The organism is Microbacterium sp. UBA1612, assembly GCF_002321605.1.
In the GTDB taxonomy this organism is placed as follows: Bacteria; Actinomycetota; Actinomycetes; order Actinomycetales; family Microbacteriaceae; genus Microbacterium; species Microbacterium luteum.
On sequence record NZ_DCMW01000015.1, the window covers coordinates 56639 to 113824 of the forward strand.

General features: G+C 71.0%; 54 protein-coding genes (2 of these 54 only partly in view). 31 read left to right on the forward strand and 23 right to left on the reverse strand.

Going from position 1 to position 57186, the window contains the following annotated elements; all coding sequences use genetic code 11:
- Positions 1–185: the beginning of an alpha/beta fold hydrolase gene (locus B3S45_RS06530; RefSeq protein WP_286718205.1), read on the reverse strand. 658 nt of this gene lie to the left of the window's left edge; only the first 185 of its 843 coding nucleotides appear in the window; the start codon lies at positions 183–185; the stop codon falls past the left edge of the window.
- A gap of 42 nt (positions 186–227) precedes the next feature.
- On the opposite strand from B3S45_RS06530, the gene chrA reads away from it, so the two are divergent.
- The 4 genes from chrA to B3S45_RS06550 all read left to right on the forward strand — a co-directional run bounded on the left by chrA (position 228) and on the right by B3S45_RS06550 (position 2706).
- Positions 228–1466 carry a chromate efflux transporter gene (gene chrA, locus B3S45_RS06535; protein WP_286718208.1) on the forward strand — a complete coding sequence of 413 codons (1239 nt, stop codon included), beginning with the start codon at positions 228–230 and terminating at the stop codon, positions 1464–1466.
- Between the two features lie 84 nt (positions 1467–1550).
- Positions 1551–1898: an ATP-dependent DNA ligase gene (locus tag B3S45_RS06540; protein ID WP_286718210.1), complete on the forward strand. Its 348-nt coding sequence runs from the start codon at positions 1551–1553 to the stop codon at positions 1896–1898.
- On the forward strand, positions 1885–2151 hold the full coding sequence (locus B3S45_RS06545) for a hypothetical protein (protein WP_286718212.1): 267 nt from the start codon (positions 1885–1887) through the stop codon (positions 2149–2151). Before B3S45_RS06540 ends, B3S45_RS06545 begins: the two co-directional genes overlap by 14 nt.
- Positions 2152–2184: 33 nt before the next feature.
- On the forward strand, positions 2185–2706 hold the full coding sequence (locus B3S45_RS06550; RefSeq protein WP_286718215.1) for a DUF421 domain-containing protein: 522 nt from the start codon (positions 2185–2187) through the stop codon (positions 2704–2706).
- Here the strand turns inward: B3S45_RS06550 and B3S45_RS06555 are convergent.
- The 4 genes from B3S45_RS06555 to B3S45_RS06570 form a co-directional block, all read right to left on the reverse strand.
- On the reverse strand, positions 2703–3917 hold the full coding sequence (locus tag B3S45_RS06555) for a cation:proton antiporter (RefSeq protein WP_286718218.1): 1215 nt from the start codon (positions 3915–3917) through the stop codon (positions 2703–2705). The genes B3S45_RS06550 and B3S45_RS06555 overlap by 4 nt on opposite strands.
- A gap of 60 nt (positions 3918–3977) precedes the next feature.
- A complete protein-coding gene (locus B3S45_RS06560; protein WP_286718221.1) occupies positions 3978–4853 on the reverse strand; it encodes a manganese catalase family protein in 876 nt (291 codons plus the stop codon).
- Between the two features lie 90 nt (positions 4854–4943).
- Complete coding sequence (locus tag B3S45_RS06565) at positions 4944–6029, reverse strand: FUSC family protein (RefSeq protein WP_286718224.1); 1086 nt, start codon at positions 6027–6029, stop codon at positions 4944–4946.
- Positions 6030–6094: 65 nt separating this feature from the next.
- Positions 6095–6796, reverse strand: coding sequence for an aquaporin (locus B3S45_RS06570; RefSeq protein WP_286718227.1), 702 nt, complete (start codon positions 6794–6796; stop codon positions 6095–6097).
- 84 nt (positions 6797–6880) lie between these two features.
- On the opposite strand from B3S45_RS06570, the gene B3S45_RS06575 reads away from it, so the two are divergent.
- Genes B3S45_RS06575 through B3S45_RS06585 form a run of 3 tightly spaced genes read left to right on the forward strand, consistent with a single transcriptional unit; the run spans position 6881 to position 9032 of the window.
- The gene (locus B3S45_RS06575; protein ID WP_143003736.1) at positions 6881–7099 is read left to right on the forward strand and encodes a three-helix bundle dimerization domain-containing protein; all 219 of its coding nucleotides are present in this window, start codon (positions 6881–6883) and stop codon (positions 7097–7099) included.
- Positions 7100–7115: 16 nt separating this feature from the next.
- Entirely contained in the window at positions 7116–8678 is a 1563-nt protein-coding gene (locus B3S45_RS06580) for an SLC13 family permease (protein WP_194384476.1), read from the forward strand.
- A gap of 18 nt (positions 8679–8696) precedes the next feature.
- Complete coding sequence (locus B3S45_RS06585; protein WP_194384477.1) at positions 8697–9032, forward strand: ATP-dependent DNA ligase; 336 nt, start codon at positions 8697–8699, stop codon at positions 9030–9032.
- A gap of 15 nt (positions 9033–9047) precedes the next feature.
- Here the strand turns inward: B3S45_RS06585 and B3S45_RS06590 are convergent, their stop codons facing one another.
- The 5 genes from B3S45_RS06590 to B3S45_RS06610 all read right to left on the reverse strand — a co-directional run bounded on the left by B3S45_RS06590 (position 9048) and on the right by B3S45_RS06610 (position 13775).
- Positions 9048–9359 carry a hypothetical protein gene (locus B3S45_RS06590; RefSeq protein ID WP_194384478.1) on the reverse strand — a complete coding sequence of 104 codons (312 nt, stop codon included), beginning with the start codon at positions 9357–9359 and terminating at the stop codon, positions 9048–9050.
- Between the two features lie 58 nt (positions 9360–9417).
- Complete coding sequence (locus B3S45_RS06595; protein ID WP_286718235.1) at positions 9418–11100, reverse strand: MDR family MFS transporter; 1683 nt, start codon at positions 11098–11100, stop codon at positions 9418–9420.
- Between the two features lie 19 nt (positions 11101–11119).
- The gene (locus B3S45_RS06600; RefSeq protein WP_286718237.1) at positions 11120–11719 is read right to left on the reverse strand and encodes a TetR/AcrR family transcriptional regulator; all 600 of its coding nucleotides are present in this window, start codon (positions 11717–11719) and stop codon (positions 11120–11122) included.
- 163 nt (positions 11720–11882) lie between these two features.
- Positions 11883–12725 carry an NAD-dependent epimerase/dehydratase family protein gene (locus tag B3S45_RS06605; protein ID WP_286718240.1) on the reverse strand — a complete coding sequence of 281 codons (843 nt, stop codon included), beginning with the start codon at positions 12723–12725 and terminating at the stop codon, positions 11883–11885.
- Positions 12726–12779: 54 nt separating this feature from the next.
- The gene (locus tag B3S45_RS06610; RefSeq protein ID WP_194384482.1) at positions 12780–13775 is read right to left on the reverse strand and encodes a substrate-binding domain-containing protein; all 996 of its coding nucleotides are present in this window, start codon (positions 13773–13775) and stop codon (positions 12780–12782) included.
- Positions 13776–13869: 94 nt separating this feature from the next.
- Between B3S45_RS06610 and B3S45_RS06615 the strand changes: the two genes are divergently transcribed.
- Genes B3S45_RS06615 through B3S45_RS06625 form a run of 3 tightly spaced genes read left to right on the forward strand, consistent with a single transcriptional unit; the run spans position 13870 to position 16825 of the window.
- Positions 13870–15066 (forward strand): Gfo/Idh/MocA family protein, encoded by a 1197-nt coding sequence (locus B3S45_RS06615; protein ID WP_286718244.1) that lies wholly within the window; start codon positions 13870–13872, stop codon positions 15064–15066.
- Positions 15063–15761, forward strand: coding sequence for a ThuA domain-containing protein (locus tag B3S45_RS06620; RefSeq protein WP_286718246.1), 699 nt, complete (start codon positions 15063–15065; stop codon positions 15759–15761). The genes B3S45_RS06615 and B3S45_RS06620 overlap by 4 nt, the downstream gene beginning before the upstream one ends.
- Positions 15740–16825, forward strand: coding sequence for a Gfo/Idh/MocA family protein (locus B3S45_RS06625; RefSeq protein WP_286718249.1), 1086 nt, complete (start codon positions 15740–15742; stop codon positions 16823–16825). The genes B3S45_RS06620 and B3S45_RS06625 overlap by 22 nt, the downstream gene beginning before the upstream one ends.
- A gap of 23 nt (positions 16826–16848) precedes the next feature.
- On the opposite strand, the gene B3S45_RS06630 is transcribed toward B3S45_RS06625, so the two are convergent.
- The 4 genes from B3S45_RS06630 to B3S45_RS06645 form a co-directional block, all read right to left on the reverse strand.
- Positions 16849–19095: a beta-glucosidase family protein gene (locus B3S45_RS06630; RefSeq protein WP_286718333.1), complete on the reverse strand. Its 2247-nt coding sequence runs from the start codon at positions 19093–19095 to the stop codon at positions 16849–16851.
- Between the two features lie 100 nt (positions 19096–19195).
- The gene (locus B3S45_RS06635; RefSeq protein ID WP_071045158.1) at positions 19196–20065 is read right to left on the reverse strand and encodes a carbohydrate ABC transporter permease; all 870 of its coding nucleotides are present in this window, start codon (positions 20063–20065) and stop codon (positions 19196–19198) included.
- 5 nt (positions 20066–20070) lie between these two features.
- Complete coding sequence (locus B3S45_RS06640) at positions 20071–21084, reverse strand: carbohydrate ABC transporter permease (protein ID WP_194384486.1); 1014 nt, start codon at positions 21082–21084, stop codon at positions 20071–20073.
- Between the two features lie 2 nt (positions 21085–21086).
- The gene (locus B3S45_RS06645; RefSeq protein WP_286718254.1) at positions 21087–22373 is read right to left on the reverse strand and encodes an ABC transporter substrate-binding protein; all 1287 of its coding nucleotides are present in this window, start codon (positions 22371–22373) and stop codon (positions 21087–21089) included.
- 135 nt (positions 22374–22508) lie between these two features.
- Between B3S45_RS06645 and B3S45_RS06650 the strand changes: the two genes are divergently transcribed.
- Positions 22509–23510, forward strand: a complete 1002-nt coding sequence (locus tag B3S45_RS06650; RefSeq protein ID WP_194384488.1) for a LacI family DNA-binding transcriptional regulator — start codon at positions 22509–22511, stop codon at positions 23508–23510.
- Positions 23511–23531: 21 nt separating this feature from the next.
- Here the strand turns inward: B3S45_RS06650 and B3S45_RS06655 are convergent, their stop codons facing one another.
- On the reverse strand, positions 23532–24137 hold the full coding sequence (locus B3S45_RS06655; protein WP_286718259.1) for a DUF1992 domain-containing protein: 606 nt from the start codon (positions 24135–24137) through the stop codon (positions 23532–23534).
- Between the two features lie 4 nt (positions 24138–24141).
- Positions 24142–25320, reverse strand: a complete 1179-nt coding sequence (locus B3S45_RS06660) for an ROK family transcriptional regulator (protein WP_071045067.1) — start codon at positions 25318–25320, stop codon at positions 24142–24144.
- Positions 25321–25426: 106 nt separating this feature from the next.
- Here B3S45_RS06660 and xylA point away from each other — a divergent pair, with 106 nt between their 5' ends.
- The 5 genes from xylA to B3S45_RS06685 all read left to right on the forward strand — a co-directional run bounded on the left by xylA (position 25427) and on the right by B3S45_RS06685 (position 31483).
- Complete coding sequence (xylA, locus tag B3S45_RS06665; protein WP_286718263.1) at positions 25427–26617, forward strand: xylose isomerase; 1191 nt, start codon at positions 25427–25429, stop codon at positions 26615–26617.
- A gap of 306 nt (positions 26618–26923) precedes the next feature.
- A complete protein-coding gene (locus B3S45_RS06670) occupies positions 26924–28243 on the forward strand; it encodes a xylulokinase (protein ID WP_286718265.1) in 1320 nt (439 codons plus the stop codon).
- A 129-nt stretch (positions 28244–28372) separates the two neighbouring features.
- Positions 28373–28765 carry a hypothetical protein gene (locus B3S45_RS06675; protein WP_194384492.1) on the forward strand — a complete coding sequence of 131 codons (393 nt, stop codon included), beginning with the start codon at positions 28373–28375 and terminating at the stop codon, positions 28763–28765.
- Complete coding sequence (locus tag B3S45_RS06680; RefSeq protein WP_272872943.1) at positions 28665–30284, forward strand: LuxR family transcriptional regulator; 1620 nt, start codon at positions 28665–28667, stop codon at positions 30282–30284. Before B3S45_RS06675 ends, B3S45_RS06680 begins: the two co-directional genes overlap by 101 nt.
- A 116-nt stretch (positions 30285–30400) precedes the next feature.
- Entirely contained in the window at positions 30401–31483 is a 1083-nt protein-coding gene (locus B3S45_RS06685; protein ID WP_194384493.1) for a class I SAM-dependent methyltransferase, read from the forward strand.
- Between the two features lie 3 nt (positions 31484–31486).
- Here the strand turns inward: B3S45_RS06685 and B3S45_RS06690 are convergent, their stop codons facing one another.
- The gene (locus tag B3S45_RS06690) at positions 31487–32134 is read right to left on the reverse strand and encodes a ThuA domain-containing protein (protein WP_286718271.1); all 648 of its coding nucleotides are present in this window, start codon (positions 32132–32134) and stop codon (positions 31487–31489) included.
- A gap of 76 nt (positions 32135–32210) precedes the next feature.
- On the opposite strand from B3S45_RS06690, the gene B3S45_RS06695 reads away from it, so the two are divergent.
- From B3S45_RS06695 to B3S45_RS06735, 9 genes are all read left to right on the forward strand, one after another.
- Positions 32211–33092, forward strand: a complete 882-nt coding sequence (locus B3S45_RS06695) for a siderophore-interacting protein (protein WP_071045064.1) — start codon at positions 32211–32213, stop codon at positions 33090–33092.
- A gap of 142 nt (positions 33093–33234) precedes the next feature.
- Complete coding sequence (locus B3S45_RS06700; RefSeq protein ID WP_286718275.1) at positions 33235–34071, forward strand: transposase; 837 nt, start codon at positions 33235–33237, stop codon at positions 34069–34071.
- Between the two features lie 22 nt (positions 34072–34093).
- Positions 34094–34873, forward strand: a complete 780-nt coding sequence (locus B3S45_RS06705) for a GTP pyrophosphokinase (RefSeq protein ID WP_286718277.1) — start codon at positions 34094–34096, stop codon at positions 34871–34873.
- A 48-nt stretch (positions 34874–34921) separates the two neighbouring features.
- Positions 34922–36124, forward strand: a complete 1203-nt coding sequence (locus B3S45_RS06710; protein ID WP_286718279.1) for a cation:proton antiporter — start codon at positions 34922–34924, stop codon at positions 36122–36124.
- Entirely contained in the window at positions 36121–36609 is a 489-nt protein-coding gene (locus B3S45_RS06715) for a glutaminase (protein ID WP_194384496.1), read from the forward strand. The genes B3S45_RS06710 and B3S45_RS06715 overlap by 4 nt, the downstream gene beginning before the upstream one ends.
- An 83-nt stretch (positions 36610–36692) precedes the next feature.
- Entirely contained in the window at positions 36693–38930 is a 2238-nt protein-coding gene (gene glgX / locus B3S45_RS06720; RefSeq protein WP_194384497.1) for a glycogen debranching protein GlgX, read from the forward strand.
- Between the two features lie 30 nt (positions 38931–38960).
- On the forward strand, positions 38961–41342 hold the full coding sequence (treY, locus tag B3S45_RS06725; protein ID WP_194384498.1) for a malto-oligosyltrehalose synthase: 2382 nt from the start codon (positions 38961–38963) through the stop codon (positions 41340–41342).
- Between the two features lie 96 nt (positions 41343–41438).
- Positions 41439–43211 carry a malto-oligosyltrehalose trehalohydrolase gene (gene treZ / locus B3S45_RS06730; RefSeq protein ID WP_286718283.1) on the forward strand — a complete coding sequence of 591 codons (1773 nt, stop codon included), beginning with the start codon at positions 41439–41441 and terminating at the stop codon, positions 43209–43211.
- A gap of 62 nt (positions 43212–43273) precedes the next feature.
- Complete coding sequence (locus tag B3S45_RS06735; RefSeq protein ID WP_194384500.1) at positions 43274–44098, forward strand: tryptophan-rich sensory protein; 825 nt, start codon at positions 43274–43276, stop codon at positions 44096–44098.
- A 69-nt stretch (positions 44099–44167) separates the two neighbouring features.
- Here B3S45_RS06735 and B3S45_RS06740 read toward each other — a convergent pair whose 3' ends face one another.
- The gene (locus B3S45_RS06740) at positions 44168–44905 is read right to left on the reverse strand and encodes a glutamine amidotransferase-related protein (RefSeq protein ID WP_286718287.1); all 738 of its coding nucleotides are present in this window, start codon (positions 44903–44905) and stop codon (positions 44168–44170) included.
- Between the two features lie 173 nt (positions 44906–45078).
- Here B3S45_RS06740 and B3S45_RS06745 point away from each other — a divergent pair, with 173 nt between their 5' ends.
- The 4 genes from B3S45_RS06745 (at position 45079) to B3S45_RS06760 (ending at position 50370) form a co-directional block, all read left to right on the forward strand.
- On the forward strand, positions 45079–45591 hold the full coding sequence (locus B3S45_RS06745; protein WP_228480915.1) for an RNA polymerase sigma factor: 513 nt from the start codon (positions 45079–45081) through the stop codon (positions 45589–45591).
- Positions 45581–46054 (forward strand): hypothetical protein, encoded by a 474-nt coding sequence (locus B3S45_RS06750; RefSeq protein WP_194384503.1) that lies wholly within the window; start codon positions 45581–45583, stop codon positions 46052–46054. The genes B3S45_RS06745 and B3S45_RS06750 overlap by 11 nt, the downstream gene beginning before the upstream one ends.
- Before the next feature lie 68 nt (positions 46055–46122).
- Positions 46123–47799: a S8/S53 family peptidase gene (locus B3S45_RS06755; protein WP_194384504.1), complete on the forward strand. Its 1677-nt coding sequence runs from the start codon at positions 46123–46125 to the stop codon at positions 47797–47799.
- Between the two features lie 69 nt (positions 47800–47868).
- Entirely contained in the window at positions 47869–50370 is a 2502-nt protein-coding gene (locus tag B3S45_RS06760; protein WP_228480916.1) for a CHAT domain-containing protein, read from the forward strand.
- Between the two features lie 527 nt (positions 50371–50897).
- On the opposite strand, the gene B3S45_RS06765 is transcribed toward B3S45_RS06760, so the two are convergent.
- A complete protein-coding gene (locus tag B3S45_RS06765) occupies positions 50898–51617 on the reverse strand; it encodes a LysR family substrate-binding domain-containing protein (RefSeq protein WP_286718294.1) in 720 nt (239 codons plus the stop codon).
- 39 nt (positions 51618–51656) lie between these two features.
- On the opposite strand from B3S45_RS06765, the gene B3S45_RS06770 reads away from it, so the two are divergent.
- Positions 51657–52055, forward strand: coding sequence for a DUF1304 domain-containing protein (locus B3S45_RS06770; RefSeq protein ID WP_176759432.1), 399 nt, complete (start codon positions 51657–51659; stop codon positions 52053–52055).
- A 287-nt stretch (positions 52056–52342) separates the two neighbouring features.
- Here the strand turns inward: B3S45_RS06770 and B3S45_RS06775 are convergent, their stop codons facing one another.
- On the reverse strand, positions 52343–52918 hold the full coding sequence (locus B3S45_RS06775) for a thermonuclease family protein (protein WP_286718298.1): 576 nt from the start codon (positions 52916–52918) through the stop codon (positions 52343–52345).
- A 686-nt stretch (positions 52919–53604) separates the two neighbouring features.
- A complete protein-coding gene (locus tag B3S45_RS06780) occupies positions 53605–54012 on the reverse strand; it encodes a transferase (protein ID WP_071044088.1) in 408 nt (135 codons plus the stop codon).
- 283 nt (positions 54013–54295) lie between these two features.
- On the opposite strand from B3S45_RS06780, the gene B3S45_RS06785 reads away from it, so the two are divergent.
- Positions 54296–54886, forward strand: coding sequence for a YitT family protein (locus B3S45_RS06785; protein WP_228481200.1), 591 nt, complete (start codon positions 54296–54298; stop codon positions 54884–54886).
- Positions 54887–54916: 30 nt separating this feature from the next.
- Here the strand turns inward: B3S45_RS06785 and B3S45_RS06790 are convergent, their stop codons facing one another.
- Entirely contained in the window at positions 54917–55690 is a 774-nt protein-coding gene (locus B3S45_RS06790; RefSeq protein WP_194384507.1) for an Fpg/Nei family DNA glycosylase, read from the reverse strand.
- Positions 55683–57186, reverse strand: partial view of an Lhr family ATP-dependent helicase gene (locus B3S45_RS06795; RefSeq protein ID WP_286718303.1) — the 3' portion only. The gene runs 3317 nt beyond the window's last position; 1504 of the gene's 4821 nt are visible here — the last part of the coding sequence; the start codon falls outside the window, past its right edge; it ends in the stop codon at positions 55683–55685. The genes B3S45_RS06790 and B3S45_RS06795 overlap by 8 nt, the downstream gene beginning before the upstream one ends.

Below are 57186 nucleotides of genomic sequence, written 5' to 3' on the forward strand. Positions count from 1 at the left end.
TAGCCCGGGCGGTCGATCCCGACGATGCGCGCGCCCCAGTGGGTCGAGACGGTGGGATCGGGATCGAACCCGCCGCCGCCCGGAGCGGGATGGCACATCACCACCGCGCGCTGCGCCAGGGCGTCACCGAAACCGCTCACCCCGAGCGCGCGTCCGCCGGAAAGCTGCACGAGTCGTCCTGCCATCACAGACCACCTTCCTCTCCCGGGCCACGGTAGCGTGTGAGCGTGTCGTCCGACGGGCCCCTTGCGAACGCCGACGCGCCCGCCCCTTCGCGCCGCCCTCGTGGGTCGGTGGTGGAAGTGTTCCTGGCTTTCCTGAAGCTCGGCCTCACGTCTTTCGGCGGCCCGATCGCGCACCTCGGATACTTCCGCGACGAGCTCATCACGCGGCGTCGCTGGGTCGACGACCGCGCGTACGCGGACCTCGTGGCGCTGTGCCAGTTCCTGCCGGGGCCGGCGTCCAGTCAGGTCGGTTTCGGTCTCGGGATGCTGCGCGCCGGCGCAGGCGGTGCGCTCGCGGCGTTCGTCGCCTTCACCCTGCCGTCAGCGGTGCTCATGATCGCCTTCGCGTTCGTCGGCGCCGCGGTGGGCGGACCGATCGGCGCCGGCGTGCTCGACGGCTTGAAGGTGGTGGCGGTCGCCGTGGTCGCGCAGGCGGTGTGGGGGATGGCGCGAACGCTCGCGCCCGATCGGCAGCGCGCCGGAATCGCCGCCGGAGCCGCCGCGGTCGTGGTGCTGCTGCCGAGTTCGCTCGCGCAGATCGGCGTGATCGTCGTCGGGGCACTGGTCGGGCTGTGGCTCTGCCGTGCTTCGGTCGACGCGGCGGGGCCGGCGGGCGTGTTCCGCGTGACGCGCACGGTCGGCTGGCTGTGCCTTGCGACCTTCGTCGTGCTGCTCGCCGGTCTCCCGCTGCTCGCGGCGACGACCGGGTCGGGCGCGGTCGATCTGGTCGATGCCTTCTACCGTGCCGGTGCGCTCGTCTTCGGCGGCGGACACGTCGTGCTGCCGCTGCTGGAGGCCGAGGTCGTCGTGCCCGGCTGGGTGTCGCCCGACGCCTTCCTCGCCGGCTACGGGGTCGCCCAGGCGATGCCGGGCCCGCTCTTCACGTTCGCCGGCTACCTCGGCGCGGTCTCGTCGGTCGGGCCCGGTGGCGTCGCGGGCGGCGTGCTCGCCCTCGTGGCGATCTTCCTGCCCGGCTTCCTGCTGCTCACCGGCGTCCTGCCGTTCTGGAACGACCTTCGGCGGCGCGCGGGCGCACGCGCGGCGATGGCGGGTGCCAACGCCGCCGTGGTCGGCATCCTCGCCGCCGCCCTCTACGATCCGGTGTTCGTCACGGCCGTGACCGGACCCGCGACGTTCGCGCTCGCGCTGGTGTGCTTCGTTCTGCTCGTCGCGTTCCGGCTCCCGCCCTGGATGGTGGTGCTCGTCGGCGCGGCGGGCGGCATCGTCGTCGCCATCAGCTGACCGCCGCCCTCAGCTGACGGAAGCGGTGTCAAGACGATGGTCGGGCGCCCACGAACGTGCTTGAGTGATGGCGGAGGTGAGCCCATGGGAAAATTCATCTACGAGAACAGCGTGAAGGTCGACTTCGAGGACCGCGCGCTCGCGCACCTGCAGACGGTGATCACCGGAAAGCTGCGTCGCGGCGAGAGCTTCACGTTCACCTGGAAGGACGATTCCAGCATCGGCGACGGGCGCACCACGGTGTGGATGCACGCCAACTGCTCGCTGGTGTACAAGTACTACGGCAGTCGCCGCGCGCAGCTGAACGGCGCATGGTTGGAGGCGCTGTCCTACACGGCGAACTCCCCGGGCGGCTTGCACCTCGTTCCCGAGCCCTCGGCGGACGGCGGCAAGGTGCTGTCGAAGCACGGTCGTGACCATGAAGCGCATTGACGTCGTCTACGGCGGACAGACGTACTCCATCGGGGGAGTCGAGCCGGATGCACTGCGAGCGCGGATCGAGCGCGCCGTGGCTCGCGGCGGGGACTGGCTGACCTTCAACGACGGCGAGGGGGCGCTGCGGCAGGCGTTCCTCTTCGTTGCGCCCGGCATCCCGATCGCCGTGATACCCATCCCCGACCCGGTGAACGACGGCGAGACGACCGCCGAGCGCGAGCCCCTCGACGAGGTCGACGCAACCCCGTAGCCACCGACCGCCGTCGCGCCTATGGTCGGGCGCATGTGGTTCGACACCTGGTCAGACGTTTTCCGCGTGCTGCTCGTCGGCGTCGCGTCCTATGCGGCGCTCGTCGTGTTCATCCGCGTCTCGGGCAAGCGCGCACTCGCCCAGCTGAACGCCTTCGACTTCGTCGTGACGGTCGCCCTCGGGTCCACCCTCGCAACGATCCTGCTGTCCTCCGACGTCTCCTACGTCGAAGGCGCGATCGCGCTCGCTCTCCTTCTCGCGCTGCAGGTGATCGTGGCGTTCCTCGCCGCACGATGGCGTCGCGTGCGCCGACTGACGACGGCGTCGCCGACGGTGCTGCTCAAGAGCGGTCACTTCGACGACGATGCGCTCCGACGCACGAGGCTCTCGCGCGCCGACGTGCGGCAGGCCGTGCGGCAGGCAGGCGTCGGCGACCTGTCGCGTATCGCCGTCGTGGTGCTCGAGAGCAACGGTGGACTGAGCGTGATCACCTCCGACGGGTGGGGTGACGGCAGTGCGCTCGACGACGTGCGCATCGAGGGCGGCGCCAGTTAGCCCATCCGCTCCCGTCGTTGCAGCCACACGCCGGCCGGCCGCGTGCTGAGGCCGTGGATGACGACCGACAGCGCGATCGCCAGGAGCACGGCCGGAAGCACCAGATCGTCGCCGGTGCGGCGCTCCGCCAGGCACGCGTAGAGAAGCGCGGACACCCCCACCGGGCCGAACCAGCTCATGAACGCCGTCTCGGCCCGGGAGTGCAGGCGGGCGTAGATGGGGCGCGTCAGCCACATGCCGGCCACCCGGCGGGCGATCAGCGCGAGCACGAGCACGAGGGGCAGCGCCCACCCTTCCGCCGCCCATCGGTCGAACGGGAGGAGAGCGCCGATGACCGCAAACAGCGGCAGGATGAGCACGCGACCGAGCTCGTCGATCTCGCGTCCGAGTTCGGCGCGGAGGTCGTCGGTCAGGCGATTGCCGAACGCCGCGCCCGCCACGAAGACCCCCAGCACCGCATCCGTCTCGATGATCCGCAGACCGGCGAGGATCGCGAGCGCCAGCGCGAGGGCATATCCGAGGTAGCTCGTGGAGTTCGACCATCCCCGGGCGATGACCGCGTCGAGGAGCCAGCCTGCGGCCCAGCCCAGGCCGAAGCCCGCCACCACGGGCACCGCGACCTCCCACAGGAGCGTCGTCGTCAGCCACTCTCGCCATGCCTCGGTGCCGCCGGTGGTCACGAGCAGCAGCGGCAGCATGAGGATCAGATATGCGAGCCCGTCGTTCAGCCCGCTCTCCGACGAGAGGTTCAGACGCACCCGCTTCGGGATGCGCTCCTCTGCGACGGTGCCGGTGACGATCGGCGTGGTCACGACCGGATCGGTCGGCGTGATCGCTGCCGCGATCAGCATGGCCGACAGAAGGGGGATGCCCAGCAGCAGCACCGCCCCGGTCGCGACGGCGAACATCACGACCATGCCGACGGCGATGCTGGCGACGATCCAGCGCAGGTTCGCGCGCCAGTATCCCCGCGGGAACCTCAGCGCGACGCCGAGCAGCGACACCGCGAGCACGACCCGTGCCACCGACTCGAGCACCTCTGTCGATCCGAGGCCCCACGCGGTCGGCTGCACGACTCCCGCCGCGAACGGCCCGAGCAGGGCGCCGCAGGCGAGTGCGATCAGGAGCGGGGGCACCCCCGTGCGCTGCAGCTTCACCGACAGGGCGCTGAGCACGAACGTGAGAGCACCGATCACGGCGACAGCAGGCATCCGACCCCTTCCGCATGGTGCGAGACCGGGCGGATCACCCGGTCTCGCGCCGACTCGCGGCTACGATAGCGCGTCGCGCACGACGCCCTCGGCCTTGTCGATGAAGCCCGGCTTCGCATCGGTGCCGTAGTAGCGCGGATCGGGTGTGGTCGGCGGCGGCATCGGCACCGAGGTGCCGGGGCCGTCCTCATAGCGGAATTCGCCCTTGCCGTCGGGCGTCGGCCCGGAGGCCCAGGAGCCCTCCGCCGCCGCCTGACCGTCGGAGAAGTTGTAGTACGTGTAGGCGTGCTCGCGCGCCTCTTTGCTGAGCGGGAAGTTGCTCGGAACGGGCAGGTCCTCCACGCCCTCCTCGCGCAACTCGGCCGCGGCGGCGATCCACTGGTTCTGATGCATGGTGTCTCGCGCGAGCAGGAAGGACAGCATGTCCCGCACGCCGCTGTCGTCGGTCATGTGGTAGAGCCGGGCCACCTGGGTGCGGCCCTGCATCTCCGCGTTGGCGTTGGCGGTGAAGTCGGCGAGGAGGTTGCCGCTGGCGGTGATGTAGGACCCCTGCCACGGGTTGCCGTTGCTGTCGACGGGACGAACGCCGGCCCCGGCGACGATCGCCGATTGCACGTCCATCCCGCCCAACACGGCGGCGAGCGTCGGATCCGACGCCACGGCCTCCTCGCTCTGCGACACGGGTGCCTTCTCGAGCAGCTGCGCGATCATCACCGCCAGCATCTCGACATGTCCCATCTCCTCGGCGCCGATGCCATACAGCAGATCGCGGTACTTTCCCGGCAGATGGCAGTTGACGGCCTGGAAGCCATACTGCATGGCCACCGTGATCTCGCCGTACTGTCCGCCGAGCACCTCCTGAAGCCGCCGGGCGAAGATCGCATCGGGCTTGTCGGGCGTGGCGGCGAATTGCAACTCCTGCTTGTGGAAGAACATCGTCTTCCCCTTCCTGTGCGCGTGAGCGGTTGTGCTCGGACGCTAGGGTCGGAGACCCCGAATCACCGCGGGGGTTGACAGGCGCCGAGATCAGGCTCTGGTGTCATCCATGAACAGGGTGGAGGCGTCGACCAGGCGACGCAGGAAGATCGCCGGCTCGATGCGCTGAGCCATCGTCGAGGTCGAGACGGTCGTCGATGGCAGTGCACCGAGGTAGCGCTCGAGCGCGTCCTTCGCGGCGCGCACACGGTCGTCGAGGCCGTCATCGTCGATCGGCGTCTTCGTCAGCGTGGCGCAGGCGCGGATCGCGTCGGCGAACAGGCGCTGCGCCTCGTCGTCCATCTCGACCAGGGTCTCGGGATGACGCCCCGAGATGACCTCGGCGAGGTCGCGCGTGGCGGCGACGGTGAGGTCCATCGAACGCAGGCGACGCGCGTTCTGCTGCAGCTCGGCGAGGTGGCGCCGGCCCCGGGGGTTGGCGCGGGCGGAATCCTCAGCCTCGGCGACCTCGCGTCGGACCTCTTCGGTCATCGCGTCCAGGTGCGACAGGGCGGCGTCCACCTGTGCGGCATCCGGCTCGCGCACGTGATCGGCGAGGGTGTCGAGGAACGCCGCGGCGGCTTCGCGCAGGTCGGTGAGCTTGCCACTGGCCCACTCGAAATACAGCGGCGGAACGACGACGAGGTTCACGACGAGCCCGACGACGACGCCGACGCCCATCGTCACGAGGTACGACAGCGGATAGTCCCCGGACCCCGCCTGCCCGGCGAGCAGCAGCACGAAGACGGCGGCGACCGCGAGGATGTCGCGACCGGCTCCGAGGTGTCGGATGCCGCCGAGAAGCACACCGACACCGACGACCGCGGCCAGGGGGATGACGGGCGGGATGTCGAAGAACTCGGTCGCGCCGAGCGCCGCGACGCCCAAACCGATCCCGAGCGCGAGACCCAGGAGGGTCTGGCCCCCGGTGCGGGCCGTGGCCGCCACCGTCGGGTACATGACCACGAGCACGCCGAAGGGGGCGTAGTAGGAGTACTCGTTGCTCACGAACGGAAGGAGGGGGACGAGCAGCCACGCGATCGCGGCGGCGGCCGCGGTCTTGGCCGCCAGCAGCACGCGGTGGCGGTTCAGCGACGTCTGGCGCCAGTCGCGGAGGTTCTCTCTCACCCGGGTCACGGCATCAGTCTCACGTGTGGAGCGCTGTTCGGGTCAACCCCCTCCCCACGGCCGTCGTCGGTCGGCTATGCCGTCGGGATCGTGGCGATGTCGGTGCGGGGGAACACGGCGCGGATGAACCCCCACGCGAGCACCGCGCCAACCAGCTGCGCACCGATGAAGGGGAGGACGGAGGTCGGTGCGATGCCGGCGAAGGTGTCGGAGAAAGCCCGGCCGACCGTGATGGCGGGGTTCGCGAAGCTCGTCGACGAGGTGAAGAAGTACGCGGCGCCGATGTAGGCGCCCACGGCCGGGGCGGCGAGGTGCGAGCGCCCCGTGCGCACGAGACCGAAGATCACCGTGAGGAGGCCGGCCGTCGCAACGACCTCCGCGAACAGCGTCGGCCAACTCGCCCGGTCGGTCGTCGCCCACGACACGGCGGGAAGGCCGAACATGAGGTTCGCCACGACGGCGCCCGTGATGCATCCGAGAATCTGGACCGGAAGGTAGGTCGCAACGCTCTGCACCGGCCGCCCGTGGAGCAGCGCGTCGACGAGCGTCACCACCGGGTTGAAATGGGCGCCGGAGACGGGGGCGAAGACGGCGATGAGCACCCCGAGTCCGAGTGCCGTGGCGAAGGCGTTCTCGAACAGCTGCAGGCCCACGTCCCCCGGGGAGAGGGTCTGCGCGGCGATCCCCGACCCGATGGCGACGGCGGCGAGTCCGGCGCTGCCGGCGAACTCTCCCGTGAGGGAGCGGATGGTCTCGATCCGGCGCGAGGAGGTCATATATAGACCATAATCTATGGATCGATCCATGACGGACCCGTGAAGCACCTGGACGACGCACGCGGCGGGGCGGACAATGCGAGTATGAGCCGCCTCCAGCCGGAATCGGAGTACGAAGCGCTCGTCTACGCGCTCGAGCGGCTGTCCGAGACGTACCCGTTCGTCGGCGAGGATCGGCTGCGCGAGATCGCGGCCGACGAGCTCGCGCAGCTCGACGGCGCCCGCGTGCGCGCGTTCATCCCCGTGCTGGTCGAACGCCGCGTCAAGGAGCGGCTCGCGACAGAGCCCGTCGACGCGGCCTGATCGCTACGCTGGCCGCGTGGACCCCGTCGCCGCCACACTGATCATCCTCGCCCTCGCGGTCGTCGCGTTCGTGAGCAACCGGGTGCCGATCGCCGTCATCGCGGTGGGGGTCTCCCTGCTGCTGTTCTTCAGCGGCGTGCTCACCCTGCCGGAGGCGGTCGCCGGATTCGGCGACCCGACCGTGCTCTTCATCGCGGGGCTCTTCGTCGTGAGCGAAGCGCTCGATGCCACCGGGGTCACGGCCTGGGCGGGCAAGCAGGTGATCACGCGCGCGGGCACGGGCCGAGCTCGGCTCCTCCTCGCGATCGGCGCCGTCGTCGCGATCGCATCGGCGCTCATCAGCATCAACGGCGCCGTCGCGGCCCTCGTGCCTCTCGTGGTCGTCGTCGCCGCCCGCGCGGGGCTGCCGCCCTCGCAGCTGCTCATGCCGCTGGCCTTCATGGCGAGTGCGGGGTCGCTCCTCGCCCTCACCGGAACGCCGGTGAACATCATCGTCTCCGACATCGCCGCCGAGAACGGCGGACGCGCCTTCGGATTCTTCGAGTTCGCGCTGGTCGGTGTGCCCCTCGTGATCGCGTCGGCGGCGGTGATCGTCCTGCTCGGCAAGCCGCTGCTGCCGATGCGCGAGGGCGTGCGGCTGCCGACCGACCTCGCCCGTCACGCCCGTGTGCTTCGACACGAGTACGACGTGTCGCTCGACACCGGCACGCTCCTCGGCCCCGCCTCGGGAGTGACCGAGGTGGTCATCGCGCCGCGTTCGCCCCTGATCGGCACCGTCGTCGCTCCCGGCATGACCACACCCGACGGCGATCTCGTCGTGCTGGCCGCCCGACGCGGCGAACAGGTGCTGAAGACCGGCGACATCGTGGTGCAGGCCGGCGACGCCCTGCTGCTGCAAGGCACATGGGATGCCCTGACGGTTCGCACGGCCTCGGGAGGGATGCTGCCGGTGGACGCGCCCGCGCAGTTGCGCCGCTCGGTGCCGCTCGGGCGCGGAGCCAAGCGCGCGGTCGTCGTTCTCGCCGTGATGGTCGTGCTGCTGGCGACCGGTGTCGTGCCGCCCGCCGCCGCGGCCCTGCTCGCGGCCGTAGCGCTCGTGCTGACCCGCGCGATCAGCGTGCCGCAGGCCTTCCAGTCGATTTCGTGGACGACGATCGTGCTGATCGCCGGCATGATCCCGCTGTCGACGGCGTTCATCCAGACGGGCACCGCCGACCTCGTCGCCGGCTGGGTGCTGGCGGCGATGAGCGGCGCGAGCGCGCACGTGGTGCTCCTCGCGCTGTGCCTGCTCACCCTCGTGCTCGGTCAGCTCATCAGCAACGCCGCGACCGTGCTCATCGTCGCCCCGATCGCCGTGTCGATCGCGGCGACCCTCGACCTGTCGGTGATGCCGTTCATGATGGCGCTCACCGTCGCGGGCGCGGCCGCGTTCCTCACGCCGATCGCTACGCCGGCCAACCTCATGATCATGGAGCCAGGCGGGTACCGCTTCGGGGACTACTGGCGGCTCGGCCTGCCTCTCGCGGCCCTCTTCGTCGCGTTCGCCGTACTCTACGTGCCGTTCGTGTGGCCGTTCTGACCGGGTAGGCTCGCGTCCATGGGTCGCTTCATCTACGACAATTCCTCGAACTCTGTGGAGATCGAAGACCGTGTGCTCGCCCACCTGCGCATCGTGGTGATGAACAAGCTGCGCCGTGCGGAGTCGTTCATGTTCGACGTCGAGGTCGGCGACGGCAGTGGTCGCCGCAGCTTCTGGATGCATCCGTCGGTGCCGATGCAGTTCCACTTCTTCGGCAGTCGTCAGCCCCGCATCAACCGCGTCTGGATCGAGGAGCTGATGCAGACCGCGAGCGGCCCGAACGGGCTCTGGATCGTGCCTGAGCCCCCCGAGGACGAGGCGCCCGTCACCGACGCGAACCCGCCGCGCGGCTGAGGGGCGTCGACCACATCAGTCGGTGATGCTCACCTGTTCGGTGATCAGCTGGATGCCGCCGGATGAATTGGCGGAGCTGGCGAGGTCCTCGATCCACTGACGGCTCAATTCCGGCGGCTCGGGAGCGTCGAAGACGAACCGCAGCGGGATCGACGGGTGCAGCCACAGCGTGCTGCGGCCCTCCGGTTCGCCGGTCGGATGCTGCCATGACACCGTGAAGCTCTCGTTCCGACGGAGCTTCGTGGCGATCACGACCTTGAGGTGCGCCAGGGCACGGTCCTCGATGTGGATGGGGGTGGCGGATCCGCCGTAGTAGATGGTGCCCATGTGCACCACGATACGCCGCTGGCGGGTCCGGTGAACACTCCGCCGCGGCGCCAGTGCGTCAGCGCTCGCGTCGATCGCGCTCCGGGGCGTTGCTCGCGTCGCCGGGATCGGCGGCACGGGCGGCGCGGGGTGTGCGGGCGTCGGCTGATGCGCGCTGCTCGGCCTCCAGGCGCTCGGCCTCTTCGCCCCCGACGGCCTCGCCGCGGGCGACGAGGCCCGCCACATCCGACAGCGGCACCTGCTTGAGGAACAGGCTCAGCACGAACGCGACGCCGATGAAGGGCAGTACGTACCAGAACACCGGAGCGAGGGCGTCGGCATAGGCGGTGACGATGCCGTCGCGCACCGTCGCGGGCAGCTGATCGAGCACCTGCGGGTCGATCGTCGCCGTCGCCTCTGCCGCCTGCTCGGGGGTCGCTCCGGCGTCGGCGAAGACGCTGGTGAGGTTCTCGCTCAGGCGGGTGGTGAACAGGGTGCCGAACACCGCGGTGCCGAGGGCCGCGCCCACTTCGCGGAAGTAGTTGTTCGTGCTCGTGGCCGATCCGATGTCGGCCGCGGGCACCGCGTTCTGAACCACCAGCACGACCACCTGCATGATGAGGCCGAGTCCGGCCCCAAAGATGAACAGGAACACGCAGATGATCCAGATGGGCGTCTCGGCGGTCATGCCGGCCATGAGCACGATCGCGAGGCCCGTCGTGAGCGTTCCGGCGATCGGGAAGACCTTGTAGCGCCCGGTCCGCGTGATGATCAGACCCGAGGCGATCGAGGTTCCCATGAGGCCCACCATCATCGGCAGCATGAGCAGGCCCGACACGGCTGCCGAGGTGCCCGACGCCATCTGCAGGAAGGTGGGGATGAATCCGATTGCGGCGAACATCGCCAGCCCGATCATGAGGCCGATCGCGGTGGCGTTGACGAAGACCGGGTTACGGAAGAAGCTGAGCGGGATGATGGGGTCGGCCGCGCGCGACTCGACGAACACGAACAGAAGCGCGGCGATGAGGAGACCGGCACCCCACATCCAGGTCTCCGGCGCCTTCCAGCCGTGTGCGGCGTCGCCGCCGAAGTCGGTGAAGAAGATGAGGCACGTGGTGGCGGTCGACAGCAGCAGCACGCCGAGGATGTCGATCGGCTTGGTGGCGCGCTTCACCGGCAGCTTGAGTGCCACCAGTGCGATGACGAACGCCGCGATGCCGATCGGGATGTTGATGTAGAACGCCCACTGCCACGTGAGGTGGTCGACGAAGTAGCCGCCGAGCAGTGGGCCCGCGACCGCCGAAAGGCCGAAGATGCCGCCGAGCGGGCCGAGGTACTTGCCGCGCTCGGAGGCGGGGACGATGTCGGCGATGATGGCCTGCGACAGGATCATGAGGCCGCCGGCGCCGAGGCCCTGCATGGCGCGGAAGGCGACGAACGCCCAGAAGTCGCCCGCGAAGGCCGCGCCGGCGGAGGCTACGGTGAACAGTCCGATGGCGATGAGGAAGAGGTGCCGGCGGCCGAGCACGTCGCCGAACTTGCCGTAGATCGGCATGACGATCGTCGTGGCCAGCAGGTAGGCGGTCACGATCCACACCTGGTGCTCGACGCCGCCGAGCTGGCCGACGATCGTCGGCATGGCCGTCGAGACGATCGTCTGGTCGAGGCTCGCCAGCAGCATGCCCGCGATGAGGGCGCTGAAGATGATCCAGATGCGCCGCTTGGTGAGGAGGAACGGCTGCTCCAGGGCGGAGGAGGTCATGAGGGGTCCTTGTCGGAGGTCAGCAGGCGGGGTCGAGGAGGGAGCGCGCGACGGCGAGGCGGTCTCGGAAGATATCGGCGAAGGGCACCGTGCCGTCGTGGGCGAAGAACCGGTCGACGCACGGGCGCATGAGCGAGCCGACGAGGTCGACCGCGACGGCGGCCCGCTCGTCGTCGTCGGGCCATCCCTGTCGGCCGGCGATGAGTGCGCGGTCGGCGCGCTGCGCCTCGGCGATGTGGGCGAAGAAGGTGCGGTGCAGCTCGGGCGATCTCTCCACCGCCGCACCGACGAGGCGCGCCTCGGAGATGTCCATGTCGACCGATTCCCACCGCGCGATCATGAGCGCCGCGAGAGCGTCGAGCAGGTCGCCGTCACCGGTGACGAACGCCGCCTCCGCCTCGCTGACGTCGGTGCGCATCGACACACCCAGGACGGCGTTCTCCTTGCCCGCGAAGTAGTTGAAGAAGGTGCGTCGCGAGACGCCCACCTCAGCGCACAGCTCTTCGACGGTGAAGCCGGTCAGCCCGCGCTCGGCGGTGAGCTCGCGCGCGCGACGGCGCAGCGCGCGCTCGGTGTCGCGCGTCCGCTGCTCACGCGAAGAAACTGCACTCTCGGCCATCCAGTGCATTTTTGCACTTGACGCTCCGGAGTGCAAAACCGCCGATGGGTGGCGAGCCGGCCCCTTCGTGCCGAGCGAGCCCTCCTCCGCCGAAAATAGCGGGGCGGCTCGGCGAGAAAAGGGGTGGTTCGGCGAACGAGTGACGAGCGAAGAGCGGCGAGGGTCAGACGTGGTCGTGCCAGGAGTGCTTCGGGTCGAACCCGAGCACGCGGCGGGCCTTGTCGATCGAGAGCAGCGTCTCGTGCGCGCCCGGCTCGCCGCGCACCTCGACGCCGGGGAACACCTCGGCGATGAGGTCGGCGTTCGGCCGGTCCATGACGGTGTCGGCGGCCGCGATGATGTAGGCCTCGAAGCCCGCGGGGGCGTGCTGCAGCGCCCTGTCGATCGCCTGAGCACCGTCGCGCGCGTCGATGTAGCCCCACAGGTTCCACTTGCGCACCATCGGGTCGTCCTGGAAGTCGGGGAAGCCGGCGTAGTCGTCGGGAACGAGCACGTTGGAGAACCGCAGCGCGCTCACCGAGAGGTCGGGGTGCCACCGCACGAGCTCGCGTGCCAGCTGCTCCTCGAGGGTCTTCACGATCGAGTAGACCGACTCCGGGCGCGGCGGGTACTCCTCGTCGACCGGGATGTACGGCGGTGGTACGTCGAACGGCAGGCCCAGCACCGTCTCGCTCGAGGCGTAGACGATGCGCCGGATGCCCAGCCTCGCCGCGGCCCAGAACACGTTGAAGGTCGCGGGCATGTTGTTGTGGAACGTCGCCACGTCGGTGCGCAGCCCTGGCGCCGGGATGGCCGCCAGGTGCACGACCGCGTCGAACGGCGCAGTGCGGTCGACACCGCCGAGCGCGTCGATCACCTGCCCGTAGTCGGTGAGGTCGACCTGCACGAATCCCGACGCGCGGGCGCCGACCACGTCGAACCCGGTGACATCGTGTCCGGCGGCGCGGAGTTCGCGGATGGCGACCGAGCCGAGCTTTCCGGTCGCGCCGGTGAGAGCGATACGCATGTCGCCACCCTGCCATACCCTCACCACCTCGAGGCCGTCGCCCTTCGATGCCGGTCACGTGGATGCACGAGGGACGAGCGTCGTCGGCAGCGTGATCGGAGCGTTCGGGGGTGGGGCGCCCTCGGCGGCGTCGGCGAGCAGTCCGACCGCGGTGGCGGCCATCTCGCGGATCGGCTGCCGTACCGTGCTGAGTGCTGGCGTCATCCAGCGCGCACCGCGCACATCGTCGAACCCCACCACCAGCACATCGTCGGGAATGCGCGCACCGGATGCCGCCGCCGCGGCGTAGACACCGGCCGCATGTTCGTCCGACACCGCGAAGACGCCGATGCGATCGCGCGGGTCTCGCCGCCGGAGCACCGGGACCATCGCATCGCGCGCGGCGGGAGCGTGCCACGCGCTCGTCGTCGCGTCGACGTCGGCGTGCGGCAGGTGGCGGGCGAGCTCTTCGACGAATCCGTCGCGGCGGGCCCGTCCGTACCGGAACGGCGGGTCGCCGCCGAGGACGGCGAAGCGGGTCGCGCCGCGGGCGGCGAGGTGCCGGGCTGCCGCCGCGGCGCCGGCGGTATCGGTCGTGCGCACACTCGGCATGCCGTGCGTCGCCTCCGACGGGGGATCGAGGAGGACGACCGGAATGTGCGATTTCTGCACCGCGCCCAGCTGCGACGCGGTGGGCGAGATCAGACCGAGCACGACACCCGCCGAGCCGCGCCGACGCACGCGCACGGGCCAATCGTCGCCCGGGAAGTCGCTCTCCTCGGTGAGCACCAGGTCGTAGCCGCGGGCGGTCGCCGCCCCGTGCGCCCCCGCGGTCACCTCGTCGGCCCACGGGTTGTGGAAGCGGCCGAGCACGAGGTCGATCAGGTGAGCGCTCGCGGCCGGGCGTCCGCCGCGTGCGGCATGCCGTCCGTACCCGAGCGCCGTCGCCGCCTCCCGTACGCGACGCCGCGTCTGCGCCGACAGGTCGCCGCGCCCCGACATCGCCCGCGATGCGGTGGCCACGCTGACGCCCGCGGCGGCCGCGACGTCTGCCAGGGTCGCCCGGGTCATGGCTCCACCATCGAGCAGGGCGCCGGTTTTGCGCAAGTTTCGGCTGCGGCCCTGCTGCCGATGGCACGCTCGTCGCAGACAGAGAGGAGCATCGATGACGATGCCGGATGCGCCGCTGCGGATCGCCGTGATCGGGAACGGCTTCATGGGCCGCATGCACACGCACGCGTGGCGCACGGCGCCGCGCTTCTTCCCGCTCGGCCGTGAGATCGTCCCCGTTGTGCTCGTGGGTCGCCGCGCCGACGGAGCCGCTGCCGCTCGTGACCTGGACTGGCCCGAATACGCCACCGACTGGCGAGAGGTCGTCGGTCGTGCCGACATCGACGTGGTCGACATCTGCACACCGGGGGACACGCACGCCGAGATCGCGCTCGCGGCCCTCGCCGCCGGCAAGCACGTGCTGTGCGAGAAGCCGCTGGCGAACTCCGTCGCGGAGGCCGATCGCATGGTCGACGCCGCCGCGACCGCGCCGGGCGTCGCCTTGTGCGGATTCAGCTACCGCCGCACCCCGGCCCTTGCCGCCGCTCGTGCGCTCATCGCCGACGGTGCGCTCGGTGAGATCCGGCACGTGCGGGCGCAGTACCTGCAGGACTGGCTGAGCGATCCCGACGCTCCCCACACCTGGCGACTGGACCGCGATCGTGCGGGATCGGGGACGCTGGGCGACATCGGGGCGCACTCCATCGACACCGCGCAGTGGCTGATCGGAGACGACATCGCGGCCGTCTCGGCGGTGCTCCGCACCTTCGTCCCCACCCGTCCGCCGATGGTGACGCAGGCCGGAATCGGCGGTGTGGCCGGCGCGGGGGAGCGGCTGCCGGTCACCGTCGACGACGCGGTCGCCGTCACGGCCCGCTTCGCGGGGGGCGCCCTCGGCGTTATCGAAGCCACGCGCCTGGCCACCGGCCGCCGCAACGCCAACCGGATCGAGGTCAACGGCTCCCTCGGATCCGTCGCGTTCGACTTCGAGCGCATGAACGAACTGGAGTATTACCGCGCCGATGACCCGGCCGGCGCGCAGGGCTTCCGCCGCATCCAGATGACCGAACCCGAGCACCCGTATGCGGGGGCGTGGTGGCCGCCCGGACACGGACTCGGGTACGAGCACCTGTTCACGCACCAGGTGGTCGACTTCGTGCGGGCGATCGGTGGCGACGTCGATGCTGCTGCACCGTCGTTCGCCGAGGCGGCGCGTGTGCAGCGGGTGCTCGCGGCGGTGACCGAGAGTGCGGCGAACGGTGCCGTGATGACGCCCGTGCACCGGCGCGACGACGAGGGGAGGGCATCATGACGCGCTCCGCGCTCGTGGTCCGCGGCGGGTGGGAGGGCCATCATCCGGTCGAGGCGACCGAGCTCTTCCTGCCGTTCCTGCGGGCCGAGGGTTTCGAGATCGTCGTCGAGGAGAGTCCGGAGGTCTACGCCGACGCGGACCGCATGGCCGCGACCGATCTCATCGTGCAATCCGTGACGATGTCGGAGATCTCCGCCCAGGCCGTGGCGGGACTTCGCCGCGCCGTCGCGGCCGGCACCGGAATGGCGGGGTGGCACGGTGGCATCGCCGACTCGTACCGGAACAGCTCCGACTACCTGCAGCTGATCGGCGGGCAGTTCGCGACGCATCCCTCGAAGCACCCCGCCGAGGTGCACGGCGACGAGACCGACAACTACCTCACCTACCGCGTCGCGATGACCGACCTCGGGCGCGACCACGAGATCACCCGCGGCATCGACGATTTCTCGCTGCACACCGAGCAGTACTGGGTGCTCCACGACGACCTCATCGACGTGCTCGCCACCACGACGCACCCGGTGCAGCCGTACCATCCGTGGCACCGCGAGATCACCTCACCCGCAGTCTGGACACGGCTGTGGGGAGACGGGCGCGTGTTCGTCGCGACGCCCGGGCACAGCGTCGAGGTGCTGCGCGAGCACAGCGTGCGCACGATCGTCGAGAGGGGGATGCTGTGGGCGGCACGCACACGATAGGGATCGTCGGGCTCGGGGTCATCTCGCGCGCCTACCTCGACACCCTCGCCGGGGTCGACGGGGTGCGCATCGCCGCGGTCGCCGACCTCGACACCGCCCGCGCCGATGCGACGGCCGCGGCGCTCGACGGGAGCCGCGCGATGTCCACCGCCGACCTCGTCGCCGACCCGCAGGTCGACACGGTGCTGAACCTCACGATCCCCGCCGCGCACGCCGAGGTCGCGCTCGCCGCCATCCGGCATGGCAAGAACGTGTTCGGCGAGAAGCCGCTCGCCGCGACCCTCGCCGATGCGAGCGAGGTGATGCTCGCTGCCGCCCGCGAGGGGGTGAGCGTCGGATGCGCCCCCGACACCGTGCTGGGCACGGGCGGGCAGACCGCGCGCCGAGCCGTCGACGACGGTCTCATCGGGGCGCCCGTGGGCGCGACCGCCACGTGGGTCTCGCCCGGCCACGAGCACTGGCATCCGCAGCCGGACTTCTATTACCGGGCCGGCGGCGGCCCGCTGCTGGACATGGGGCCCTACTACCTGACCTCGCTCGTGCACCTGCTCGGCCCGGTGGTCGCCGTCTCCGGCGCCGCCTCGCGGGCGCGCACGACCCGCGAGATCGCCTCGGGGCCGCGGAGGGGCGAGATCGTGCCGGTCGAGGTCGACACCCACATCGCGGGCGTGCTCGAGCACGCGGGAGGCGGGATCTCGACGGTCACGATGAGCTTCGACGGTGTCGCCACCGCGGCCCGCCCGCTCGAGGTCTACGGCACCGAGGGGGCCCTGGTCCTTCCCGACCCGAACCACCACGCCGGCCCGGTGTCGCGGTTCCCGCGCCGCGGCGCGGAATGGGACACGCTGCCGGTGTCGGCCGGTTACGAAGACGCCGCGCGCGGCATCGGGCTGCTCGATTTCCTCGCCGGACACCGTCGGGCCGGGGGCGATGTGGCGCTGCACGTGCTGGAGGTCATGGAGTCGCTCCACGCCGCCGCCGCGGCGCACACCCGCATCGAGCTCACGACCTCGGTCGAGCGCCCGTCACCGGTGCCGTTGACCCCCGCATCCGCCTGGCGCTGACCCGCAGCCCGCCGGGGCGAAGGTCACGGCGTGGGGGCCGCGGGAACGCGGGCGATGCGCCGCACGCGGGAGGGGACCGGCTGCGGCGGTGCATCCGACACGCGGTGCACGTCGCCGGTCAGTCGGATGCGGGCCTCGGTGTCGCGCGTCGCGCACGACGGGCCGACCCACACATCCACCTCGCCCGGCTCGACGATCCGGAATCCCGCGCGTCCGGTGAAGCCCAGGCGCGACGCCGGCACGTCGAAGGTCACCTCGGCACGCTCCCCCGGGTCGAGGGCGACGCGGCGATACGCCAGCAGCTGTGCCACCGGTCGCGTCACCTGCGCGTACAGGTCGCGCGCGTACACCTGCACGAGGTCGGTTCCGGCGCGCTCGCCGATGTTCTCGATCGAGACGGTGACGGTCAGCGCGCCGTCGGTCGGTGCATCCGCGGCCACGAGACCGCTCCGGCGGAAGGCCGTGTAGGACAGGCCGTGACCGAAGGGGAAGGCGGGGGTGTTGTCGGCGCTCGTGATCTCGGTGGGCCCGCCCAGGACCGGATGCAGATAGCTGTACGGCTGCGAGCCGGCCGAACGGGGGAGCGACACCGGCAGGTGCCCCGACGGGTTCACCCGGCCCGACAGCACGCCGGCGATGGCGGTGCCGCCCTCCTCGCCGGGGAAGAACGCCTGTACGACGGCGGCGGTGCGCTCGCGCATCCATCCGATCGCGTACGGGCGCCCCGAGAGCACCACGACGACGGTCGGCGTGCCGGTGGCGGCGACCTCCTCCACGAGGCGGCGCTGCACGCCCGGCAGCTCGAGATCGTCCACGTCGTTGCCCTCGCCGACCGTGCCGCGACCGAAGAGGCCCGCGCGGTCGCCGACGACGACCACGGCGACCCGGGCCGCGGATGCCGCCGCGACCGCGTCGGCGATTCCCGACGCGTCGTCGCCCTCGACGTCGCAGCCGGCTGCGCGCATGATCGTCGCCTGCGGCAGCTCCCGAATCAGCGACGCGAGCACCGACGGGATGTCGAACCCCAGCGGGGTGTCAGGGTGGTGCGCCAGCACGTGGTTGGCGAACGAATAGCAGCCCATCAGCGCGTCTGGCGCGTCGGCGTTCGGGCCGATCACGGCGATGCTGCCACCGTCCGGCGACAGCGGCAGCGTGCCGTCATTGCTCAGCAGCACGATCGACTCCTCCGCGGTGCGACGGGCGAGCTCCCGGTGCGCGGGGCTGTCGAGATCGACGGTGGTGGGCGGGTCGTCGAAGGCGGCGTCGAGCAGCCCGAGCTCCTCCTTCTGCGCCAGCACGCGCCGGACCGCGCGATCGACCAGCGCGAGCTCGTCGGGATGCGTCGCGAGGCGCTCCCGCAGGGGACCGAGGAATGCGTCGCCCGTGGGCAGCTCCACGTCGATCCCTGCTTGCAGCGCGAGCGCCGCGGCCTCGCCGAGGTCTGCGGCGACGCCGTGCATCGTGTGGAGGAAGGCGACGGCGAAGTAGTCGGCGACGACGGTGCCGTCGAAGCCCCACTGCTCGCGAAGTACGCCGGTGAGCAGGTCCGGGTCGGCCGCGACCGGCATCCCGTCGATCTCGGCATAGGAGTTCATCACCGAGCGCACGCCGCCGGTGCGCACCGCCATCTCGAACGGCGGAAGCACGGTGTCGGCGAGAAAGCGCGGCCCGGCGTGCACGGGGGCGTGGTTGCGACCGGCGCGCGAGGCGGAGTAGCCCGCGAAGTGCTTCAGCGTGGCGTGCACGCCGGCTCGCTGCAGTCCCTGCACGTAGGCCGTGCCGATCGTGCCGACCACATACGGATCCTCCGCGATGCACTCGTCAACGCGCCCCCACCGTGGATCGACGACGACGTCGAGCACGGGAGCGAGGCCCTGGTGGATGCCGAGCTGCCGCAGCGACGATCCGATCACCTCCGCCATCTCGGCGGTGAGGTCGGGGTCGAACGCGGCCCCCCATGCCAACGGCGTCGGGAACGTCGCCGCCTTCCACGCCGCGAGCCCGGTCAAGCACTCCTCGTGCACGATGGCGGGGATTCCCAGCCGTGTCTCGCGCACCAGCCGGCGCTGCTCGTCCCAGAGCCACGCCGCGCGGTCGACGGGGTCGACCGGTCGCGTGCCGTACACGCGGGTGAGATGGCCGATGCCGTGCACCGTCGCCTCGTCGTAGGGGCCGCTGTTGCCCATCTCGCCGGCCATGGGGGCGACGACCTCGCCGCCCTTGTCGACCCAGTAGCCGACGAGCTGCGCGAGCTTCTCGTCGAGACTCATGCGGGCCAGCAGCCCTTCCACACGGGCCGAGGTCGTGGGCAGGGCGGTGTCGGGTGAGAACACGATGACTTCTCTCTCGCGTCGGGCGCGGGGTCGGGGATCAGCCCTTGACGGCGCCGGTGAGGCCGCCGACGATGCGTCGTTCGAACAGGCTGAAGAACAGCAGCGCCGGCAGCATCGACAGCGAGGTGAACGCCAGCACGCGGGCCGTGTCGACGGAGTACTGCGACGAGAACGCCTGCACGCCGAGGGGGAGGGTGAACGCCGCCTCATTGTTCAGGATGAACAGCGGCAGCAGGTAGGCGTTCCAGCTGTTGATGAAGGCCAGGATCCCGACGGTGATCACACCGGGAACCGACAGCGGCAGCACCATGCGCCAGAAGAACGACAGCCGGCCGCATCCGTCGATGTAGGCCGCCTCCTGGATCTCATCCGGAATCGCCCGGAGGAACGGCACGAGGATGATGATCGTCACCGGCAGGGCGAACGCGATCTGGGGGAGGATGACGCCCGGCAGGGTGTTCATCAGACCCAGGTTTCGCACCACGATGTACAGCGGCGTGATGGCCACGGTGATGGGGAACATCAGGCCCGCGGCGAACAGGGCGTAGAGGAATCCGCGGCCCCGGAAGCTGTAGCGCGCGATGACGTAGCTGGCCATGAGGCCGAGCCCGACGGCTCCGACCGTGGTGACCACGGCGACGATCGTGGAGTTGAGGACCTGGTTCCAGAACAGGCCGCTCGAGATCACGCTGAGGTAGTTCTCCAGCTGCCACGGCGAGGGGAAGCCGGCCGGGTCGACCGTGATCTGCGAGTTGGACCGGAAGCCGCCGATGATGATGTACGCGACGGGACCGAGCATGAGCGCGATCACGAGGAGCGCGATGAAGTACACGGAGGGCGGGCCCCACGGCAGCGAGGCGCGCGCGCTGCGGCCCCGGCGGCCGGGTACGCGCGTTGTGATGGCCATGGTGCTCACGCGGCACCCCTTTCCGTGATCGCGCCCGCGGTGTCCCGGCGCAGCACCCAGCGCTGATAGACCAGGGCGACGATCAGCGAGATGGCGAAGATGACGACGGCGACGGCGTTGCCGTATCCGAAGTTGCCGGCGTTCCGGCCGGTGGCGACCATGTAGATCGCCATCGTGTTGGTGCCCGCGACCGACGAGACGTACTGGCCCCAGATGATGTACACGAGATCGAACAGCTGCAGGGCTCCGATGATCGACAGGAAAGCCCAGATGCGCACGGTCGGCCCGAGTAGCGGGAGGGTGATGCGGCGCTGGATCTGCCAGTACGAGGCGCCGTCGATCGCCGCCGCCTCGTAGAGCTCCTCGGGGATGCTCTGCAGACCCGCGAGGAAGAGGATCACGGCGAAGCCGATGTACTTCCAGGTGAGGATGGCCATCAGCGTCCAGATCGCGATCTGCGGGTCGGCCAGCCAGTCCTGCGCGAGGAATCCGAGCCCGAGGTTCTCCAGAGCGGCGTTGGCGGCGCCGTTCGTGGCGAGCATGAGGCTGAACCCGGTGCCGACGACGACCTCCGCGATCACGTAGGGCACGAAGATGAGCACCCGGATGACGGACTGACCGCGCATCCGGCGATTGAGCAGCAGGGCCAGGAGGAAGGCGACCGGTCCCTGCAGGACGAGCGACATCACGACGATGAACGCGTTGTGCCCGAGCGCGGCCTGGAAATTCGGGTCGCTGAAGATCGTGACGTAGTTCTGCAGGCCCACGAAGTCGGTCGCGGGGCCGAAGCCCGACCAGCGGAAGAAGCCGTAGTACGCGGCCATCGCGACCGGCAGCAGCACGAACCCGGCGAAGAAGACCACCGCCGGGCCCGCCAGCAGCAGCACCTCGATGCGCCCGGCCCAGCTGAGGCCGCGGCGTCGCCCGCCCGCGCGTGGGGCCGACGGGGGCGGCGTGCTGCCGTCCCCGTCGGCCTGCGCGAGATCGGCCTCGACGGCGGACATCTCGCGAAGCGACATGATCAGCCCTGAGCGCCGGCGGTGTTGACGGTGTCGATGAACTGCTCGGGCGAGCTGTTGCCCGCCAGCATGTCGACGACCGCGACGTTCAGCGCGTTGCCGACGTTCTGACCGAGCACGGTGTCCAGCCACTGCGACACGAACGGCGCGCTGTTGTAGGCCTCCAGGATCTGCTGCAGGTACTCCTCCGTCACCGCTTCCTGCGCGACGGTGTTCACCGGCGGGGACTGATACGCCTCGTAGTACAGCTCCTGCTGCTCGGCACCGGCGATGAAATTGAGGAAGTCGGCGCACTCGTCCGGGGCCTGAGCCGAGCACGAGTAGCCGTCGACCCCGCCCATCATCGAGCCGGGCTCACCGTCGCCGCCCTCGATCTCGGGGAAGGGGAACCATGCCAGGTCGGGCAGGGGCTGCTCGTCCGGCGTGAGCGAGGCGATCACCCCGGGGTTCCAGGCGCCCATGAGCTCCATCGCCGCCTGTCGGTTGGCGATCAGACCTGCGGAGCTGCCGGCGCCCTGCTGCGCGGCGGTGGTGAGGAATCCCTCGTTGAAGGGGTCGATCGCGGCGAAGGACTCGAGGTCCTCGGCCGCGCGCAGCCAGCACTCGTCACTGAAGTCCTTGCTGTCTCCGGTCGCCTCGATGACCTCGGGGCTGCACTCGCGGAGGGCGAAGAAGTAGTACCAGTGCGCGGCGGGCCAGGCGTCCTTGCCGCCGAGCGCGATCGGCGCGATGTCGGTCTGCTGCAGCTGCTCGACCGCGTCCTCGAGGTCGTCGATGGTCTCGGGCGTCGATTCGATGCCGGCCGCGGCGAAGGCATCCTCGCTGTACCAGAATCCTCCCGGCAGCACCGACAGCGGCATCGCCCAGACCGAGTCCTGGTAGGTCTCGGCGGCGAAGGATCCCTCCGGGATCTCCGCGCGGACCTCATCCGAGATGCGGTCGGTGAGATCCATCAGCTGGCCGGCGTTGACCATGGCGGTCATCTTGCCGCCGCCGCGCTGGAGGAAGAGGTCGGGCGGGTCGCCGGCGTTGAGGGCGGTCTGCAGCTTGCCGTCGAGGTCTTCGTTCTGCACCGCCTGGATCTCGATGGTGACGCCCGGGTTGGCCTCTTCGAAGGCCGCGGCCGCGTTCTCCCAGTACTCCTGACCGGGACCGGTCGTGGAGTTGTGCCACAGGGTGAGGGTGGTGGTGCCGTCGGCGGATCCGCCGTCGTCGCCGCTGCACGCCGCGAGCGTGACCGCTCCCAGGGCGAGTGCCGCGGTACCCGCGAGGACTCTCTTCGCGTTCATGTGATTCCTGTCTCTCTTCGTTGAGGGCGCCTCCGCCAGTGGGGGCGCGGGATGGGTGCGGGACCATGTTGTGACCGACGACAAAAAGTGTCAAACGTTTTCGAAATCATTTTCCATCTGGGTAAGCTCGCCCGTGTGAGCCGCCGTCCGACCATCCACGACGTCGCCCGCGAGGCGGGGGTGTCGGTGGCCACGGTGTCGAAGGCGATCAACGGTCGCTACGGCGTGAAGGCCGCCACCGCCGATCGGGTGCTCGAGGTCGTCCGCCGACTGGGATACGAGACGAGCCTCGTCGCCAGCAGCATGCGCGCGCGCACGACGGGCGTGATCGGCGTGCTCGTCGCCGACTTCGAGCCCTTCAGCGCCGAGGTGCTCAAGGGTGTCGGGGCGGCGCTCCGGGACGGTCCCTTCGACGTGCTCGCGTACAGCGGGGCGCGGCACGCCGGCGGCGAGGGATGGGAGCGGCGCTCACTCAGCCGGCTGAGCGGAACCCTCATCGACGGGGCGATCATCGTCACTCCCACGGTGACCAACATCTCCGCCGAGGTGCCGGTGGTGGCCATCGACCCGCACACCGGACCCGCCGATCTGCCGACGGTGGAATCCGACAGCTTCCGCGGCGCCCAGGAGGCGGTGCGGCACCTGGTGGAGCTCGGCCACCGGCGCATCGCGTTCGTCGCGGGGCGCCCCGACCTCCGCTCGTCGATCGCACGCGATGCCGGCTACCGTCGCGCGCTCGCCGATGCGCAGCTGCCGTTCGATCCGTCGCTCGTCGGTGAGGGTAGCTACGAGGAGGACACGGTCCGGGGCGTCGCGGCGGCGCTGCTGCAGCGTCGCGACCGGCCGACGGCGATCTTCGCGGCCAACGACGTCTCGGCGATCGCCGTCACCGAGGTCGCCGCGGAACTCGGGCTCAGCATCCCGGGCGACCTCTCCGTGGTGGGGTTCGACGACATCCCCGACGCGTCGCAGCGCTCGCCCGCCCTCACGACCGTGCGGCAGCCCATGCAGCGGCTCGGCGGGGAGGCGGCGCGCCTCGTGCTGGCGCTCATGTCCGGGAGCGCGCCCGAGGCCACGCACCTGCGGCTTCCGACCCGCCTCGTGGCCCGCGCCACCACCGCTCCGCCGGCGCGCTGACCCCCGCCCGTCGAGCCGGCGTCAGCGGCGGCGCCACCAGCGGCGACGACGGGGCGGAGCGGATGCGGCGCGTGCGGATGCCTCCGCCCGAGCGGCGCGGCGTTCCCGCCAACGGCCCACCTCCGCGTCGACGTCGCGGAGCGCCGTGACCACCGGCGGCCCGCCGAGCAGCTGCATCCGGGCATGCCGCACGCGGCGGTTGAAGTCCTCGAGGTGCTCGCGCACATCCTGCTCCGACCCCATCGCGTCGAGGCGGTCCTCGAGCTCGAGGTCTTCGACGCGCAGCATGATCGCCGGCGGCCCGAGGCCGGTCAGCCGCTCCGACTCGATCTTGCGGCGGATCCACCAGTCCGGATCGTTCGGGCGTCCGAGGTCGAGCGGCTTGCCGGCGCCGGGGAGGTCGTCGAAGTCGCCGCGACGGATCGCCTGCTGGATGGCGACCTCGACGAAGGCCGCCCGATCCGAAGCCGTCGGCGTGGCAGCGCAAGTCTCCGGCGCGGACTCGGCTGTCTCCGGCGTGGACTCGGTGCTCTCGCTCTCGCGCTCGCGCTCGCCCGAGATCCCCTGCTCGCGCGCCCACTTCTGCGTGCGGTAGCGCGCGGCATTCTCACGGGGGTCTTCGCTCACGATGTCACCTCGTCGACGCGACCCCCGCGGGGTCGGCCAGGAGCGGGGCGAAGGCTGCCTCGGCGGCGCCGATCAACAGGCGATCCTCGGCAAGGGCCGCGGTGCGGATCTCGACGTCGTCGGCCGCGGCCGGCATGCACTGCGCGCGCATCGCCTCATCGAGCGCGGCCGGGTCGCTGTCGGCCAGCGTCGCGAGGAATCCGCCGAGGATCACCACCGAGGGGTTCAAGACGTTGACGGCGTTTCCGAGGGCGGTCGCGAGGATGCCGCGCTGGCGCGCGATCTCGTCGCGCACATCCACCTCGGACGAGGCGGCGAGGGCTGCGGCGAGGGTCGGGTCGTCGGCGGAGGGGAGGCGTGCCGCGGCGAGCAGTCGCGCCCGGCTCACCTCGTCTTCGAGCACGCCGTCGTCGGCGCGGCGATGGGTCGCCGAGGCGATGCCCGGGCGATTCTGGCCGAACTCGCCGGCGTAGCCCGAGGCGCCGCCGAGGGGCATCCCGGCCACGATCACTCCGCCGCCGATGCCCGAGGCGCCGCCGTTGAGGTAGACGAGGTGATCCACACCCACACCCGCGCCGAAGCGGTGCTCGGCGATCGCGCCGAGCGTGGCGTCGTTGTCCACGGCCGTGGGAAGACCCGTTGCCTCTTCGACCAGCGCGCGCAGCGGCACATCCCGCCAGCGCAGGTGCGGGGCGTGGCGCACCACCCCGTCGGAGGCGCGCACGAGACCCGGCGTCGCGACGCCCACCCCGACGAAGCGCGCGCCGGACAGGTCGCCGTCGCCCCAGCGGTCGAGAGCCTCGGCGAGCTGGTCGACCGTCGCATCGGGCGTGGGGAGGTCGAGTGCGTCGATGCGCTCGCGTGCGACGACGGTGCCGTCGAGGGCGACGGCGGCGAGGGTCAGGGCATCGACCTCGGGGTTGGCGGCGAGCACCATGACGTCGGGGCTCGCGGCGACGACGGGCGACGGGCGCCCGACCCGCTTCGTGGGGTCGGGAGCGCGTTCGACGACGAGTCCGAGGTCGACGAGCTCCGCGGCCAGGGCGGCCACGGTGGAGCGGTTCAGGCCCGTCGCGGTCGTCAGCTGGGAGCGGGACAGGGCGCGTTCACGGTGCACGAGCTCGAGGAACCGGGCGAGGTTGCCGCGGCGCATGTCCTCGACGGTCGACACGGCGCTCAGCATGTCGATGAGCCTAGCCGCCTCGACAGGCGCGCCAGACGTTGACCCGCGGGCACGGGTGATATACGTTGTGACACGCAACATTTACCTCACTCGACGTGGAGACGACATGCCCACCCCCACTCCTGCCGACAAGTTCACCTTCGGCCTCTGGACCATCGGCTACAACGGCACCGACCCCTTCGGCGGCCCGACTCGTGGCCCGCTCGACGTCGTGCACGCCGTGGAGAAGCTCGCTGAGCTCGGCGCCTACGGCATGACCTTCCACGACGACGACCTGTTCGCCTTCGGCTCCACCGATGCCGAGCGGCAGGCGCAGATCGACCGGCTGAAGGGCGCGCTGGAAGCGACCGGGCTGACCATCCCGATGGTCACCACCAACCTCTTCTCCGCTCCGGTGTTCAAGGACGGCGGCTTCACCTCCAACGACCGTCGGGTGCGTCGCTTCGCCCTGCGCAAGGTGCTGCGCAACCTGGACCTGGCCGCCGAGCTCGGCGCGAAGACCTTCGTCATGTGGGGCGGCCGCGAGGGCGCCGAGTACGACACCGCGAAGGATGTGCGCGCCGCGCTGGAGCGCTACCGCGAGGCCGTCAACCTCCTCGGCGACTACGTCACCGACAAGGGCTACGACATCCGCTTCGCGATCGAGCCCAAGCCCAATGAGCCGCGCGGCGACATCCTGCTGCCCACGGTCGGTCACGCGCTGGCCTTCATCGAGTCGCTCGAGCGGCCCGAGCTCGTCGGCCTGAACCCCGAGGTCGGCCACGAGCAGATGGCGGGTCTGAACTTCACCGCCGGCATCGCGCAGGCGCTGTACCACGGCAAGCTCTACCACATCGATCTCAACGGGCAGCGGGGCATCAAGTACGACCAGGACCTCGTCTTCGGTCACGGCGACCTGCACAACGCCTTCTCGCTCGTCGACCTGCTCGAGAACGGCGGCGTGAACGGGGGCCCGGCCTACGACGGGCCGCGCCACTTCGACTACAAGCCCAGCCGCACCGAGGACGAGACCGGCGTCTGGGACTCCGCGGCCGCGAACATGCGCACCTATCTGCTGCTGAAGGAGCGCGCCGCCGCCTTCCGCGCCGACCCCGAGGTGCAGGCCGCGCTCCAGGACGCGAAGGTCGCCGAGCTGTCGCAGCCCACGCTGAACGCGGGCGAGACCTACGACGACCTCCTCGCAGACCGCTCGGCCTACGAGGACTTCGACGCCTCGGCTTATCTCGACGGCAAGGGCTTCGGGTTCGTCCGGTTGCAGCAGCTGGCGACCGAGCACCTGATGGGCGCCCGCGGCTGACACCCCCAAGGGGTGTCCCTTCCCCAAGGGGCCCCCTTTCCCAGGGGGTGTCCCTTTCCCAGGGGGTGTCCCTTCCCCAAGGGGGCCCTTCTCCCAGGGGGGTGTCCCTTTCCCCAGGGGGTGTCCCTTCCCCAGGGGGCCCTTCTCCCAAGGGGGTGCCCCTTCACCTCTACACCCCGGGGTGTGTCCCACTTTCTGTCGCCAAGGCCTGCGAGAACAACGGAAATTGGGACATTGGATGGCGTTGGGACACAGGATGGCGTTGGGCGTTGGTAGTGGGGCGATGAAGACGGAGATGGAGCAGCGATGGCGCTTGTGATGGGAGTCGACTCGTCGACCCAGTCGTGCAAGGTGGTGGTGACGGATGCCGCCAGCGGGGCCGTCGTGCGCGAGGGGCGAGCGGCGCATCCTGACGGCACCGAGGTGGATCCCGCCGCGTGGTGGGACGCCCTGCGAGAGGCGATCGTCGCCGCCGGCGGCATGGGCGACGTGGATGCATGGAGCATCGGCGGGCAGCAGCACGGCATGGTCGCCCTCGACGCCGAGGGCCGGGTCATCCGTGATGCGCTGCTGTGGAACGACACGCGTTCGGCGGATGCCGCCGAGGCGCTCATCGACGAGCTCGGCGCCGATTCGCTCGCCGAGCGCACGGGGCTCGTGCCGGTCGCATCGTTCACGATCACGAAGCTGCGGTGGCTGCGCGACGCCGAGCCCGAGAACGCCGCGCGTGTCGCCGCGGTCGCGCTGCCGCACGACTGGCTGACGTGGCGCCTGCGCGGGTTCGGGCCCGCCGGCGAATCGGCGCAAGGCCCGGTGCTCGAGGAACTCGTGACCGATCGCTCGGATGCGTCCGGCACCGGGTACTGGAGCCCCGAGGCGTGGGCGCCGGCCGTCGACGGTTACGACCGCGACCTGTTCGTCTCGGCCCTCGGCCACGACGCCGTGCTCCCTCGGGTGCTCGGACCGGCCGAATGGGTCACCGACGCGGACGGGCGCCGCGTCGCTCCGGGGGCCGGTGACAACGCCGGTGCCGCCCTCGGGGTGGGCGCGGCCACCGGGGATGTCGTCGTCTCGATCGGCACCTCCGGCACGGTCTTCGCCGTCAGCGCCTCGCGCACCGTCGACTCCTCGGGGACCGTCGCGGGCTTCGCCGACGCAGACGGCGGCTTCCTGCCGATCGTGGTGACCCTCAACGCCGCACGGGTTCTGGATGCGATCGCCCGGCTGCTCGGCGTCGATCACGCGGAGTTGAGCGACCTCGCTCTGGCCGCGGAGTCCGGCGCCGGCGGACTGACGCTGCTGCCGTACTTCGAGGGCGAGCGAACCCCGAACCTGCCGGACGCGACCGCATCCCTCACCGGCATGACCCTCGCCTCGACGACGCGGGAGAACCTCGCCCGGGCGGCGGTGGAGGGCATGCTCGCCGGCCTCGGCGCGGGACTCGACGCGTTGCGCGCCCTGGATGTTCCGCTCGAGCGGGCCCTCCTCATCGGTGGCGCGGCGCAGTCCCCCGCGGTGCAGGCGATCGCGCCCGGGATCCTGGGTCTGCCGGTGGAGGTGCCGCCGCCGGGGGAGTACGTAGCGCTCGGCGCTGCGCGCCAGGCTGCTCGCGTCGCGGAAGTCTGACCGGGCGGGCGTTCGGGCGCCACCCCTCCCGCGGCTGTCACCCCGCGGAGTGGATCGTGTAGGCGCCGTCGACGGGATACACGCATCACCCGATGCCGGGACGCATCCGGCGCTCCTACCGTCGGGACCATGGACCTCGCGATGATCTCGGGCACGGTGTCGACCGTGCTGTTCGCGTGTGCCCATCTGCCGATGGTGTTCAAGGCGATCCGCTCGCGCGATATGCGCTCCTACAGCGCCGCGTCCCTCGCGGTGGGCAACGTCGCGAACCTCGTCCATACGGTCTACGTGCTGAGTCTGCCCGTGGGACCGGTGTGGTTCCTGCACGGCTTCTATCTCGTGACGATGGGTCTGATGCTCGTGATGTGGATGCGGTTCGGCCGTTCGAGCGCGGACCGGCCGACGGCGGTACCATTCGGCCATGACGGACACGAGCGCCGTTCTCACCGACGCCCGTCAGGCGTTCGCGCGTCGCGAGTGGCGGCGCGCGCGCGACGCGTTCGCCGCCGCCCGCGCCGATGACGCCCTCGGCGCGGCGGATCTGCGTGCGCTCGCGTCGAGCCAGTGGTGGCTCGGTCAGTGCGAGGACTGCATCGATCTTCTCGACGAGACGTTTCGGAATCAGCGCGCCGCACAGGATGCCATCGGCGCGGCGCACACCGCGCTGACTCTCGCGCTGCTGCGCATCACCCGCGGCGAGGTGACAGTGGGAACGGCGTGGTCGCGGCGCGCGGCTCGGCTGCTGGAGGACGTGCCGCCGCGCATGGAGCACGCCTACCTGGCGTACCTCGATGCGAGTCTGGGCATGTACGACGACGGCGAGCCGTGGTCGACCGGCAGCGTGGCGAGGCTGGCCGCGCTCATCGATCTCGTCGGCGATGACGACGTCGCAGGCGTCTCGGCTCTCGCCGCTGTCGTGGCCGGGATGCATGACCTGCGTCGCGGTGATCCGGAGTCCGGGTTCGCTCACCTCGACGAGGCGATGCTGTCGGTCACGTCGGGGGAGATCGAGCCGGAGTGGGCCGGGGACATGCTGTGCACCACCATCCACACCTGTCACGAGCTCGCCGACTTCGGGCGCATGGCGGACTGGACGCGCGCGACGGAACGGTGGAGCGCCGACTACGGCGCCGATGCGGTGTACGCCGGGGTCTGCCGCGTGCACCGGCTCGAGCTCCAGTCGGCCGAAGGGGACTGGGCGGGCGCCGAGGACGCGCTCGAGCGCGCATGTGCGGTGCTCGAGCGCACGGATCCGTGGGTGGCGGGCGAGGGGTGGTACGCACTCGGTGAACTGCGTCGCCTGCGCGGCGACGGCGAGGGAGCCAGGCGCGCGTTCGCGCTGTCCCGCGCGGCGGGTATCGACCCCTCCCCCGGGGAGGCGCTGCTGGAGCTCAGCGAGGGCCGCGTCGAACCGGCATGGGCATCGCTGTCCGCGTCCCTCGCCGGCCGGGACCGGCTCGCGCGCACACGGCTCTTGCGCGCGGGTGTTCAGATCGCGCTGGCGCGTCGAGACGCATCCACTGCCGATGACCTGGCCGACGAGCTCGAGCGCACGGCGCGCGAATACGGCACGGAGGGATTCCGCGCATGGTCGGCGCATGCGCGCGGGATGGTTCTTCTCGCCCGGGGGCGCCCGACGGAGGCCCTGGCGTCACTCCACGAGGCGCTCCACCTGTTCCGGCGCCTGCGACTGCGGTGGGAACAGGCGCACGTGCTGACATGGATCGCCGATGTCCACGCAGCGACGGGCGATGTCGCGGGAGCGCAGGCCAGGGCGGATGCGGAAGCGATCGTCGCGGAGATCGGGGCCCGGCCGATCGCCTCCCTGCTCGCACCGGAGACGTCGGGGCCTCCCGCTCCGCTCACGGTGCGGGAGGCCGAGATCCTCGCACTCGCCGCGCGGGGAGCGGCCAATCGCGACATCGCCGGGGAGCTCTTCATCAGCGAGAAGACCGTGGGCCGGCACCTCGCGAACATCTACCTGAAACTCGGCGTGAGCTCGCGCACGGCCGCGGCCGCTTGGTGGCACGAGCATCGCTGACGCCGTGCCCGGGGATCATGCAGACGGGCGCGGAACTGCATGATTCTGCCGATGAGGGGTGGGTACCGACGCTTCTAGATTCGACGCATCAATGGTCTCGATGACAGGAGGACACCATGTCCACAGCGGTGAAGGATGAGCGCAGCGTCTCATCGGAGGTCGATGCGTTCGCGGAGAAGGTGATGGCGGCGGCCCTGGGGTGGGTCGACCTGATGGCGATCCACCTCGGTTCGCAAGCCGGGTGGTACGACGCTCTCGCGAAGGCGGGGCCGATGGATGCCGAGGAGCTCGCCGTGGGGACCGGGACGAGTCGCCGATATGCCCAGGAGTGGCTCGAGCAGCAGAGCGCGGCGGGCATCCTCGAGGTGGACGACCCGGCAGGACCTCGTGTGCGGCTCGCGCCGGGGGCCGCGGAAGTGCTCACCAATCGCGGGAGCTTGTCGTATCTCGAGCCGCTGGCTCGCATGCTCGCCGCCTCCGGTGCTCAGATGCCGCGGCTCGTCGAGGCCTACCGCTCGGGCTCCGGGGTGAGCTGGGAGGAGTTCGGCGACCATGCGCGTCAGTCGCAGGCCGATATGAACCGGCCCTGGTTCGACGCTCTGCCTGAGGTGATCCGCTCCGTCGATGGGCTGCACGCGCTGCTCTCGCGCCCCGGTGCCCGGGTCGCTGACATCGGATCAGGGGCGGGCTGGTCTTCGCTGGCGCTTGCGCGTTCCTACCCGGAGGCGACCTTCGACGGCTTCGACGTGGACGACGCGTCGGTCGAGATGGCACGAGAGAACGCTGCCGAGGCGGGGCTGGGCGATCGGGTTCGCTTTCAGAGGGCCGATGCCGCCGATCTGGCCGCTCACGGCCCGTTCGATGTCATCTTCGCCTTCGAATGCCTGCACGATATGCCGCACCCGGTCGACGTGCTGTCCGCCGCTCGTGAGGCCGTCGCCCCGGGCGGTGCGGTCGTCATCATGGACGAGGCGGCCGCGGAGACCTTCTCCCCCGAGGCCGGCGACCTCGAGCGCCTCCTCTACGGGTTCAGCCTGTTCGTGTGCCTTCCGGATGGACTGAGTCATCCCGGAAGCGCCGGCACGGGCACCGTGATGCGCCCCGACACCCTTCGCGGGTATGCACGCGCGGCTGGTTGGGACGATGTCGAGATCATCGTCCCCGAGTTCGGCCTCTGGCGCTTCTATGCCCTCGGGTGAGAGCTAGGCGGTGGACCAGCGGGCCAGCCGCGCGACGAGGTCCCGGTGGCCGGTGGAGGAGTAGGAGCGGGCGTCGTGGCCGAGCACGTCGACGGCGACCCGGCTCGCGGCATGCGTGCGCACCCACGCCGCCGGCATCCGTTCCCCGTCCACGTCGAACTCCGCCACGACGTGGCGCTCGCCTATCGCCTGCAGGCGGGAGTAGCGCTCGTCGTACACGTCGAAGTCCTGCACCTCGCCGCCGTCGGGGAGCGACAGCATCCGCACCCGAACGTCGCCGATCGGCGGGTGCCACGACAGCTCCGGCACCCACATGCCGCCGACCGCCGCTGCCCAGTGCGGATAGTCCCGCATCGACGCAACCGCGCAGTGCAGCGCCAGCACCCCGATTCCGCGGTCGAGCGCCTGCGTGAAACCGTCGACGGATGCCGCTGACGCGGGCTGCCCGCCCTCGCCGCGCCACGGGTCGCCGGCGTTCACGACCAGCAGGTCCACACCCTCGAGGTGGGTCATCGCCCGATCGACATCGTCGTCGACGGAGACGTCGAAGCCGGCGTCCGTGAGGATCGCCGACAGCTCCGGAGTGGTCTCCGGGAAGGGGTGCCACGGATCGGCGTAGTCACCGCTGCCGCTGGCGATGAGCGCTTTCACGGATGCCTCCTGGTCGACGACGATGGGAGAGGGTTTTCCATCGTACGGCGGTGTTCCTGGGCATAGTGTGGTGCCGATGACTCCCGCTGAATCCGATTCCGCCCGCCCGTCCGTCCCGCGCCGCCGCGGAAAGCAGATCGTGCTGGAGGTGGTGCGGAGCGAACCGCTCACGCCTCACCTCGTACGCGTGCATCTCGGCGGCGAGGGCTTCGACGAGTTCATCGCCGAGGCCGATCCGGACAAGCTGGCGTGCACCGACACCTACGCGAAGCTGCTGCTGGCCAAGCCCTCGCTCGGGCTCACCCCTCCCTACGACCTCGAGGCGCTGCGGGCGGAGCTGCCCCGCGAGGACGTGCCGTCTCGCCGCACCTACACGATCCGTGACGTCGACGAGGCGGCGCGAACCATCGCCATCGACTTCGTGGTGCACGGCGATGAGGGTCTCGCCGGGCCCTGGGCGTCCGCGGCGCGCCCCGGCGACCGCCTGTCGCTGTCGCTTCCGGGCGGCGGATACGCGCCGGCCGACGGCGACGTCACCCACGTGATCGTCGGTGACGACTCGGCCCTCCCCGCGATCTCGCGCGCGGTCGAGGCCCTTCGCTCCGACGCGCGCGGCGTGGTGATCGTCGAGGTCGACGACGAGCAGTCGCAGCTGCCGCTGACCGCCCCCGCCGGCGTCGACGTGCGCTGGCTGCACCGCGCTGGTCCGAGCGGTTCGGCGCACCCCGGCACGCTCCTCGTCGCCGCGGTCGAGGCCATGGCCCGACCCGACGGGGCCGTCGACGTCTTCGCGCACGGCGAGCGCACGGCGATCAAGCGTCTCGGCGCGATCTTCCACGGCGAGTGGGGGATCGGCCGGCAGGAGATGTCGGTGTCGGCCTACTGGGCGCACGGACGCGCCGAAGACGCCTTCCAGGCCGAGAAGCGCGAGGCCGTCGGGAAGATCTTCGCCGACTGACGCGTCGACAACACAGGAGATCGGCCGCCGCCGCGCCTCTCTCGGCCGGGAACACAGCAGTGTGGCCGGAATCTCCTGTGTTGTTCACCGGGGGAAGGCGAGCGTTCCGCCGGGGCGTGTGCCAACCGGGCACAATGGGGCCGTGCCGCACGACGAGATCGACGAGGTCGCGGCGGAGCTGTACGCCCTGCCGCCCGACGCCTTCACTGCGGCCCGAAACGCGCGGGCGGCTGCCGCGGGCGGGGAGGCCGGCCGCCGCATCAAGGCGCTGCGCAAGCCCACCGTCGCCGCGTGGGCGGTCGATCTGCTCTCCCGCGAGGGAGATCTCGGCGAGGCGCTCGAACTGGCCGCCGCCCTCCGCGAGGCGCAGGACGACCTCGACGCCGCGGAGCTGTCCCGCCTCGGCAAGCAGCGCAGGCAGCTCGTCGCCGCCCTCACCGCGCAGGCGGTCGCGCTCGCCGAAGACGCCGGCGTTTCCGTGAGCGCCGCCGCACGCGACGACGTCCAGAAGACCCTCAATGCCGCCGTGATGGATGCCGCCGCCGCCGCGGCGGTCAGCACCGCGCGGCTCGTGCGGCCGTTGGAGGCGACCGGGTTCGGCTCCGTCGAGCTCGCCGATGCCGTCGGAGGCTCGATTCCCGGTGCGGCTGCGAAGCCTCCCCGCGACGATCTCGCCGACCGCCGTGCGCGCAAGGCCGCGGAGAAGGCGGCCCGCGAGGCCGAGCGGGCGGCTGCCGACGCCGACCGCGAAGAGGCGAAGCTCACCGAACGGCGCGATCGCGCTCAGCAGAAGCTCGATCACGTGCGCGAGCGCCTCGATGATCTGCGTCGCGACATCGCGCGTCTCGAGCAGGACGAGACGGACGCCGACCGCACCCTCGCCGACCTCGAGGCGGAGCTTCGCGCGGCGACTGCCGCGGCGCGAAAGGCGACCGCCGCGGCAGAGAAGGCTCGTCGGTCCTTCCCAGAACTCTCGTAGTCGGCGCCCCTACGGTGAGGGCATGGCGACGCCCCGATCCGCAGCGGCCGACTCCGACGACCTCCCCGTGCTGCTGAGTCCGTCCGAACTCCGCACGGCGAGGGACGAGTTCCAGCAGTTCCTCATGGAGTACCGCTTCGGCATGCAGGAGATCGAGACGAAGATCGCCATTCTGCGCGACGAATTCCTGCAGCTGCACGACTACAACCCCATCGAGCACGTCTCGAGTCGCGTGAAGTCGCCCGACAGCCTGGTCGACAAGATCCGGCGCCGCGAGATCTCGCAGGACTTCGCCTCGGTCCGCGAGCACATCACCGACATCGCCGGCGTGCGCATCACCTGCAGCTTCGTGACTGACGCCTATCGGCTGTTCGACCTGCTCGCCGCGCAGGACGACATCACCGTGCTGCACGTGAAGGACTACATCGCCGAACCCAAGGCGAACGGATACAAGAGCCTCCACGCCATCCTCCAGGTGCCGGTCTTCCTCTCCACCGGGCGCATCGACGTTCCCGTCGAGGTGCAGTTCCGCACCATCGCCATGGACTTCTGGGCGAGCCTGGAGCACAAGATCTACTACAAGTACGACCGCCGCGTTCCCGCGGAGCTGCTCGATGATCTGAAGGATGCCGCGGACACGGCCGCCGAGCTCGACACGCGCATGGAACGCCTGCACCGTGAAATCAGAGGGTCCGGGGAGATCCGAGGGTCCGGGGAGGTCCGTGGTGCCGTGGAAGAGTCGGACGCACCGCGCCCCGCCCGCCCTCCGATCCTCCGCCACGCTCCGGTGCTCGACGCCTGAAGCGCGCGGGCACGCGGCGAAGGGCGGGCGACTCGCTAGGGTGAGGCCGTGGACGACCTTCAGCCGCAGACCCTGGTGATCATCCCGCTGCTGGCGGTGCTGGCGCCGCTGTTCGCGCGGGGTCTCGGTCGCTGGGTGCGGGTGCCGGTGGTCGTGTTCGAGTTGCTGCTCGGCATCCTCATCGGGCCGGCCGTGCTCGGCTGGGTCGGGGAGTCCGCGTTCATCGAGCTCATGAGCGATTTCGGACTCGCGATGCTGTTCTTCGTGGCCGGCACCGAGATCGAGTTCGGTGCCTTCCGCGGGCGTCTGGGTCGCCGGGCAAGCCTCGGGTGGATCCTCAGCCTCGGCGCCGGCGTCTTCGCCGCACTCATCCTCAGCCCCTGGGAAGCGGCTGTCGTGATCGGCATCGCGCTGTCGTCGACCGCGCTCGGCACGCTCCTGCCGGTGCTGCGGGATGCGGGGGAGCTGAAGTCGCCGTTCGGTCAGGCGGTCGGCGCGGTCGGCGCGCTCGGCGAGTTCGGACCGCTGATCGCCATCTCGCTGTTCCTCGGCAGCCGCGACATCGGCCTGTCGACCCTGGTGCTGCTGCTGTTCATGCTCGTGGCGGGTGGGGCGATCTGGCTGGCCTTCCGCATCCCGCACGGCGCGATGCACCAGGCGGTCAGCGCGACGCTGCACACGTCGGGACAGTTCGCGATCCGGGTGATCCTGCTGATCCTCGGCGGTCTCATCTCGGTCAGCGTGCTGCTGGATCTGGACTTCCTGCTGGGGGCGTTCGCCGCCGGCATCGTGTGGCGCCTCATCATGCGCGACGCCGACGAGGCCGATCGAGAAGCGGTCGAGAGCAAGGTGGAGGCGGTCGCTTTCGGCTTCCTCGTGCCGATCTTCTTTCTCTACACCGGTGTCACCTTCGACCTCCAGGCGCTGCTGGCCGACCCGATCCTCTTCCTCGGCCTGCCCGTCGTGCTCCTCGCGCTCTTCGTCATCCGCGGTCTGCCGTCGATGCTCGCCGCGCCCGTCGGCTCGACCGGCAAGGATCGCCTCGCGATGGCGTTCATGGGTGCCACGGGCCTTCCGATCATCGTCGCCGTCACCGCCATCGGACTGGATGAGGGCCTCTTGACGACGGTGCACGCCGCGCTCCTCGTCGGCGGCGGCATGCTGTCGGTGCTGCTGTTCCCGCTCATCGCGATGCGGCTGCGCGGCGAGCGGGCTGCGCGGATCGCCCCGACCCTGGACGACATGGCGTGAGCACCAGCGCCCTGTTCGCCGACGCCCGCGACCGGCTCGCGGGACTGCCGCGCGAACAGCTCGGCGAGCTCGTCGAACCGCGTCGCGTGCTCGGGGTGCGCCGTGCCCCGCGGATCGCGCCCCGTGATCAGGCGTGGCACCTGGGGGTGCTGCTGGTCGCCGACGAGCACGTCTCGGCCACCGGCGAGATCGTGCGCTCCCGCGAGGAGGCACGGCGCGGATTCACCGCCGAGTCGCAGCGGGACCGCGCCGCGCTTCAGGCGGCGGCCTTCCGCGGCGGCTTCGAGGAGGGCATCGCCGTGCACGTCGGCTGGCGGGTGCTCGACCTCGCCGCGGTGGATGCCGGTGGGTCGTCGGGTCCGCTGGCGATGATCGGCGGTAAGCCGCACGTGCGGTGGAGCGCAGCGGCCGGATTCGTGCCGCTGGCCGGCTACCTCGACGAACGGATCGGGCTCCTGGCCGACCCGCCGCGCGGGGCATCATAGCGACGAGAGGCCGACTCCGGGAGGACCCGTTCGCGACGCACGCATCCTCTAGGGTTGAACTCCCGAACTCGAGGTGGTTTTTCGTGCAGACATGGCCCGGATCCGCATATCCGCTGGGTGCGACATTCGACGGTAACGGCACGAACTTCGCGCTGTTCAGCGAAGGTGCCGACAAAGTCGAACTGTGCCTGTTCGACGACGACGGCACCGAGACGTGCGTCGAGCTGCTCGACGTCGACGCGTTCGTCTGGCACGCGTACCTGCCGAACGTGCAGCCCGGGCAGCGCTACGGCTACCGTGTTCACGGCCCGTACGATCCGGCCAACGGGCAGCGCTACAACCCCAACAAGCTCCTGCTCGATCCGTACGCCAAGGCCGTCGACGGTCGGGTGAAGTGGGGACAGTCCGTCTTCAGCTACACCTTCGGCGACCCGGACTCGCGCAACGACGACGACTCGGCGGCCGACATGATGAAGGGCGTCGTCATCAACCCCTTCTTCGACTGGCAGGGTGACCGGTCGCCGAAGACGCCGCTGCACGAGACGTTCATCTACGAGGCGCACGTGAAGGGGCTGACGCAGCTGCACCCGTCGGTGCCGGAGGAGATGCGGGGAACCTACGCCGGGGTGGCGCATCCCGCGGTCATCGACCACCTGCAGAAGCTCAGCGTGACCGCGATCGAGCTCATGCCGGTGCACCAGTTCGTCAACGACTCGACCCTGCAGGAGAAGGGGCTGTCGAACTACTGGGGTTACAACACCATCGGCTTCTTCGCTCCCCATCACGGCTACGCCTCGACGGGCGTCAACGGCCAGCAGGTGCAGGAGTTCAAGGCGATGGTGCGCTCGCTGCACGAGGCGGGCATCGAGGTCATCCTGGATGTGGTCTACAACCACACCGCGGAGGGCAACCACCTGGGCCCGACCCTGTCGATGCGCGGCATCGACAACGAGGCGTACTACCGGCTCGAGCAGAACGACAAGCGCTACTACACCGACTACACCGGCACCGGCAACAGCATGAACGTCGGCAACCCCCACTCGCTGCAGCTGATCATGGATTCGCTGCGCTACTGGGTGCTGGAGATGCACGTCGACGGCTTCCGCTTCGATCTTGCCTCCACGCTCGCGCGCGAGTTCTACGATGTCGACCGCCTCTCGACCTTCTTCGAGATGGTGCAGCAGGACCCGGTGGTCTCGCAGGTGAAGCTCATCGCCGAGCCGTGGGACGTCGGCCCCGGCGGCTACCAGGTCGGCAACTTCCCGCCGCAGTGGACCGAGTGGAACGGCAAGTACCGCGACACCGTGCGCGACTTCTGGCGCGGCGAGCCGCAGGCCCTGGGCGAGTTCGCCTCGCGCCTGACCGGCTCCAGCGACCTGTATGAGCGGTCCGGGCGCGCGCCGGTCGCGTCGATCAACTTCGTCACCGCTCACGACGGCTTCACGCTGCGCGACCTCGTGTCGTACAACGACAAGCACAACGAGGCCAACGGCGAAGACAACCGAGACGGCGAATCGCACAACCGGTCCTACAACCACGGCGTCGAGGGCCCGACCGACGACCCGGAGATCCTCACGCTGCGCGCCCAGCAGCAGCGCAACTTCATCGCCACGATGATGCTGAGCCAGGGCGTGCCGATGCTCTCGCACGGCGACGAGCTCGGCCGCACGCAGTTCGGCAACAACAACGGCTACGCCCAGGACAACGAGCTCACCTGGATCGACTGGGATGCCGTCGACCAGCCGCTGGTCGAGTTCACCGCTGCGCTCGCGCGCCTGCGCAAGGACCATCCCACCTTCCGGCGCACACGCTTCTTCGACGGACGCCCGGTGAAGATGGAAGAGGGTCGGCCCATTCCCGATGTGGTGTGGCTGCGGCCCGACGGCACGCTCATGCAGCCGGAGGACTGGGAGTCCGGGTTCGGCCGCACGATCGGGATCTTCCTCAACGGTCGCGGCATCCGCGAGCGCGACAAGTGGGGCGAGGAGATCACCGACCGGCACTTCATCGTGCTGTTCAACGCCGGCGACGAGCCCGTCGACTTCAAGATCCCGGCCCCGCGCTACGGGCCGGAGTGGGATGTCATGGTCGACACGGCGGGGGAGTGGGCCAACACCGACCCGCTCGATCCCGGTTCGCGCATCCCGCTGCAGCCGAAGGCGCTCATCGTGCTGCGCGAGCACGACCTTCCCGACCCGGAGGTCGATCACTCGGTCGCGGCCTCGCTCAGCATGCTCGTGCATTCGCGCACCACCGAGATCCCCGTCGTCACCCCACCGTCACCGTCCGCGGCCGCCTCGGTCGACGACGAGGGTGACTGACGGATCGCACCGGACCGGAAGAGGACTGCCATGCCCGCGCATCCCGTGTCGACCTATCGGCTGCAGATCCGCGCCGGTTTCGATCTCGACGCCGCCGCGGCGGTGACCGGATACCTCGCCGACCTCGGGGTGGACACCGCCTACGTGTCGCCGTTGCTGCAGTCGACGCGGGGCAGTGACCACGGTTACGACGTGACCGACGTCACACGGGTCGACGCCGACCGCGGCGGACCCGAGGGGCTCGCCCGCTTCTCGGCGGCCGCCCGCGATGCCGGGCTCGGCGTGCTCGCCGACATCGTGCCCAACCACATGGGCATCTCGCAGCCACGCGAGAACCCGTGGTGGTGGGATGTGCTCACCCACGGACGCTCATCGGCGCACGCCGACGCGTTCGACATCGACTGGGAGGTCGGCGAGGGCCGCATCCGCGTACCCGTCCTCGGGGCGCCGTTGGATGAGGTGATCGGCGACATCCGCATCGATCCCGCGCCGGCGCCGGAATCGCCGACCGGGCTCGCACGGTACTTCGAGCACATCCTGCCCCTCGCACCCGGCTCCGTGGGCGAGGGCGACGACCTCGCCACGGCCGACGGGGTGCGATCCGTGCTCGAGCGGCAGCACTGGGAGCTGCGCTTCTGGCAGGACGAGGCCACGGACCTCAACTACCGCCGCTTCTTCGCCGTGACGACGCTCGCGGCGGTGCGGGTCGAGCGGCCGGAGATCTTCGACGCGACCCATGCCGAGGTGCTGCGGTGGGTGCGGGAGGGCCTGGTCGACGGCCTGCGCGTGGACCATCCCGACGGCCTCGCCGACCCGGGCGGCTACCTCGCGCGGCTGGCCGAGGCCACCGGCGGCGCCTACGTGCTCGTGGAGAAGATCCTCGAGCGCAGCGCCCACGAACCGGGCGCCGAGCCGTCCGAGGCGCTCCCGGCCTGGTGGGCCACCGCCGGGACGACCGGCTACGACGCGCTGGCCGAGATCGACCGGGTGCTCGTCGACCCGAACGGCGAGCAGCCTCTCACCGCCCTCGACGGCGTGCTGCGCGGCACCGTTCCGGTGTGGGGCGACATGATCCACGACACCAAGCGCATGATCGCCGACACGATCCAGGTCTCCGAGATCCGCCGCCTCGTGCGGGGCCTGCCCGAGCCGGTCGCCGACGCCGAAGACGCCCTCGCCGAGCTCCTGGCGTGCTTCCCGACCTACCGGTCCTACCTGCCGGCCGGGATCGAGGACCTCCACCACGCCGCTCGGGAGGCGGAGCGCCGTCGTCCCGACCTGGCCGACGCGATCCGCACCCTCGTCCCGGTCCTCTCCGACGCCACGCTCGAGGTCACTCGCCGCTTCGAGCAGACGACCGGCCCGGTCATGGCCAAGGGCGTCGAGGACACCGCGTTCTACCGCTACACGCGGCTGGGCTCTCTCACCGAGGTCGGCGGCGATCCCGTCGTGTTCGCGCTGTCGGTGCCGGGGTTCCACGCGGCGTGGCAGCGCCGTCAGGCGTCGTGGCCGCACGCGATGACGACGCTGTCGACCCACGACACCAAGCGCGGCGAAGATGTGCGCGCTCGCCTCGACGTGCTCGCCGAGGTGCCGGGGCGCTGGGGCGAGGTGCTGGATCGCCTGCGCGAGGTCGCCTCGACCGGGAACGGCCCCTTCGACAACCTGCTGTGGCAGGCGATCGTCGGATCCTGGCCGGCGACGCCCGAGCGGCTGCACGCCTACGCCGAGAAGGCGGCGCGCGAGGCCGCGGAGCAGACCGGCTGGTGGCGCCCCGACGAGATCTTCGAGCAGCGCATGCACGACCTCGTCGACGCCGCGTTCGGATCCGCCGGCGGTCTCGTCGAGGCCTTCGTCGACGAGATCGCCGAGGCCGGGTGGTCGAACTCCTTGTCGGCGAAGCTGCTGCAGCTCGCCGGTCCGGGTGTGCCCGACGTCTACCAGGGGTCGGAGCTGTGGGAGACCTCGCTGGTCGATCCCGACAACCGGCGTCCGGTGGACTTCGCGCGGCGAGCCCGGATGCTGGCCGAGCTCGACGCCGGGTTCTCGCGCGGCGAGCTGCCCGCGGTCGATGCCGGGGGTGCGGCGAAGCTGCTGGTCACCTCCCGGGCGCTGCGCCTGCGCCGGGAGCATCCGGAGCTGTACACGCGCTACACGCCGATGACGGTGGTGGGTGAGGCCGCCGACCACGCGATCGCGTTCGATCGCGGTGGTGCGATCGCCGTCGCGACGCGGCTGCCGGTAGGCCTCGCCGCCCGCGGCGGCTGGGGCGACACCGCCCTGATGCTGCCCGACGGCGCCTTCGTCGACGCGATCACGGGCCGGCGCATCGCGGGCGGCGCGAGCGCGCTCGCCGACCTGCTGTCGACGTACCCGGTCGCTCTCCTGGCTCGCGAGGTGTCCGGTGGCTGACATCGAGTGCACGAGAACTCGCCGAGTGCACGCCTTGTCTGCGCAGATATCTCGTGCTTTCGGCGAGAAGCCGTGCACTCGAGGGGGAATGAGATCATGAGCGTCGAGGTGTGGGGACCGCGGGTCGAGCGGATGCGGCTGCGCCGACCGGGAAGCGGCGACGTCGAGATGACCGCCGCCGCCGATGGCTGGTGGACGTGCGACGGCGACCTCGCCGACGGCGAACGGTACGGGTTCGTGCTCGGCGACGGGGATCATGTTCGCCCGGACCCGCGTTCGAGGCGTCAGCCCGACGGTGTGCACGGACTCTCTGCGCACGTCGATCACGAGGCGCTGACCGCCGCGGCACCGCACCTCACCGACGCGATGTGGACCGGGCGACAGCTTGCCGGAGGCCTGGTCTACGAGATGCACGTCGGCACCTTCACCCCCGAGGGCACCCTCGATGCCGCGGCCGGTCGCCTTTCGCACCTGGTCGACCTCGGGGTCTCGCATATCGAACTGCTGCCGGTCAACGGCTTCAATGGCGTGTGGAACTGGGGCTACGACGGCGTGCTCTGGTACACGGTGCACGAGGCCTACGGCGGGCCGGCGGCGTATGTGCGCTTCGTTCAGGCCGCCCACGCCGCCGGGCTCGCGGTCATCCAGGACGTCGTCTACAACCACCTCGGCCCGAGCGGCAACTACCTGCCCGAGTTCGGTCCGTATCTGCGCGACGCCGAGCGCAACACGTGGGGCTCCAGCGTCGACCTCGACGAGCCCGCCGTGCGCGCCTACATCGTCGAGAACACCCTGATGTGGATGCGCGACTACGGCGTCGACGGACTGCGGCTGGATGCGGTCCACGCGCTGAAGGACGCGCAGCCGGTGCACATCCTGCGCGAGCTCGCCGAGGCCGCCGACGCCCTCTCGGCCCATCGCGGCGTGCCGCTGACGCTGATCGCGGAATCGGACATGAACGACCCGACGCTGATCCTGCCGCGAGAAGCCGGCGGCTATGGCCTCCACGCGCAGTGGAGCGACGACTGGCACCACGCGGCGCACGTGGCACTCACCGGCGAGACGGTCGGATACTACGAGGACTTCGCGGCTGTCGACGCGCTGACCAAGGTGTGGACGCGCGGGTTCTTCCATGACGGCACGTACTCGTCGTTCCGGGGACGCGAGCACGGCCGGCCCGTTCCCGCGGAGATGCCGGCGTGGCGCCTGGTGACCTTCGCGCAGGACCACGACCAGATCGGCAACCGCGCCGCCGGCGACCGGCTCAGCCAGTCGCTGACGCCGGACCGCCTGGCCGTGGCCGCGGTACTGACCCTCACCGCTCCGGGCACCCCCATGCTCTTCATGGGCGAGGAGTGGGGCGCGTCGACTCCGTGGCAGTTCTTCACGTCGCATCCGGAGCCCGAGCTCGGGGAGGCCACCGCGAAAGGCCGTATCGAGGAGTTCGCCCGCATGGGGTGGGACCCGGCGACGGTGCCCGATCCGCAGGATCCCGAGACCTACCACCGCTCTCACCTCGCGTGGGAGGAGGCCGGCGACGGCGAGCACGCGCGCCTGCTCGCGCTCTACCGCCGCCTCGCGCGCCTGCGCCGCGAGCGACCGGAGCTCACCGATCCCGATCTCGCCGCGCTCGGCGCCGACCTCGTGGTCGACGAGGGCCCCGGCAGCCGCGCCTGGGAGCTGCGCCGTGGTGCGCTGCGCATCCTCGTGAACCTCGCCGGGAACCCGTGGACGACGCGAATGGAGGAAGGCGAGGTCGTGCTGCTGAGCACGTCGCCCGCCGTCACCGAGGAGTCCGGCGGCATCACCGTCCCCGCCGACGCGGCCGTCATCATCGGCCCGCACCGGCCGGGGGATGATCGCGCCTGACACAGCTGCGCGGGCGGCGCAAGCCTCTGAGCGGATTCCGGACGGGTTCCTACCGTAGGGGCATGACCTCGCCGCAGCCCGCATCCGAGACCACCGCGTCTGCCGCCGACCTCGTGCGGCAGATCGGGGTGATCGCGGCGACGGTGTTCATGCTGATCGCCGCAATGGTGGGCACGGGGCTCTTCGGCGGAACGCCCGTGCAGGACCTGCAGGGCGGCGCCCTCGACGCCGACGCGTCATATCTGGCGCCCGCCCGCCCGGCGTTCCAGATCTGGAGCGTCATCTACCTCGGACTCATCGCCTACGCGATCTGGCAGGCGCTGCCGTCGCAGCGGGCGAGCATGCGCCAGCGGTCGATGGGCTGGTGGATCGCGGTCACCGAAGTGCTCAACGGCCTGTGGCTGGTGACCGCTCAGTTCACGACGTTGCTGCTCACCGTCGTGATGATCGCCGTGCTGCTGGTCGCGCTCGGCTTCACCTTTCGGCGGTCGGTCGCGACCCGGCTTCCGCGCGGCGGGGTGCTGGATGCGGCCCTCATCGACGGCGTGACGGGCCTGCACCTGGGGTGGGTGACGCTCGCCACGGTCGCCAACCTCACCGCTTATTTCACCGCGAGCGGCGTGCGCGTGGACGCGCCCGATGTGTGGGGCATCGTGGTGCTGCTGGTGGTCGGTGTCATCGGTCTCGGGATCGCGTGGGCCAGCCGGTGGCGCATCGCGCCCGGTGTCGCCATCGCGTGGGGGTTGACGTGGCTGGCCGTGGCCCGCTTCACCGGCGAACCGTCGAGCGAGGCGATCGCGACGGCCGCCCTTCTCGTCGCCGCCGTGGTGCTGGTGGTACCCGCCATCATCGCGGGACTGCGGCTCCTGCGTCCCGAGCACGACTGACCGTGATCATCGTGACGCAAGGCCAGCCACGGACTTCCTGACAGACCGCGGCGTCGGCCGCCGCGCGGCTCAGAGGGCGATGCGCGTGGCGAAGGTCCGCAGCAGCGTCAACGGCGCGTCGAGCTCGGCCGGGCGCACGCGATCCGCGATGACATCGAAGTCGTCGGCGTCGAAGTAGCCGTCGTTGCGGTAGACGGTCATCCGCTCGATGAAGTCCGCCGGCGTGGGCTCGGGATGGAACTGCGTGGTGTAGACCCGCTCCCCGACGCGGTACGCCTGCACGGGGCACGCGGCGCCGGCGGCCAGATGCACGGCGCCCGGCGGCAGGGTCTCGGTGCCCTCCTTGTGGGCGGTGAGTGCGGTGAAGGTCTCGGGCAGGCCGTCGAAGAGCGGGTCGGCCGCGCCGGCATCGGTCACCTGCACGGGGGTCGGTCCGGTGTCTTCGGGGAAGGCGCGGCTCACGGTTCCCCCGAGCATGCGGGTGACCACGCCGATGCTGTAGCAGGTGAACAGCCCCACCGGTCCGCCGTCGGCCGAGGCGCCGACGATGCGCTCGAGGTCGGCCTCCACGCGCCGCTGCACGTCGGTCTTCGTGTCTTCAGGGTCGGTGACGTTGAACGGGCTGCCGCCGACGACGAGTCCGGCGTAGTCTCCGAGCATCGCCGCATCCAGCGAGGTGCGCACGAGGTCGAGCTCGTCGAGGGCTCCCGACTCGAGCCCCATGGCGCGGCCGAACGACCGCGATTCCGCCTCGGCGGCCTCGCGCTGCGGGCGCGCGCAGACATAGAGAATTCGCGCGTTCGACATCTGTCGATTCTCCCATGTATCACCGAGCGACTTTCGCCCTCTCCGGTGTTGTGGACACAATGGGCTTCATGACGCATGCGGGGTCTGGGGCCTCCGTCGAGTCCGTCGATCAGCCACGGTGGGAGAGAGCGGCCGCTTTCTTTCGGCGTTGGCGGGACGGCGACCGTCGGGCGATGGATGAACTGGTGGCGCTGATGACGCCGGTGCTGTGGCACGTGGTGCGCGCGTACGGGCTCGACGCCGCGCTCGCGCAGGACGTCGTGCAGACTACGTGGCTCACCCTCGTGCAGCGGCATTCCGCGATCGCCGATCCGAGTGCCGTGTCGGGTTGGCTGACCACGACGGCGCGCCGTGAGGCGTGGCGGGTGGGCAAGCAGCAGCGTCGCGCCGAGGCGACCGAGGCCGAGAACCTCGAGCCGCACCTTCCGGTCCACGAATCCGCGGAACAGACCGCGGCGACCGACGACGAGTCGCGTCGCCTGTGGCAGGCCGTGGCACAGCTCAATGAACGCTGCCAGCGGCTGCTGCGCATCGTCGCATTCGACGACCGCCCCGACTACGCCCGCATCGCCGCCGACATGGCGATGCCGGTCGGATCGATCGGACCGACTCGCCGGCGCTGCCTCGGCAAGCTCCGCACCCTCTTCGAGGGCGCCGGGGAAGAGGAAGACGCACATGGACACTGAAGACTTCGCCGCAGACGCGGCGCTGTTCGCGCGGCTGCGCGCGACATGGGATGACATCGACCCGATGCCGGCCGACATGATCGATCGGATGGTCGCCGCCGTGGCGGTCGCCGACCTGTCGCGGGAGTACGCGCTGCTGACCCTCGTGGAGGGGGCCGTCACCGGAGCGGTGCGCACGACGCCCGCAGAGACCGCGACCCTGCAATTCAGCCGCGGCGACACGACCGTGCTGCTGCACGTGAGCGTGACCGCCGCGGGCAATCGGCGCATCGACGGCTGGGTCGACGCCGAGACGCTCGCGATCCGGCTCGTGCAGGGCGACGCGGATTGGGCGGCCGACCCGGCCGAGCACGGCCGGTTCGCGTTCGAGGAGATCCCGCCCGGCATGACGCGTCTGCGGATGGCCGTGCGCGGCACGGACGGAGCCATGAAGGAGTTCGAGACGCCTCAGTTCGAGGCCTGAGAGCGGTGGATGCGCCCGCATCCGCCGAGTGAGATCGCCGTGCGCGGCGAGAGAGAGCAGGGGGACGCATGGCCGACACCGTCGATGAGCCCGGGTGGCGCGATCGGATCCAGGCCGGCAGGCCGCGCGGCGTGCCCCTCGACCCGGGCGTCGAGCAGGTCGAGGGCGTCGATCCCTATCCGACCACCTATGCCGCCGATCATGTGCTGCTGACGGAGGGCGCGCGGCTGCTCGAGATCCTCGAGATCCTCCGATCGGCCGGCGCCTACTTCGGGTGGGGCGTGCGCGTGGAGAGCATCCGGGGTGATCGCCAGACCGACGCCGAGGCGGAGGAGCGTGCGAGGGTCGCCGAGGAGGAGCTGGGGCTCCCCCTCGTGCTCCTCGGCGTCATCTTCCCCGACCCGAAGCCCGGCCGCGACGATCAGCCGGTGCCGCCGGTGGATGCGTGGCGTCTGCTCCAGCGTGCGCGGGCGATCTACGGCAAGGACCTCAGCGGCGTCGCTCTCGACCACGTCATCAGCGTCGACCCGTCCGGTTCGACGAACCCCTACGGCTCCACGAACCCCTACGGTTCGACGAACCCCTACGGCTCCACGAACCCCTACGGTTCGACGAACCCGTATGGCTCGACCAACCCCTACGGTTCCACCAACCCCTATGGGTCGACCAACGCTCCCGGTCCGGGGGCCTACGCCTACCCCGGGTCGGGTGGGCGTGAGGTCGTCAGCTACATCGGCGATCCGCCCCGGCGCGACGACGAGACCGTCCGCGGGCGTCGCCCGGTGGTGGCCTACATGGACACCGGCTGCGGAAAGCACGCGTGGCTGCCGCCGTCGATCGTCGATCGCGACCCCCACGTCAACGGTGTGCCGATCGGGATCACGAATCCCGCCGACGATCCCGAGGCGATCGGCGACGTCTCCGGACCCTACGACGGCTTCCTCGACGCGGCGGCCGGTCACGGCACGTTCGTCGCCGGGGTCGTGCGGCAGATCTGTCCCGACGCCGACCTCATCTCGATCCGCGTTGCCGACAGTCAGGGCACGTTGCTGGAGGGCGAGTTCCTCGAGGCGGTGCGCGCGGTGGCGGAGCTCGTCATCCGCGATGCCCGGGGTCTTCCGGGCGGCCGCCCCATCGATGTGCTCAACCTGTCGCTGAGCTACTACCACGAGACTCCGGAAGACGGTCAGTTCGACCAGACCCTCGTGCGCTACCTCGTCGCCGCGCGGCGGCACGGCTGCGCCGTGGTGTGCTCCGCCGGCAACGACGCGACCTCTCGCCCGGCCTTCCCGGCGGCGCTCTGGCGGTGGCCCGACGCCGAGTTCGTCGTCGATGATCCGTCCGATGCGGCACCGCACCTGTCGGTCGGCGCCCTCAATCCGAACGGCAAGACCGTGGCGCTGTTCAGCAACATCGGGCGCTGGGTGCGGGTCTACGCACCGGGCGCCGCGGTCGTGAGCTCCGCCCCGCCGTTGAACGGCGGAACCCAGGCCGGCACCCGGAACGACCGCTTCGGGCTGCGACGGGAGACGATCGATCCCGATGACTACACCGGCGGCTTCGTCATGTGGAGCGGCACGTCGTTCGCCGCGCCGTTCATCGCGGGGCTGCTCGCCGAGCGCATCGCCGACGGACTCATCGACGGCACCGCCGACACGTCGGTCGCCGCGCGCGTGAGCGCGCTCGAGAAGGCCGGATCCCGCGCCCTGCGGGAGTGGGACGGGCACCGCCGCGCGCCCGCCTGAGCCGCCCGGTCACCCCGCTCTCTGCCGGCGCGGTGACCGCGTCCGCCGCGACTACGGCATGATGTCGGCGTGGGCACGGACGCGACGCAGCTGCATCAGCGCGCCGTCGCGCAGTGCATCGACGGCCGCTTCGCGGCGGCGCAGCGCACGCTCGACCGGGCCGAGCGCCTGACCGGCGACCGCGACCTGCTCGCGCGCATCGCCGGAACCCGCGCCATCGCCCTGCAGCGCACCGGCCGCCCCGTCGCGGCAGAAGAGGTGCTGCAGAACGCTCTCGCCCAGCCGGGACTCAGCCCGCACACGGAGTCCATCCTGCTCGGCCAGCTCGGCGGTCTCGCCACCTACAACGGACGACTCGACGATGGCGAACGCTGGCTCGGCGATGCCATCGACCGGCTGAGCGACGATCCCGTCGCCGCGTCCCGCATCCGCATGAACCGCAGTCTGGTGCGCATGCAGCAGCGGCGTCTGGCCGAGGCGGCGGATGACCTGTCGGCGGCGGTGTCGGTGTTCGCCGAGCACGGGCTCGCCACCGACGCGGCGCAGGCGCGTCACAATCTCGGATACACCGCGCTGCTGCGCGGCGACCTGGTCCGCGCGCTGCGAGAGATGACAGACGCGCGATCGGATGCTGCGACCTCACCCGTCGCCGAAGCGATCGGCGACATGGACCGCGCCGAGGTGTTCCGGGACGCGGGGCTCACGACCGAGGCAGAGGAGCTGTTCCGGCACGCCGCGGCGATCTTCGGCGCGCGCCGCATGCCGCAGTCGCGAGCCGAGGCGGAGTTCCACCTCGCGAGATCGCTGCTCGCACACGACGGTGCGGCCTCAGCGCGGGTCGCCGCAGACGCCGCGCGACGGTTCCGGGCACTGGGTAACGACGCGTGGGCCGCCCGCGCCGAAGCGGTGCGCCTGCGGGCGCGCCTCGCGGAGAGACGGCCGGGCTCCGGGAATCAGCACCGGCCTCCCGCCCCGGCAGCGGCGGAAGATGTCGCGGCGTCGCTCGTCGTTCACGGCTTCCGCAGCGAGGCGGTCGCACTTCGCATCGCCGTCGCACGTGCCGCCGTGCGTGCGGGCGACCCGTCCGCCCCGGCGCCGCGGGTGCCGGCATCCGCTCCGATGGACCTGCGGCTGCTCTCCGACGAACTCAAGGCCACCCGCGCGGCCGCACGCGGACGCCCGACCGAAGCCCGCCGACACGCGGCGGCGGGGCTGGATCGCCTCGGAGCGTGGCAGAGCTCGTTCGGCAGCATCGATCTGCAGACCTCGGTCGCCATGCACGGGGCGAGCCTCGTCTTCGCCGGGCTGCGTTCGGCGGTGAGCTCGCGCGCGCCCGAGGTGGTCTTCGAATGGTCCGAGCGCGCACGGCATCTGAGCCAGCAGGTCGTTCCGCTGCGGCCGCCTCCGGACCCGCAGCTGGCCGACGCGCTCGCCGAGCTTCGCATGCTCCGTGCGGAGAATCCCGCCCGCGACTGGCTCTCCAGCCCTCGCGCGGCACAGTTGCGTGACCTCGCCCGCGAGCGGCAGTGGACATCTGTCGGCGCGTCTCGCATCGACGCGCGGGTCGACCTCGCGACGCTCTGCGACGGCCTCACCGCCGACACCGCGCTGCTCGCCTACGTCTACACGGGGCGCGAGATCGTCGCCGTCGTGTGCGATGGCTCCCACGCCGAGATCGTGTCCCTCGGCGACGGCGACGAGGTGCGCGACCTGCAGAAGGGGCTGCGCGCCGATCTCGATGTCGCTGCGGCGGTGCGCACGGGGCCGATGGCGGCGGTCGTGCGCCGGTCTCTCGACGCGCGACTGGCCGCCCTGTCGGCCGCCCTCCTCGACGGGCCGCTCCGGCAGACCTCCGCCCGCCGCCTCGTGGTCACCGCGCCGGGACTCCTGAACGCCATCCCGTGGGCGATGCTGCCCGGCATGCGCGGGCGTGTGTTCACCCTGGCCGCGTCGGCCTCGCAGTGGCTGCATCGGCGTGAGGCCGTGGAGCCCGCCGTCGCGCCGACCGTGGAGCCCGCCGTCGCTCCGGCGGCACCGCTGAGCGCGGGGTTCGCAGTCGGGCCACGCGTCGCGCGCGGCGGAGAGGAAGCCCGAGTGGGCGCCTCAGCCTGGTCCGGTGCCCCCGTCATCGACGGCGGCGCCGCCACCGTTCAGGCGATCACCGACCTGGCCGGCGAGGTCGACGTACTCCACGTCGCCGCGCACGGCCGTCACGCGGTGGACAACCCGATGTTCTCCGGTCTCGAACTCGCCGACGGCGCCCTCTTCGGCTACGACATCGATCAGGTCTCCCGTGTGCCCGCGACGGTCGTGCTGTCGGCGTGTGAGGTTGGTCGATCGTCCGTGCGATGGGGCGAGGAGGCGATCGGCATGGCGCGGGTGTGGCTCCACGCCGGGTCGGCATCCGTCATCGCCGCGCCCGTCGTCGTGGCTGACGACATCGCGTGCGAGCTGCTCGGCTCGATGCACGCCGAGCTCGCTAGCGGCCTCGCGCCGGCTGAAGCGCTCGCAGCCGCATCCGCTCGGCTCGACATGGTCTCGCCCTTCCAAGCGCACGGTACCGGATTCTGAGCTGAGACGGCGACGGCCCGCGACCGAGACCGCGACCGAGACTGCGATGGGTCGGCCGATTCGCGCGGAAAGAATTCTCACGGCGATGTATCAGCGATCGCCCAGGATGCTCTAGATATGCGAAGTGGTCGTGTTGGGTCGGCACCGGGGGGCGCCGACCACTGGGGGCACGAAGAGTTCCCCGCTTGTCGGGGCTCGCGGGGATTCACGCCATTTCCGGGGGATGCCGTTCGCACGTGTGGCGGCATCCCCTGTTCTCGTGCCCGGGCGCTTTTCGGTGTCGCCGTGCCACGGGTTGCGCTTGCCGTGGCGAGGTGCTTCGTGACGCTGCTCAGACCGGACGCTGTTCAGACCGGGGACGGTGCTCAGACCGGGGACGGTGCTCAGACCGGGGACGGTACTCAGTGGCCGGCCGCGGTTCTCAGCCGCGAAGCGATGCTCAGAGTCGGGGCGCTGCTGGGACGCGGGACGCTGCTGGGAGCGGGGACGCTGCTCGGACCGGGACGCGGTTCAGGCCCGGCCGCTGCTCAGCTGCGGGACGAGTTCGCCGTGCGGCCGCGCACGATTCCCACGAACGCGTCGACCAGCGGGGTCGTGCGGTCCGCCACCCATGCGAGGGCGACGGTCGATTCCGGTGCGCCCTCGAGCCGGCGGTGCGCGACGTCTTTGCGGTGATGCAGGCGCGCGAGCGACATGGGAACGATGACGATACCGACCCCGGTCGCCACCGTGGCGATGGCGTCCTCGGTGGTCGTGGGCGGATCGAAGGCGGGCGCCGCGACGCCCGGGAACATCTCCTGCCGGATGCCCAGCGCGTCATCGCCCGGGATGATCAGCACTTCGTCGACGAGGTCGTCCGGGGAGAGCACGTCGGCAGCAGTGAGGTGCGAGTCCGCCGATGTCGCGACGACGGGCACCTCGTCGTAGAGGGGGATCACGTGGAGGTCGGACCGGTCGATCGGCAGGCGCACGAGCGCCGCATCCACCCCGCCCGAGATCAGCGCGTCGCGCTGTTCGGCGACGTCGAGGGCGCGAAGCTCGAGCGGGTTCCGCGGCATGCGCTCCTGCCAGGCGTCGATCCACTTGCCGGGCGTCGCCCCGGGGATGGCGCCCAGCACGAACGGGCCGGGCGTGGGCGCGGGTGACCCTTCGTCGCGCCGCGCCGGTGCGGAGCTGCGCGCGGTCCGCTGCTTGGGCGACCGCGCGGAACGGGTGTTCGGTCCCGAGGGTCTCGCGCGTCTGGGCATGGAGCCACGCTAGCGCTCGCGCAACGCTAGGGTTCGATCATGATCGCGATCCTCGCCACGGTGTTCGGGGTTCTCGCCGCGCTGCTGCACGTGTACATCTTCGTCATGGAGTCGGTGCAGTGGACGCGGCCGCGCATCTGGAAGCGCTTCGGGGTGCGGGATCAGGCCAGCGCCGACGCGATGAAGGGCATGGCCTACAACCAGGGCTTCTACAACCTGTTCCTCGCCGTCGGTGCGGTCCTCGGCGTGGTGCTCTTCTGGACCGGAGCCGATGGCACGGCCGCCGACGTGGCGGGCCGCACGCTCGTGCTGTTCAGCCTCGGATCGATGACCGCGGCGGCCCTCATCCTGCTCAGCACCGGCCGCTCGTACCTCCGCGCGGCACTCGTGCAGGGCACCCTCCCGCTCCTCGGATTCGCCCTCTTCCTCTTCGCCTGACCCGTCGCCCGCGCCGCGCCTCCCGCGCCGCGCGTCCCGCCTCCCTCGCCTCCCGCGCCGCGCCTCCCGCGCCGTGTTCGCCTCCGCCTGACGCGCCGTGTCCCGCCTCCCGCCTCCCGCCTCCCGCGCCGCGCCCCCCGCGCCGCGTTCGCCTGCGCCTGACGCGCCGTGTCCCGCGTCCCGCGTCCCGCCTCCCGCCTCCCGCCTCCCGCCGAGACGTTCGGTTGTCACGCGATGTCGCCATCTCGGGGGATGACGACATTCGGCGGCGACCGAACGCGATCGCGTCAGCGGCAGCGGGACCAGATGCCCGCGCCGGCCTCGATCGCGGCGGACTCGGCCTCCTGAAGGAGCGGCCAGTAGCGGTCGTTCGGGTGGATGCGCAGAGCCTCGCCGGCTCCGGTCGCCACGAGGTCGAGGTTCACGAACGTGCCCTCGCCGGTCCAGAGATACAGCAGCACCCGGTCGTAGGTGTCGCGCTCCTCGTCGTCACGCGTCGCCCACACCGTGTCGCCCTCGGACACCAGGGCGCGCAGCGCATCCGTCGCATCGTTCCCGCCGCACTCGAGGTCGGGGTACACCTCCGGGGTGTCTACGCCGATGAGGCGCACCGGCACCTCGTCGTCGGCCGGGCCCTCGGCGACCGTCCAGGGTGGGGATGTGCCCCCCGCCGGTCGCGCGCGGACGGTGTCGCCGTCGACGATATGCGTGATCTCGATCGCAACGGCCTCCTTCGGCGCCGTTTCTTCCGGTGAGGTGGACGGGATGCTCTCGGGCGCCGCCGGCGCGAGGCACCCCGCGAGGGTGGCGGCCAGTGCACACGCGAGCGCTCCCGTCGCAAGGCGGCGGGAGCGTCGGATCATCCTCCGACCCTATGCTGCGGGACCTCAAGGGGTCGGGGCGCGGACCCCGGGTCGCGCGACGGCGGATCGGTCACGCGCCTCTTGCCGCCGACGTGCACCAATTCAGGCCCGCGGGCCCGCCGAAACCCTTCCCGGGTCCGAATCAGCCTGGACTCACCCTCGCAGCCTGAGTTGCTGCACGGGCAGGGACGGACGCGGCCGACCGCCGGGTGGACGGCTGGACGGGACGAGGGGCGGCGGCGGGGCTCGGGTGAGCGGCCCGATGCAGTCTGCGGCCGTGCCGTGCCGTGGCCGTGTCGTGCCGGCCGTGCCGTGCCGTGCCGTGGCGTGCGTGGCGACTCAGCCCAGCGGGGCCGAGCGGGCGGGTGGCCCTGCGACGCAGCGTGGCGACGCAGCGGAAGGCGGCGCACAGCGGGCGGGTGGACCGGCCGACGGTGCACCAATTCAGGCCGGCCGGTGCGGAAGTGGTCATTTCGTACCCGAATCGGCCGATATGGCTTCATCCAGCCTGAGTTGGTGCCAGGCAACGGGTAGCGAGAGCTCGGAAGCGCCAGGGGCTCGGAGGAGCCAGGGGCGCGAAGGGCGGCCACCGCGCATGCGAGACGCTCCCGTCGCGAGCGGCGGGAGCGTCGGATCATCCTCTGACCCTCGACCGTGGGAAGCCACGGGCAAGGGCCGGGGTCCGGTCAGGCGGCCAGGTGCAGTCCGCGGCGGTCGGTCGCGACGGTCTCGCCGTCGCCGATGCTCTCGTCGTCGCCGATGAGCGAGCCGACCGCGACGCGTGCACCGTTTCCGATGTGCGCGCGGATTCCGATCTTCGCGCCCGCGCCGATCGCGGCGCCGGGTCCGATGTGCGCTTGGGGGGCGATGTCGGCGTCGGGCCCGATGACCGCATCGGACTCGACCCACGCACCGCGGCCCACGTGGACGTTCGCGGCGATTCGGACTCCCGGTTCGACGTACGCACCCGACTCGACGATCGCGGTGGGGTGCACTTTGGCCCCGTGCGCGATCAGGCCCCGACCGTTGGCGTGCTTGCGGTAGCGAAGCGTCTCGCCGTGGTCGTTCTCGATGTCGACGTAGTTCTTACCCACAGTCCCCTCCTCTGATGCCGTTCGGCATCGGATACAGGTACAACTTCCTTGATTGTCTATTCATTCCCTCGAATCCACCGATTCGGATGCGCAGGGTTGACATCTGTTGTTCGTTGCGGCACGGAGAATGGATGGGCATGTCGGCGTCGGCGAGAATGGCGAGATGACGAGCGAACCGGTCGGCGATCCCGACCTGCCCGACGTGCCCGATGCGCTCGACGATCCCGGCCTGTCCGACGCACCCGATGCGACGGGTCCGTCGCTCGTCTTCGACGACCAGAGCATGGCCCACTCCGCGGTCGAGGACGTTCTCGGCATCCTCACCGGCACCTTCGTCGCGTCGCTGGGCCTCTACCTGCTGCAGACGGCCGGTTCGGTCACCGGCGGTACCGCCGGTCTCTCCCTCCTGCTCGGCTACGCGACGGCGTGGCCGTTCTGGCTGTTGTTCGCCGTCATCAACCTCCCGTTCGCGGTGCTCGCGGTGTGGCAGCGAGGGTGGAGTTTCACCGCGCGAACCGCGGTCGCCATCGGCCTCGTTTCGGGATGGTCGGTCGTGCATCAGGGGATGCTCGTAATCGACGACCTCGACCCGATCTACGGCACGCTCGGCGGGAACCTCCTGGCCGGCGTGGGCCTGCTCATCCTCTTCCGCCATCGCGCGAGTCTCGGCGGTGTGAACATCGTCGCCCTGATCGTGCAGGATCGCTGGGGCTTCCGCGCCGGGTGGACGATGATGATCTTCGACGTGCTGATCATCGGGGCGGCCCTGCTGGTGGTGCCCGTCTGGAGCGTGGTCTTGAGCGCGGCGGGAGCGGTGGTGCTGAACCTCGTGCTGGCCCTCAACCACCGGCCGGGAAGATACATCGGGCACTGACGGGAATCGGGCACCGACGTGGATGCGGGATCAGCTCTGGCAGCGCGGGCACCAGAAGGTGATGCGTTCGGAGGTCGGGTCGGCGCCCATCTCTCCTCCGCGGATCAGCGTGCCGCATCGACGGCACGGCCGACCCTCGCGACGGTAGACCCACGTGGATCGACCGGGGCGCGAGTCGCCGGTGAACGTGCGGCCGGATCGGTCGCGATTGGCGCGGATCATGCGCGTGCCGAGGTCGAGGAGTGCCGGCACGTCGACCTCTGGGGCGGGGGTGGTGGGCAGAACGCCGCGCACGAAGAGGATCTCGTTGGCGTACTCGTTTCCGAAACCGGCGACGTTGCGCTGATCGAGCAGCGCGACGTGCACCGCTCGCGGGTCGGCCGAGAGCCGACGGGCGGCCTCATCCGGATCCCACGACGCGCTCAGGGGATCGGGACCCAGGTGACCGACGAGCGCGCCCTCATCCTCCGTGCGCACCACCGAGATATCGGCGAGGTCGAAGCCGACGGTGTCATGGGTGGATGTGCCGAGCACGGCGCGCGCCTTGTAGCCGGGCTTGCGCCACCGCCCGCCGCGCTCGTAGACGTGCCATTCGCCCTCCATCTTCAGGTGGGTGTGCAGGGTCCACCCGTCGATGCGGTGCAGCAGGTGCTTGCCGCGGGGTACGACCTCCTGCACGGTCGCACCGGTCAGGTCGACGGTCGCGACCTGCGGCACCCGCAGATCGAAGCGGGCGAGCTCGCGTCCGTCGAGCACGTCGGCCAGGCGCCGCGCGGCGCGGAAGACGGTGTCGCCCTCAGGCACGGGCGGTTTCCCGCTGGGCGTCGCCGGCGGTCGTGCGCCGCAGCGTCAGTCCGCGCGGCGACTCGACGAAGCCGGCTTCGCGCAGGGCCCGGCCGAGGGGCGTGCCGTAGACGAACGCGCCGTTGACCTGCTCGATCGTGAGGGTGTCCAGCCGTCGTCGGCGCGCGGTGGCGGTGAGGTCGGCAGCAGCCGCCCGGAGCACCTCCTCGTCATCGGTGAAGGCCAGTGCCGTCTTGCCGCCGCGCTCGAGGTAGAGCGCGAGGTCGCCGTCGACGAGCACCACGAGCCCGCCGGCCTTGCGGCCGGGCCGGTGCGAGATCTCGGCCAGTGCCGGCCACTGCAGTGCGGCCCCGTACGGGTTCGCAGGGTCGGTGGCCGCAAGCGTCACGGCCGTGCGCGGCGGCGGATCGGCGAGACCGGCGAACTCGCGGATGCGGTCGACCGTCGCCGACGCCGCGAACTGCGCGGCCCCGAGCTTCTCGATGACATAGCCCCGCCGGCAGTGGCCGGCCTCCTCGAATCCAGCGAGCACGCGATAGACCTGGGCGAATCCGCCGGGAACCCCCTCGGACTGCACGGAGCCACGCGTCACGACGCCGTAGCGGTCCAGCAGCAGGCTCGCCGCGGCGGTGGCGCGCAGCGCCGCATCCGGTTCGGCGTCGGGAACGAGAGACCAGCGGCCCCCGATGGCGGGCGGACGAGGCGGAGCAGACGCGGACACCCGCGGCAGCGTTGCCCCGCGATACATGCGGGAACGCGGCGTCTTGCGGGCGACCCGATGCGCCTGGGAACCCCCGCCCACGAGCGTTCGGACGGGCGCGAAGGTGTCGTTGGTCACGCGTCCCGCCCAGGTGAGGCGCCACAGGGCGTCGACGACGGACTGCTCGTTCTCCGCGCCGGCGAGCGACTTCAGCTGGGCGGCGAAGTACGCCCCACCGGCCGCAAGCACCTCGATGACGCGAGCGTCGAGGGAGTCCGCGGCGATCTCGACGTCGTCGCGCGTGAGGGTGAGCGGCGCTGCGTCAGCCGGGTGGAAGGCGATCCACCCGTCTCGGCCCGGGAGCGACCCGTGGCCGGTCCAGACGACCTCTCCCGACGCGGTGAGCTCGTCGAGCATCGCGGGGGCGTAGTCCCGCACGCGAGAGGGCAGGATGAGCGACTCCCACGCGCTCGCCGGCGCCGGAATGCCCGCGAGCTGCTCGATGACCGCCGCGAGGCCGTCGATGCCGTCGAGCGGACGCGTGACGTGCTGCCAGACCGGCAGGAAGCGAGCGAACGCCTCGGGTGGCACCGGTTCCACGCTGCCGCGGATCGCGGCCAGCGACCGCATCCGCAGTCGGCGCAGCACCTCGCTGTCGCACCATTCCGTGTCATCGCGCGATCCGCCGGCGTTCTCCACCGGGAGGAAGAATCCGCTCGAGATGCGCCCCTGACCCTCGAGCCGCTGCAGCGTGTGACGCGCGACCGCGACCCCCACGCCGAGGCGCTCGGCGACC

Bases quoted from the DNA above. Each gene is read 5' to 3' on its own strand.
- B3S45_RS06540 (WP_286718210.1), top strand. From the start codon at position 1,551: ATGGGAAAATTCATCTACGAGAACAGCGTGAAGGTCGACTTCGAGGAC.
- B3S45_RS06545 (WP_286718212.1), top strand. From the start codon at position 1,885: ATGAAGCGCATTGACGTCGTCTACGGCGGACAGACGTACTCCATCGGG.
- B3S45_RS06550 (WP_286718215.1), top strand. From the start codon at position 2,185: ATGTGGTTCGACACCTGGTCAGACGTTTTCCGCGTGCTGCTCGTCGGC.
- B3S45_RS06555 (WP_286718218.1), bottom strand. From the start codon at position 3,917: ATGCCTGCTGTCGCCGTGATCGGTGCTCTCACGTTCGTGCTCAGCGCC.
- B3S45_RS06560 (WP_286718221.1), bottom strand. From the start codon at position 4,853: ATGTTCTTCCACAAGCAGGAGTTGCAATTCGCCGCCACGCCCGACAAG.
- B3S45_RS06570 (WP_286718227.1), bottom strand. From the start codon at position 6,796: ATGACCTCCTCGCGCCGGATCGAGACCATCCGCTCCCTCACGGGAGAG.
- B3S45_RS06575 (WP_143003736.1), top strand. From the start codon at position 6,881: ATGAGCCGCCTCCAGCCGGAATCGGAGTACGAAGCGCTCGTCTACGCG.
- B3S45_RS06585 (WP_194384477.1), top strand. From the start codon at position 8,697: ATGGGTCGCTTCATCTACGACAATTCCTCGAACTCTGTGGAGATCGAA.
- B3S45_RS06590 (WP_194384478.1), bottom strand. From the start codon at position 9,359: ATGGGCACCATCTACTACGGCGGATCCGCCACCCCCATCCACATCGAG.
- B3S45_RS06595 (WP_286718235.1), bottom strand. From the start codon at position 11,100: ATGACCTCCTCCGCCCTGGAGCAGCCGTTCCTCCTCACCAAGCGGCGC.
- B3S45_RS06600 (WP_286718237.1), bottom strand. From the start codon at position 11,719: ATGGCCGAGAGTGCAGTTTCTTCGCGTGAGCAGCGGACGCGCGACACC.
- B3S45_RS06605 (WP_286718240.1), bottom strand. From the start codon at position 12,725: ATGCGTATCGCTCTCACCGGCGCGACCGGAAAGCTCGGCTCGGTCGCC.
- B3S45_RS06610 (WP_194384482.1), bottom strand. From the start codon at position 13,775: ATGACCCGGGCGACCCTGGCAGACGTCGCGGCCGCCGCGGGCGTCAGC.
- B3S45_RS06615 (WP_286718244.1), top strand. From the start codon at position 13,870: ATGACGATGCCGGATGCGCCGCTGCGGATCGCCGTGATCGGGAACGGC.
- B3S45_RS06620 (WP_286718246.1), top strand. From the start codon at position 15,063: ATGACGCGCTCCGCGCTCGTGGTCCGCGGCGGGTGGGAGGGCCATCAT.
- B3S45_RS06630 (WP_286718333.1), bottom strand. From the start codon at position 19,095: ATGAGTCTCGACGAGAAGCTCGCGCAGCTCGTCGGCTACTGGGTCGAC.
- B3S45_RS06635 (WP_071045158.1), bottom strand. From the start codon at position 20,065: ATGGCCATCACAACGCGCGTACCCGGCCGCCGGGGCCGCAGCGCGCGC.
- B3S45_RS06640 (WP_194384486.1), bottom strand. From the start codon at position 21,084: ATGTCGCTTCGCGAGATGTCCGCCGTCGAGGCCGATCTCGCGCAGGCC.
- B3S45_RS06645 (WP_286718254.1), bottom strand. From the start codon at position 22,373: ATGAACGCGAAGAGAGTCCTCGCGGGTACCGCGGCACTCGCCCTGGGA.
- B3S45_RS06660 (WP_071045067.1), bottom strand. From the start codon at position 25,320: ATGCTGAGCGCCGTGTCGACCGTCGAGGACATGCGCCGCGGCAACCTC.
- xylA (WP_286718263.1), top strand. From the start codon at position 25,427: ATGCCCACCCCCACTCCTGCCGACAAGTTCACCTTCGGCCTCTGGACC.
- B3S45_RS06670 (WP_286718265.1), top strand. From the start codon at position 26,924: ATGGCGCTTGTGATGGGAGTCGACTCGTCGACCCAGTCGTGCAAGGTG.
- B3S45_RS06675 (WP_194384492.1), top strand. From the start codon at position 28,373: ATGGACCTCGCGATGATCTCGGGCACGGTGTCGACCGTGCTGTTCGCG.
- B3S45_RS06680 (WP_272872943.1), top strand. From the start codon at position 28,665: ATGACGGACACGAGCGCCGTTCTCACCGACGCCCGTCAGGCGTTCGCG.
- B3S45_RS06685 (WP_194384493.1), top strand. From the start codon at position 30,401: ATGTCCACAGCGGTGAAGGATGAGCGCAGCGTCTCATCGGAGGTCGAT.
- B3S45_RS06695 (WP_071045064.1), top strand. From the start codon at position 32,211: ATGACTCCCGCTGAATCCGATTCCGCCCGCCCGTCCGTCCCGCGCCGC.
- B3S45_RS06705 (WP_286718277.1), top strand. From the start codon at position 34,094: ATGGCGACGCCCCGATCCGCAGCGGCCGACTCCGACGACCTCCCCGTG.
- treY (WP_194384498.1), top strand. From the start codon at position 38,961: ATGCCCGCGCATCCCGTGTCGACCTATCGGCTGCAGATCCGCGCCGGT.
- treZ (WP_286718283.1), top strand. From the start codon at position 41,439: ATGAGCGTCGAGGTGTGGGGACCGCGGGTCGAGCGGATGCGGCTGCGC.
- B3S45_RS06735 (WP_194384500.1), top strand. From the start codon at position 43,274: ATGACCTCGCCGCAGCCCGCATCCGAGACCACCGCGTCTGCCGCCGAC.
- B3S45_RS06740 (WP_286718287.1), bottom strand. From the start codon at position 44,905: ATGTCGAACGCGCGAATTCTCTATGTCTGCGCGCGCCCGCAGCGCGAG.
- B3S45_RS06745 (WP_228480915.1), top strand. From the start codon at position 45,079: ATGGATGAACTGGTGGCGCTGATGACGCCGGTGCTGTGGCACGTGGTG.
- B3S45_RS06750 (WP_194384503.1), top strand. From the start codon at position 45,581: ATGGACACTGAAGACTTCGCCGCAGACGCGGCGCTGTTCGCGCGGCTG.
- B3S45_RS06755 (WP_194384504.1), top strand. From the start codon at position 46,123: ATGGCCGACACCGTCGATGAGCCCGGGTGGCGCGATCGGATCCAGGCC.
- B3S45_RS06765 (WP_286718294.1), bottom strand. From the start codon at position 51,617: ATGCCCAGACGCGCGAGACCCTCGGGACCGAACACCCGTTCCGCGCGG.
- B3S45_RS06770 (WP_176759432.1), top strand. From the start codon at position 51,657: ATGATCGCGATCCTCGCCACGGTGTTCGGGGTTCTCGCCGCGCTGCTG.
- B3S45_RS06775 (WP_286718298.1), bottom strand. From the start codon at position 52,918: ATGATCCGACGCTCCCGCCGCCTTGCGACGGGAGCGCTCGCGTGTGCA.
- B3S45_RS06785 (WP_228481200.1), top strand. From the start codon at position 54,296: ATGGCCCACTCCGCGGTCGAGGACGTTCTCGGCATCCTCACCGGCACC.